Here is a 54,348-nt window from a genome sequence, read left to right on the forward strand (position 1 = left end):
ACGTTGCGGGAGTGGTGCTGGCCGTCCTGCTTGCCCGGCAGGCGCTGAAGATCAGGCCGGAGCGGGGGGAATAGGGCCGCAGATTACAGGTCCTCGGGCTCGCCGGAAGGCGCGGGCGCCGCCCTGCCGGTATCGCCATCCATATCGGGCGTTACCGTGCCTGCCCTGCCGCCCATCCCTGCGGTACGGGAGGTGTCCAGCGTGGTGCCCAGGCTCAGGCCCTGGGGTCCGTTGTGGGCTTCCGCCGGGCCGGGTGAGCCGCTCGTGTCCACGGGAGGGTTGAAGCTCTCCTTGCGGTGATCGGCCATGCCGTATTGTTCGCGGCTGGCGGCCCCCGCGGTTGAGAGGGGGCGTAAGGAGACTTGGTTGTTCGCTTGTCGTGGGGTCCCACTCGTCGTCCCCACCCGCTTTCGGGCGCTTCCTCGGTTCGGGCTGTACCAGCCACTCCAATCTTGAGTCAGGCCCGCGCCTACCAGGAGGGATGCTCAAAAGATGCGGCGTAACGCCTTCCGTTCATCCGTCACCCTGTTCCAGCCCTTCCAGCAGCGCCGACGTATCCACCGCATGCATGACCCGCGCCGAGTCCAGGGCGGTGAGGCCGCCCGCATCTCGCGCGTTCCAGTCGGCTCCATGGGCCAGGAGCAGGCGGGCAATCTCGGTTCGGTTGAACATGGCGGCCATCATCAGGGGTGTGCGTCCGTCGGCTCCGGCTCCTTCCACGGCAGCGCCCCGCGAGAGCAGCAATTCCACCATCGCCGCGTCTCCCCGGAAGGCCGCCGCCTGAAGCGGGCTCTGGCCCTGGTCGTTTCGCAGTTCGGGATCCGCGCCGTGCGTCAGGAGAGCACGCGCCGCTTCCAGATGCCCGTGATAGCTGGCGAGCATCAGCAGGCTGTCGCCCTTCTGATTCAGGAGGTTGGCGGGCAGGCCGCGCGAGAGCAGGTCGGCCAGGCGGGGGGCGTCACCCCCCCGCACAAGGTCGAAGACGGCTTGGATGTATTCCAGCGTTTCGGGATCTGGGGCGGGCTTGGAATCAGGCGGGGTCATGGAGGCAGGGTAGAGGGTGGGGGAAGCGGGCTCAAGGGGCGGTGCGGCCTTTCGGTGGGCCGGGGCGTCCCAGCAGGAACCCCTGCGTACGCTCGCAGCCCAGTTCACGCACCTGCAGGAGTTGGGCGCTGAGGATGCATGTGGGCCCGGCAAGCAGAAACGTGGGGATAAGCGGGGAAGTCCTCGCCGCGCCACAGCGTCGCCACCCACGCGGCGTGCAGCGCCAGCAGGAGGACGGTGAGGGTCAAGGTGACGCGCCCCCAAGGGGGGTTCTCGGGTGCTCTCCGGGGGAGGGGAGGTCATGGTCCTGTGTAAGCGGGGGGCAGTCCCTTCGTTCAAACTGGAGTAGAGGGACCGTAACCAGAAAGGGCAGCCCCCGCCTTTCTGGAGCCGCTCCTTTCTCCCCTCTTATCTTTACTCGCTGAACTCGAACTCCGCGTACTCCTCCACCGGCGGGCACGAGCACACAAAGTTCCTGTCCCCGTACACGTTGTCCACCCGGTTCACCGCAGGCCAATACTTCCACGACTTCTGGGCACGGGTGGGGAAGGCCGCCGTCTCGCGGCTGTAGGCCCGGTTCCACTCGCCTCCCATCAGGTCATCTTGCGTGTGCGGCGCGTGCCGGAGTGGGCTGTCCTCGGCCTTCAGGAGTCCGTCCTGCACCTCCTGAATCTCGCGGCGGATGTGCAGCATGGCGTCGATAAAGCGGTCCAGCTCCTCCTTCGGCTCGCTTTCCGTCGGCTCGATCATCAGGGTGCCGGGCACGGGGAAACTCATGGTGGGGGCGTGGAAGCCGTAGTCCATCAGGCGCTTGGCGATGTCTTCCTCGGTGATGCCGCTGGCCTGCTTCAGGGGGCGAATATCCACGATGCACTCGTGGGCCACGCGGCCATTCCGGCCCGTGTACAGCACTGGGTACGCGCCGCTGAGCTTTGCGGCAATGTAGTTGGCGTTCAGCAGCGCCACCTGGGTGGACTTCTTCAGCCCGGCGGGGCCAAGCAGGCGGATATACAGGTACGAGATGGGCAGAATGCTCGCGCTGCCGTAGGGCGCGGCGCTGACGGCTCCGGTCTGGCTCTGGCCCGTGGGCCGGACCTCATGGTTGGGCAAGAAGGGCGTGAGGTGGGCCTTGACGCCGATCGGCCCCATGCCCGGGCCACCGCCCCCGTGAGGAATGGCGAAGGTCTTGTGCAGGTTGAGGTGCGACACGTCGCTGCCGATCAGCCCCGGCTTGGCGAGGCCCACCATCGCGTTCATGTTCGCGCCGTCGAGGTACACCTGCCCGCCGTGCGCGTGGACGATCTCGCAGACCTCCGTGACGTGTTCCTCATAGACGCCGTGGGTGCTGGGGTAGGTGATCATCAGCGCGCCCAGGTTCGCGGAGTGCTTTTGCGCCTGGGCCTTGAGGTCGTCCAGGTCAATGTTGCCGTTCGCGTCGGTCTTGACCACCACCACCTGCATGCCCAGCATGGCGGCGCTGGCGGGGTTGGTGCCGTGCGCGGAGGCGGGAATCAGGCAGACGGTGCGGTGGCCCTCGCCCCGGGCCTCGTGGTACTTGCGGATGGTCAGCAGGCCCGCGTACTCGCCCTGTGCGCCGCTGTTGGGCTGGAGAGATACGGCGTCGTAGCCGGTGATGTCGGCCAGCCACGCTTCCAGTTCCGCGAGCATCTGCGCGTAGCCTTCCGTCTGATCGGCGGGCGCGAAGGGGTGCAGGCTGCCGAACTCGGGCCACGTCACGGGAATCATCTCGGCGGTGGCATTGAGCTTCATGGTGCAGGAGCCGAGGGGAATCATGCCGTGGACCAGGCTGTAATCCTTGTTCTCCAGCCCCTTGAGGTAGCGCAGCATGGCGTGTTCCGAATGGTGCGTGTTGAAGACGGGGTGAGTGAGGTAGGGGGAGGTGCGCGCCAGATGAGAGGGGATACCTCCGGTGGCATAGCCGTCCAGGGCCAGCACGTCCGCCGCCTGCCCGGTGATGGCCTCAATCACGTCTGCGAGGTCCGTCACTGTAACCGTCTCGTCCAGGCTCACGCCAATCCGGTTGTCCCCATAACGGAAGTTGATGCCCTTTGCCTCGGCGCGGGGGCTGATCTCGCCCACATGGCCCCCGAAGGTAAGGGTGTCGAAAAACGTGCTGTTCGGCGTCAGGCCTGCGTCGATCAGCGCCTTGTGCAGAATGCCCGTCATGCGCTGGACGCGCTCTGCAATCCGCTGTATGCCCTGCGCGCCGTGGTATACGGTATACGCCGCTGCCATATTCGCCAGCAGCGCCTGAGCGGTGCAGATGTTGCTCGTTGCCTTCTCGCGCCGGATATGCTGCTCGCGGGTCTGCATCGCCATCCGCAGGGCCGTTTTGCCGCGCACGTCTTTGCTCACACCGATCACGCGGCCCGGCATGGAGCGCTGATACTCGTTGCGGCAGGCCAGGAAGGCGGCGTGCGGTCCGCCGAAGCCCATCGGCACGCCGAAACGCTGGGCGCTGCCTATCACGATGTCCGCGCCCTGCTCGCCGGGGGGCGTGAGCAGCGCGCAGGCCAGCAGGTCCGTCGCCACGATCAGTGCCCCCTGCGCCGCGTGGATCCGCTCGGCGATGGGGGAGAGGTCGTGCAGGTCGCCGTAGGTACCCGGCGTCTGCACCAGTGCGGCAAAGGTGCCTTCGGGCAGTTCGCCGTTCGCCTGACCCGTCACCACGCTGTAGCCGAAGTACTCTGCGCGGGTCCGCACCACGTCCAAGGTCTGGGGGTGCACATCCTCGGCCACGTAGAAGACGCTGCCCTTACTCTTGACCTGCCGCTTTGCGAGCGTCATCGCCTCGGCGGCAGCGGTGGCCTCGTCCAGCAGCGAGGCGTTGGAGACGGGCATTCCGGTCAGGTCCATCACCATCTGCTGAAAGTTGAGCAGCATTTCCAGGCGGCCCTGCGAGATTTCGGCCTGGTAGGGCGTGTAGGCCGTGTACCAGCCGGGATTTTCCAGCATGTTGCGCAGGATGACGTTCGGCGTGAGGGTGCCGGAATACCCCATACCGATGTACGATCGAAACACCCTGTTCTTCTCGGCAACGGCCTTCAGATCGGCCAGCGCCTGCGCCTCGGTAACGGGGCCACCCACGTTCAGTTGGCCCTCAAAGCGGATGCTCTCGGGCAGGGTGGTGGCGGTCAGTTCGTCCAGGCTGGAGACGCCCAGCGCGCAAAGCATTTCCGCCTGCTCCGCGTCCGAGGGGCCGATGTGGCGGTGGGTGAAGTCGTTGGTGTTGAGGAGGTCTGTGAGGGGGCGCATGGAGTTCTCCTTGAAGAGTCATCAGGAATCAGTCGCCAGTCGCCAGGACAAGCTGGCTGCTGGCGACTGGCAACTGGCGACTTAGCTGTTCGCGGCGCTGTACGCTTCTGCGTCCATCAGATCGCCGCTTTCTTCGGTCACGTCAAGTTTGAAGAGCCAGCCGCCCTCGTAGGGGCCGCTGTTCACGAGTTCGGGGCTGCCCGAGAGGTCCTCGTTCACGGCCACGATGGTGCCACTGGCAGGAGCGTAGATGTCGGAGGCCGTTTTCACGCTCTCCACGACGGCCACCGTCTCGCCCGCCGTGACCACGCGGCCCACCTCGGGCAGTTCGACGTATACCACGTCGCCGAGCTGGTCCTGGGCAAAGTCGGAGATGCCGACGGTGCCGTCAGCGGCGAGCCATTCGTGGGAGGCGGCGTACTTCAGTTCGGAGGGGGTTTGCATGGGGTGATTCTCCTATACGTCGGGGCCGGGCGTGTCATCCCGCAAAGGGCGGCTTAAGCTCTCTTGTAAAAGGGGAGGTCTACCCGCCGCGCCGGATGCGCCTTGCCCCGCACCTCCACCTCGAAGGTGTCGCTGGAAGCCACGTCGGCGTTTACGAGCGCCATGGCGATGGGGTGACCCAGGGTGGGACTGGCGCTGCCGCTGGTCACGTGGCCCACCGGAACACCGTTCAGCAGCACCGAATAGCCCTCACGCACGGGCACACGGTCCAGCGTGAGGCCGACGAGCCTGTGGGGCGGCTCTTTCCGAATATGCTCGCGGCCCACGTGGTCTTTGTCCTTGGCCACCCAGGTGTAGGTGCTGCTCAGGGGGTGCAACTCCTCGGTGAATTCGTGACCATAGAGGGGAAAGCCCGCTTCCAGCCGCAAGGTGTCGCGTGCGCCCAGCCCAGCGGGCGTCAGGCCCACGGCGACGAGCTTGTCCCAGATGGTCTCGGCCTCGCTGGCGTCGGTGAAAACCTCGAAGCCGTCCTCGCCTGTGTAACCCGTGCGTGCCAGCAGCACGCCAAATCCGAACAGCTTGGCGGGGAAGAAGGCGTTCTTCTTCTTCTGGCCCAGGTCCACGTCAATGTGGGGCTGCAGCAGCGTCTCCGCCTGCGGTCCCTGCACGGCGAGCAGGCCCCAGAGGTCCGATTCGTCAGTAAGCTGCACGTCGAAGCCCGCCGTATGCGTCTGAAGGTGCGCCCAGTCCTTGCCGATGTTGCTCGCGTTGACCACCAGCAGGTATTCGGCCTCACCGGCGCGGTACACGTAGATGTCGTCCACCAGGCCGCCCGCGTCGTTCGGCAGCCAGTTGTACTGGGCACGGCCCGGCTTGAGCTTCGAGACGTCGTTGGTGGTCACGCGCTGGAGGAAGGCTTCGGCGTCAGGCCCCTTGACCCGGAACTCGCCCATGTGTGACACGTCGAACAGCCCGGCCTGGGTCCGCACGGCCTGGTGTTCGGCCTTCACGCCCGCGTACTGCACGGGCATGTCCCACCCACCAAACGGCACCATCCGGGCACCGGCCCGCAGGTGTGCGGCATAAAGGGGGGTCCGCTTGAGCGGGGTTTCAGGGGTCTCGGTCACCCCCAAACTGTACCGGAACGGGGGCAAAAGCGTCCGGGCGGTACGGACGCCTGGGGGGGTGAAGTGAGGGAGAAAGAAAGAAAGAACCCCGCTGCCATACGGAGTTTTTGGCAACCATCGCAGCGCTGTCAGAAGCAGTTGAAGACGCTCTGGTATGGGAAGGCCGCGGCAACAGAAGTCGGTCTACGAATTGATGACCCGCCGCGCTTTGCAAGGGCTGCGATGAGGGCTGAGTCCAGAGGCGCCCTGGGAAGCGGCCAAGCAGTTCCTCAACGGGAGCGGGTCGACCCTCAGTAAAAGGTGTCTAAGATAGGCGTTTATGGGCTTGGCCCATCATGGCCATACTGGCGTTTGTATATCCACGGTAGATAATGCGGGTAGGTTTTCGCTCAATGGCAAACGCTGTTTGAATGCCTGGAGCGTTTATGATGTGGACCATACAGGTGATTCCATGAAGGATTGGTGGAGTGCAACTCGAGCATGTCCGGGGAGCGAGAGGGAGAACGCTGCTGGAATGCTCGGTGCACTTAAGGCCTTAACCTCTGAAGGCGTCTTCCGTAGGGCAGCGGAACCTGTTCCGTGACGCCCGCCCACCTTCTCGCCGTTCTTCCCCCACCCGAACTCGCGTCACAAGTGGAAGCGTTCCGGGCACCGCTGGGCCTGCGCGAGAGCCCGCCCCACGTCACGGTCAAGGCGCGGAGTGGTTTGGGGGTGAATCTGGACTGGGTGAAAGCGGCGCGGGCGGTGGTGGACGCCAGCCCCCTCTTTCCCTTGACAGTTGAGGGGGCGCGGACTTTTCGCAGTGGCAGCGCGGTGTATCTGGCGGTCACTTCCCCGGGGCTCGTCGCCCTGCACGTGCGGCTGCTCGAAGCATTGGAACCCGCCCAGCGCTTCGGATACGAGGGGCCGCACATGACGCCTCACCTGACGTTGGCCCTGGGAAGACACAGGGTGGACTTGGAGGGAGTTTTTCAGGCGGCCCGGGAAGCGTTCGCCCACCTGGAGGCGCAGCCTCTTACCTTTACCGTGCGCGAGGTCTGGCGAATGCGGAAGGCGGGACCGGGAGCGCTCTACTTGCCGGAGGAAGCCTGGGAGCTGGCCGGAGGCTGAACGGCCCGCACGCCCGCTTCCGTCACCAGCCAGCCCACCCGCAGGTCGTGGAGCTGGCACGGGAGGGCCTCTACCACCAGCGCCTCCCATACCACGCCCGCTGTGAGGCCGGAGAAGCTGGGGAGCAGGCGGTCATAGAAGCCGCCCCCGTAGCCCAGCCGCACGCCCCAGCGGTCAAAGGCGAGGGCGGGCAGGAGCACAGCGTCCACCGTTTCCAGGGGAACTTGCGGCGCATTGGCGGGAGGCTGGAGCGCTCCGAAGCGGCTGACCTCCGTGGCCGTGTCCCAGGGATGCAGCGTCAGGCGCGGCTCGGGGCGAAAGCGGGCCCGGGTGGTCAGGAGCTCGAACTGGGAGGCGAGGGCGTCCACAACAGGCTCGCCGGGCAGGGCCCGGTAGGCCAGGACGCGCTGCACGTCCCGCTCCTGAAGGAAGGAAATCAGGTGGGCCGTCACGTCCAGCGAGCGGTCAGGCAACTTTGCCCGCCTTTTCCGCGCCCAGGCCCGCCACTCGTCTTTGGGGGAGGCGCGCTGGGGCAGCATGTACTGGACGATACCGTGCCACGGTCCCTGGCATGCTCTGCTGGCTACCATGAGGACGCTGATCGTGGGAGCGACGGGAGGCATTGGGGCGGCGGCGGCGCGGGCATTTGCAGCTCAGAGCGGCCCGTTATGGCTGAGCGCCCGCCACCGTGAACGCCTGGAAACCCTGGCGGCCGAACTGGGGGCCGAGGCCCGCCCCGCCGATCTGGGTTACGAGAGCCATGTCAGCGCGCTGCTGGAGGGCCTTACGGAGCTGGATACCGTGGTCTACGCCGCCGGAGCCGCCCTGCCCAGTCCACTTGCCGAGGCCGATCCTGCCCGGGTCCGTGCGGTGTGGAACGCGAACTATTTCGGGGCGCTGTGGCTGCTCAAGCACGGGCTGGGGCGGCTGGCTCCCGGCGGACGAATGTATCTGCTTGGGGCCCGACCCGAACTGGTTACGGTGCGGGGGTTCTCGCAGTACGCAGCAAGCAAGGCCGCCCTGGCCCGCGCCGCGGAGGTGGCCCGGCTGGAAGCGCGGGGTGTGGGCATCACCCTCGTGCTGCCCCCTGCGGTGGATACGGAGCTCTGGGCGCAGGTGGGCCGGGTGCCGCGCGGTGCCCTCGCGCCCGGGGTGGTGGCCCAGGCCCTGCTCGAAGACCGTTCCGGGCCTGGGCAAACCGAGTTGAGAATTGGGGCTTAACCGATTTCTTTCGGTCCCTTCAACCCGGTCTTGCCCTCACGGCCCTGGAGGACGGCGGCCACGTCGCCGGGGGAGACGCCGACCTCGGCCAGCGCGAAGAGGGTGTGGAAGAAGAGGTCCGCGACTTCGGTGGCGAGTTCGGCGCGGTCTCCGTTCTTGGCCGCCAGCAGCACTTCGCCCGCTTCTTCGCTGATCTTTTTCAGCACCCGGTCCAGGCCCCCGGCGTGGAGGCGCGCCACGTAGCTGTTCTCCGGCAGGGTGGCGAGGCGCCCGGTGATGGTGGCATAGACCCGCTCCAGGGTGCCGTCCAGTCCCGCCGCCTGCCCCTCCCCTTCCAGCAGCGGCGTGTAGAAGCATGAGTATTCCCCGGTATGACAAGCGGGTCCGGTCTGTTCCACCCGGTACAGCACGCTGTCGCCGTCGCAGTCCAGATGCACCGAGACGATGCGCTGGGCGTGTCCGCTCGTCTTGCCCTTGATCCACTGCTCGCCGCGCGAACGGCTGTAGTAGGTGGCTTCCCGCGTCTCCAACGTGCGCTCGATGGCCGCCCGGTCCGCATATGCCTGCATCAGCACGGCGCCGGTGCGGGCGTCTTGCGTCACCACCGGAATCAGGCCGCGTTCGTCGAAATTCAGGTGTTGCAACGTGGTCATGCGTCTTTCCAATCTGGGCGCACGGGCAGCCCCACACCCTTCAGGTACGTCTTGACCTGCGGCACGGTCAGCTCGCCAAAATGAAAGACGCTGGCGGCGAGGGCTGCGTCCGCCGCGCCGTCCGTCAGCACGTCGCGGAAGTCTTCGAGCTTCCCTGCCCCGCCCGAGGCGATCACGGGGAGGTCCACGGCCTGCGCCACCGCGCGCGTCGCCTCCAGATTGAAGCCTGCGCGGGTGCCGTCGGCGTCCATTACGTTGAGGCAGATTTCGCCTGCGCCCAGGCGTTGTCCCCGCTCGGCCCACTCCAGCAGGTCTATCCCTGTGTCCACCCGTCCGCCGCCCACGTGGACGGTCCAGCCTTCACCGCCGGGCCGCCGCTTGGCATCGATGCTCAGCACCACGCACTGCGCGCCGAAGTGGTCCGACGCCTCCCCGATCAGTTCGGGCCGCCGCACCGCGCCGCTGTTGACGCTGATCTTGTCTGCGCCCGCCATCAGCAGTTGGCGGAAATCGGCGACGGCGTTCACACCGCCGCCCACCGTCAGCGGCATCATGACCTGCTCGGCCACGCGGGCGGCCACGTTCAGCATCAGGGAGCGGCCCTCATGGGTGGCGGTGATGTCGTAAAAGACCAGTTCGTCGGCCTGCTGCGCCTCGTAGTTCTGGGCCAGGACCAGGGGGTCGCCAGCGTCGCGGTGGTTCTCGAAGAACCGCACGTTCTTGACCACCCGCCCATTTTGCACGTCCAGGCAGGGAATGATGCGCTTCGTCAACACGTCCCGCAGTCTAGCCCGCGCCCCTTGTGCCGTTGACTGAGTCGGCTAGAAGCGCTCCGCTCTACGTCAAAAGGCTCAGTCTATGTGCTTCCTCACATTGATGAACTTTTCATACTTCGGCGGGTTACCCTGGAGCCAGAGGGGGCAACCATGGCGCATCGCCGCATTCTGCTGGTGGACGACAATCCGAAAGACGTGGAACTGACCCTGACGGCGCTGGAGGACGAGCTTGGCGCGCATGACGTCACGGTGGCCGGCAGCGGGGTCGAGGCGCTGGACCTGTTGCAAAACGCCCCGCTGCTTCCGGATCTGATCTTGCTGGATCTGAACATGCCTCAGATGGACGGTCTGGCCGTGTTGGACGCCATCCGTGCCGAGCAGACCACCCGCGACATTCCGGTGGTCATGCTCACCACGAGCGGCGAGAACCGCGACGTGCGCGAGAGCTACCAGCACGGGGCCAGCGCCTACGTAGTCAAGCCGATGGATTTCGGCCAGTTCCGGGACGCCATCCGCACCATTACCGACTTCTGGACGCAGCTCAACCGCCGCCCTCAGCTGCGCTGACGAGACCGGCCTTGATCGCGCGTTTACCCGCGCACGTTTGCGTTGCAGCGCCGGTTACCCTGACCCCATGCGAGTCTGGATCGGCTGCGGCGGCTATACAAACGAGGAGTGGGCGGCCCCCGGCCTGATCTACGAGGGCGTGAAGAAAGACGCCTACCTCGAAACCTACGCCCGGCATTTCGATGCTGCGGAACTCAACTCGTCCTTCTACGCCATTCCCGGCCTCAAGGCCTTCGAGGGCATGGCCCGCAAGTCTGCCGGACGCACCCGCTTCGCCGTGAAGCTGAACAAGGTGTTCACCCACGAGCGCAACCCCGAGAGCGCGGACTTCGACCGGATGTTGCAAAGCCCTCAGCCGCTGCGCGACGCCGGTTTGAAGGGGCCTTACCTGGCCCAGTTTCCCTACTCCTTTCACCGCACCGCCGACAACCGTAAGTACCTGCTGGGCCTGGCCGAGCGCTTCGCCGGGCACGAACTGGCCGTGGAATTGCGCCACGCTTCCTGGGACAAGCCCGAGGTGCGCGAGGGCATGGGCGAGTACGGCCTGATCTGGGTCAGCCCCGACTATCCGCCGGTGGGCGGCATGCCCGAGCCGCAGGTACACGTGACCACCGATGTGGGCTACCTGCGCCTGCACGGCCGCAACAAGGGCAGCTGGTGGGAAGGCCAGAGCGCCGCCGAACGCCACGACTACCTCTACACCCGCGCCGAGATGGACGAGTGGGCCGAGAAGATCGCGCTGGTGGCGGACGACCTCTCCGAGTTGTACGTCTTTTTCCAGAACACCACGAAGGGCCACGCCCTGAAAAACATTCCCATGCTGCGCGAGGCGCTCAACGCCCGGGGCGTGCCGGTTCAGACGCCGGACCCGGGCGACGACGGGCGGCTGCTCTGAGGGCAGAGCGTGGCCGCTGAACCGGCCTTCGCCCAAGCGGCCGACCTCGCGGCGTTGCGTGAGGCTTACGGCCCGATACTGGAGCGGTTGATATTTTTACCGAACGGCACGGCTCCGGCCTATCCGGCGGACGGACCCTCCGGGCGCTTTTTCCTCAAGGTGTTGCCCCCCACCCTCTACGCGTAAACGGTGCGGCAGAGGCTGGAGGCGAACGTGCCGTTGCTGGGTGTATTGCGGCGCATTGGGGTGCTGCCGAATGTTTTGGAGCCCCACCCTGGCGGGAGAGTCGCTGACCGAAGTGGAAGGCCACACGCTCGCCCACTTCAGGTGGATTGACGGCTGGCAGTCCGGGCACAGGTTGGACGCACGCGCCGCCCGAACTCGCGCCGTTCGCGGGACGCCCGCACGCGGGGACGGCGAAAGTCCGTGGCCGAGGTTCCCCGCCTTCCCGTGCCGCCCGAGGACTTCGCCCTGCCCTGCGGGGAGGGGTTGCGGGCGGACTTGGAGTGGCTCGGTCCGCTCCTGCCCGGTGGCCGCCCCACGCCGCTCGCGCTGTGGGAGCGCCTGCTTGCGCACCATGTCCTGTTCCGGCGGCCACCCGTTGCAGGCGGGCGGCCGCCTGCAACGGGTGGCCCTTCGTCCTGCGCCACACCGGCGCGCACGGGGCAGAGAAGCGAGTTGAGCCCAGACGTGCTGGGGTTCTATTTTTTCCGCCTGGTGCTGGGCGACCTCGCGGTGGACGTGACCATGCTGCTGCGGGGAAACACCCGCCCTGAGGAGGACGAGGCGAATCTGAGGGTGCTGGAGCGTTTTGTGTTGCCCGCCTTGCAAAACGTGGAGGCGGAGTTGCAGACGGTGGGCGCAAGCTTGCGCTAGCCCAGCATCGGCATCTCGCTCAGACCCGCCAGAAATTCGCGCTCGGGGTACTCCTCGCCGTCGAAGCCCCGGTCCCCCTCGGAGGGCCGGACGCTGAGGCTGGCGAAGTCGAACAACTCGCGGTCCAGCAGGTGACTGCCCGTTACGCGGGTGAGTGAGCGCAAGACGTTTTGCAAGCGGCCCGGATGCTCGCGCTCCCAGCCTTCCAACATCTCGCCCACGATCTTGCGCTGCAGGTTTTCCTGACTGCCGCACAGGTTGCAGGGAATGATCGGAAAGCCCTTCGCCGCGGCGTAGCGCTCGATGTCGCGTTCGGCGAGGTAGGCCAAGGGCCGGATAACCACGTTGGTGCCGTCGTCCGACTGAAGCTTGGGCGGCATGGCCTTGAGGCGCGCGCCGAAGAACATGTTCAAGAAGAGCGTTTCCAGAATGTCGTCGCGGTGGTGGCCCAAGGCGATTTTCGTCGCGCCAATCTCGCGGGCGTGGCTGTACAGGATCCCCCGGCGCAGGCGGCTGCACAGCGCGCAGGTGGTTTTGCCCTCTGGCGTCTTTTCCTTGACGATGGAGTAGGTGTCTTCGGTCAGGATCTGGAAGGGCACGCCCAGCGTACTGAGGTATTCCGGCAGCACGTGGGTGGGAAAGCCCGGCTGGCCCTGGTCGAGATTCACCGCCACCACCTCAAATTGAATTGGCGCGCGCTTTTGCAGGTGCAGCAGGATGTCGAGCAGCGTGTAGCTGTCCTTGCCGCCCGACAGGCAGACCATCACCCGGTCCCCCTCCTCGATCATGCGGTAGTCGGTGATGGCCTGGGCCGCGCCCTTGACGAGGGGGGCGAAGAGTTGTTTGGGCAGTTGGGAAGCAGGCAGGTGGGTCATGGGGTCTCGGTTCGCCCGCAGGAAAGCGGGGCAGAGGAACATGGTAGCCCGCCGGCGATGGCCGCGTTCTTCCCGGGCTTTCAATCGGCCGCCCGGACCTGCCGGCCCCGCCTTCACCTTCCCGCTGCAGCCCTGCGCTAGCCTGCCCGCACCACCGTGAAGACCTCTGCCCCTCTCCGCCTTGCCCTGCTGCTGGGGGCCCTGCTCACCCCCGCGCTGGCCCAGACCTCGGAAACGTCCGCTCCGGCCGCGCTGCCCGGGCCGCAGGTCCCCGCGCTGACTGTTCCGACTCCTCCCTTCCCCACGCCGGTCACGGTTCCGGCCCTCCCCGAGGCTCCCGCCTTGCCCCCGCCTCCCGCGCCCATCAGCACCGTGCGCGGGCTGTGGGTAGACGCCTTCGGGCCGGGGCTCAAGACGCGGGCGCAGGTGACGAGGACGGTGGCAGACGCGTCGGAACTCGGGATCAACGCCCTGTTCGTGCAGGCCGTTCGGCGCTCGGACTGCCTGTGCCGCCGCTCCAGCCTGCCTGTGGTCACCGATGCGGACCTGGAAAAGGACTTTGATCCCCTGGCGGAGGTCACCCGGCAGGCGCACGCCCTGGGGATACGCGTGATTGCCTGGGTCAGCGTAACGGGCGCGTCGAACGCCAGCGTGCCCAACAGCAGCCCGGCGCACGTCTCGCGCACGCACGGCCCCACTGCGGGGGCGGCCTCGTGGCTCTCGCGTCAGCGCGACGGAGCGTGGCTGCAGGGCAGTGACGCCTGGCTGGACCCCGCCATTCCCGCCGCCGCCGATCACATGGCGAACGGGGTGATCAGCCTGGTGAAGAACTATCCTGTGGACGGAGTGCAGCTGGACCGCATCCGTTATCCGGACGGCGGAAACTGGGGCTACGATCCCAAGACCGTGGCCCGCTACCGCGCGGAGACGGGCACGCGCGGCACCCCGGCTGCCAGCGATCCGCGATGGCAGAACTGGAAGCGCGAGCAGGTCACAGCCCTGGTGCGGCGGGTGGCGCTGGGGGTCAAGGCAGTGCGGCCCAACATATGGGTGACGGCGGCCACGATCACCTACGGCCCACCGCCCGCGGCCGGGGACATGGACGCCTTTCGCAAGACGCGCACCTACGCCGACGTCCTGCAGGACTGGCCGACGTGGATGCGGGCGGGGCTGCTGGACCTCAACGTCTTGATGAACTACAAGCGCGACGCGGTCGGCGAGCAGGGCGCGTGGCTGGACGGCTGGAACGCCTTTGCGGTCAGCGTGCGTGGGGGGGCCGAGGTCGCGGGCGGCACAGCGCTGTACCTCAATCCACCCGCCGTGAGTGCTGCCCAGGCGCGGCGGACGGTGGCGGCTGGGCTGGGCTGGGTGGGGTACTCGTACCGCACACCCACGCTGGACGTATACGGCACCCGGCAGAGCACGGCGCAGGGACTGGCGGCCATCCGCACCGCCATGACGGCTCCCGGGGGAGCGTTGGCCGAGCCGCTGGCCTGGACGGCCTCACCACCGAATATGCGCGGGCTGAGCGGACGAATTGTAGGCACGGCCAGGCCGGGGGGCCGGAGTGTGGAGGCCCTACGCGGCGGGCAGGTTATAGCGCGGGGCACCACGGACGGCAGCGGCTACTACGGCTTTCTGAACCTGGCCCCCGGTCCCGTCGAAATTCGCGTCGGCGGTCAGCGCTGGGCCGAGCCCGTGCCGGAGGTAGGCGTGGTGCGGTACCCAGACCTGCTCGTGCGTGACGCGCCGTTAGCAAGCGGCACCGCGCGGTGAAGCGCTGGGTGCTGGCCGTGTGCCCGCTCGCCGCCGCTGGCTTCTCTTGCGGGAATCGGGCGGTCCACGCCCGGGACCTCCTTTCAGACTCAGTTCACGGGCCTGCCCCCCTTCGCCTGAGGTGCGCGACTTCTCCGCGGGAACCCTGGAAGACTGGCGGCCGCGGGCATCCCCAATGGCACGGCGAGCGCTGGTTGGACATCCGCCGTCTGGACCTCCTCGCGCCCCCCGTACGGGCGGAGCAAGACCGTTGCCGCGCCCTGGGTTTCGGTGGGGTGGATCCTGGCAACCTGGACGGGTACGGGGTGAACCCGGGCTTTCCCGGGAGGACGCGCTGCGCTACGCCCACTGGCTGACGCGCGGGGCGCATCTGCTCGGCCTGAAGAACGTGCCGGACCTCGTGCCTCAGCTCGAACCGACCTTCGGCTGGGCCGTCGTACTGCGCCGCGCAGGGGTGGTGCTCGGGGCGGCCCTTTGTGCAGCGCGGCAAGTGGAATACACCGACTCGGGCGTCACGCTGGGCCAGGTCTGCCGTGAGGCGCAGGCCAACGGCTTTTTCGCCCTGCTGCGCCGCCGCACGCTGGACGGCCGGAGCTGAACCTGTCCATGATGGCTGCCCGCCCCTTCGCTACACTCGCCCCATGACCTCTCCTGCTCCCGAAGGCATTCCTCCACACGAGTTCCGGCAGACGCTGGGGCGCTTCGCCAGCGGCGTGACGATCATCACGGCCAGCGACGGAGAGACGCGCCGGGGCATGACCGCCAGCGCCTTTGTGTCGGTCAGCCTGACGCCGCCCCTGGTGCTCGTCAGCGTGGACCACCGCGCGCACATGCACGCGCTGCTCGGGCAAGAGGACGTGACCCGCTTCGGCGTGAGCGTCCTCAGCGCGGCGCAGCGCCACCTCAGTGACCATTTCGCCGGTCGGCCCGGCCCGGAAGACGCCGTGTCGTGGTTTGATCACGAGGGCCTGCCCCTGATTGGCGGGAGTGTGGCGCAGCTGGTGTGCCGCAAACGGGAGGTCATTGCCGCCGGGGACCACACCCTGTACCTGGGCCTGGTGGAATACGCCCGCTACACCGACGAGGACCCGCTGCTGTACTTCCGGGGCCAGTACCACGAACTGGGCTAAGGTTTAGGCAGGACGGGGCTCAGGCAAGGTGCTGCCGAGCTGCGCGGCGCGTTCCAGGGCAGCGTAAGCTCCGCCGCGCTCCCGCAGGAGGGTGGGTGGGCCGTCCTCAATCACCCCGCCGCCCCCCAGCACGATGACCCGGTCTGCGCCCCTCGCCAGGCTGAGGCGGTGGGTCACGATCAGGGCCGTTCGCCCGCGCATCAGCCGGTCCAGGGCGGCCACCACCAGGGCCTCGCTCTCGGCGTCCACGGCGCTCGTCGGCTCATCGAGCAGCAGGACGGCGGGGCGGGCGAGGATGGTCCGGGCAATCGCCAGGCGCTGCCGCTGGCCGCCGCTGAGCCGCACGCCGCGCTCGCCCACCACGGTGTTGAGCCCTTCGGGGAGCGTCCGCACGAAGTCGAGGGCCCGGGCCGCTGCGAGCGCCTCCTCCACCTCTGCCAGTGAGGTGTCGGGGCGGGCGTAACGCACGTTTTCCAGCACGGTGTCGTGAAAGAGGAAGGTGTCCTGGGGCATGGTGACCGCGTGTGAGCGCAGGCTGGAAAGTGTTGCGGTCCGGACGTCCAGACCGTCCAGCAGTACGGTCCCCGAGAGCGGATCGTGCTGCCGGGTGACCAGACCCAGCAGGGTGCTCTTGCCCGCCCCCGATTCGCCCAGCACAGCCACGCGCTGCCCGGCGGGAATGGTCAGGGTGAGGCCGCGCAGCACCGGGCGCTCGGGGCTATACCCAAAGGTGACATTCTCGAACCGCACCTCACCGCGCACGGGCTCGGGCAAGGGCCGCGCGTCCCGGGCTTCGGCCACGGCCACCGGCGCGTCCAGCACCTCGAACACCCGCCGCCCGCTGGCCTCGGCACGTTGCAGCAGGTCCCCGATGTTGACCAGGTCGTCGATGGGGCCGTAGAAGTAACGCCCGTAGCCCCGGTACGCCAGCAGGCCGCCCAGGGTGAACTGCCCGGTCGCGACGAGCCACACGCCGCCGCCCAGCATGACGGCATTGCCCAGATTGCCGACGAAGCGGGCCAGGGGAAAGGCGCGGTTGCGCAGCGTCACCGCCCGCACCTGCTCGCGGTAGAGTTCCTGCCCCAGCGCCTCCACCCGTCGCGCCTCTGCGTCCTCCCGCGCAAAGCCCTGCACCACCCGCAGGCCCGTGAGCCGGTCCGTGATGAGTGCGCTGAGGTCCCCCAGCCGGGTGCGGGCCGCGCGGTAGGCGGGACGGACGGTGCGGGCGTAGCGGCGCAGCATCACGGCCACCGCCAGCATGGGCAGCGTGACGAGCACGCCCAACAGCGGCTGCAAGGCGAGAAAGATGCCCACCACGCCGATCAGCCGCAGTGCGTTGGCCATCACGGCGTCCGTCCCACGCACGAGGACGTCTTGCAGGCCGTCCACATCCCCTGTCACGCGGGCAATCAGGTCTCCGGTCCGCTGCGACTCGAAGTAGGCCGCTGATTGGCCCTGAAGCTTGCGGTACAGCGCGACCCGCAGGTCCAGGGTCAGCCGCTGCCCGGCCCGCTCCAGCAGCAGCCCCCGCCACGCCGACAGGAGTTGCTGCGCGGCGAAGACGCCGACCAGAAGGGCCAGTTGCCCGCCGATCCAGGCCCAGTCCCGGCGGGGCAGGCCGTGGTCCACCACGCGGCTCCACACAAGCGGCGGGTACAGTTCGGCGACCACGCTGCCCAACAGCAGCGTCAGGCCCAGGGCCACCGTGCGCCGGTAGGGCGAGAGGAGGCCGTACAGGCGGCGGGTGACGTTCTCGGACGGGAGCATGGGGGCAGGCTAGCGTGCCTTTTGCGGACAGGACGTGGCCAGCAGGGACCGCGCTGACGTACAACAGTGGGCGTGTCCATCTCACCCGCCCTCCTGCTCGACCGTCTGATCGCCCTGGGCTGTTCGCTGGAAGAGTCCGGCCACGCCCTCGCCCTGATCGGACTGGGGTCCGTCGGTTCGGAACTCGGGCGCCTTGACGCCCACTCGGACCTCGATTTTTTCGTGGTGGCTGAGGAAGGCCGCGCGGCCCATTACCTTCGGGACCTCACCTGGCTGGCCCGTCCCGCGGCGCTGGTCTATACCTTCCGTAACACCCCTGACGGGTACAAGGTGCTGTACGTAGACGGCGTATATGCCGAGTTCGCGGTGTTCACGCCCACACAGCTGGCCGGGGTTCCCCTCGTCAATGGGCGGGTGGTCTGGAGCCGCCCGGGGGTATCGACCGACTTCGGGAGAGAGCATGGGGCCCTTCCCACCACAGGCGAACGTCCCTCTCGGGAGCACCGGGTGGGCGAGGCGCTGACGAACCTGCTTGTGGGGTTGAAGCGGTACTGCCGGGGGGAGCGGCTGTCCGCGTTCCGCTTCGTTCAGGGGTACGCGCTGTCGCAGGTCCTGGCCCTGGCGGCAGAGCGGGACGGGCCCTCCGCAGGCGCAGACCTCTTCGACGCCGAGCGCCGGTACGAGGCCCGGCATCCGGCTGTGGCGGCCCACCTGACGGATTTTCTGCCAGGCTACGACGAAACCCCACGGGCGGCTCAGGCGCTGCTGACCTACCTCGAAAAGCATGAAGAGGTGTCACCCGCCCTGGCCCAGGCCATCCGCGCCCTGATGTGACCGCTCAGGCTTGCCCGGGTGGGGCCGCTATCCTGGCACCATGAGCACTCCTGCCCCGAATGAACGCATTCCCATCGTCGTGATCGGCGGCTTTCTGGGCGCGGGCAAGACCACGCTGGTCAACCACCTGCTCCGCTCACTGCCGCACCGCCTCGGCGTGATCGTCAACGAATTCGGGCAGGCGGGGGTGGACGGCGGTCTGATCGAGCGCCTGGGTGACGACGTAACCGAGCTCACCGCTGGGTGCCTGTGCTGCACGGGCCGGGATGACCTGCTGCGTTCGCTGGTGACGATCGCCCTGCGTGAGGAAAAGCCCGACGCCGTGCTGATCGAACTTAGCGGCGTGGCGGACCCCACGCCCGTGCTGACCACACTGCTGGAGCGCTCGGTGCGGGCGGCCTTTCGGGTGACCACCCTGGTGGCGGTGGTGGACGCCCGGCATGTGCTCCAGACGTTGCGGGATCATCCCGAGGCCGCGCGGCAACTCGCCTATGCCAACGTGGTGGTGCTGAACAAGACCGACCTGGCCGATCCCCCACTGCTGGACCACGCGTTTCAAGTGCTGCGGGGCGTCAATCCCCTCGCTCGCATGGTTCCTGTGGAGCGCGGGCAGGTGGACGCGGAGGCCCTGCTCGCCCGGGACGACTTTGATCCACGCGAGCTGAAAAATCCCCCCGCTACCCGGCACACGCCGGGCCTGAAGAGCTTTACCCTGCGCGCGGACCGGCCCCTCGATCCGTACCGCTGGCAACGCTTCATGACGGACCTGATCCTCTCGCGCCCGGCCGAGGTCCTGCGGGTCAAGGGGTTTCTCAGCCTGCACGGCTACCCCCGGCGCGTGCTGTTTCAAGCCGTGCGGGACCTTTTTACTGCCGACGCCTGGGACGAGGCGGACGGGCAGACCGAACTGGTGTTTATCGGACGTGGTCTGGACCGGGCCGAGTACGAGGCCGGCTTTAAAGGTTGCCTGACCCCCGGTCCCGCCGATCTCATGCCCGATTGAGGTCCGTCTCCTCAAGGGCGGGCCACCCACCCAAACGGGAGAAGCGCAAGGATACGACCATAACCTCGCGCCTTGCCCTCCTCGCGCCGATGCTGTTCCTGCCCGCTGCGCTCGCCTGCCCCGTGAAAGCGGGGGGCCATCGTGGGCGGCCTCATCAAGGACAGGGGCGGCGCCCCGCCCATCTGCGGGCCCCTCTACCTGACTCTCAAGCAAAAGCATGTTGAACGCGGCGTGGACCAAGATGTACGGCCTCTCCGAAGGCGCGGCCGGTCAGAAGCAGGTGGCGGGCGTGCTGGCAGCGCTCCAAAAACAGGGCTACCGCAAGGCGCGCGAGAAGAAGACGGGCCACAGTCACGGTGCTCATCGGGATTTCCGGGCCCGTGAAGTACCTCGCGCTCGCGGGACAGTGAGGTCTATCTTCCGGGCGTGACTCCAACCCAAACGGCACTGCATCCCGATCTGAACCTGCCCACCCCCGAGGAGTTGGACCGCCTGGCGCCTGAGGAACTCGCCGCCCGCATGAACCGCCTCTCAGGCACGTTGGGCGAGCGGCTCGGCATCGAGATCCTGACGGCGTCGCGGGAGACTCTGACGGCCCGAATGCCTGTGGAGGGCAACCGCCAGCCCGCCGGACGCCTGCACGGTGGCGCGAGCCTCGCCCTGGCCGAAGAACTCGCCAGCATTGGCACCTGGCTGAACCTGGATGTGCGCCGGCAGGTGGGCGTCGGCGTGGACGTGAGCGGCACCCACGTCCGGGGCGTGGCGGAAGGCTTCGTTACCGCCGAGGCCACCCTCGCCTACCGGGGCCGCACCGTGATGGTCTGGACCGTGGAAATGCGCGACGGGCGGGGCCGAACGACGACGCTGGCGCGGTGTACCTGCAATGTGGTGACGCACGTGGAGGGATGAGGGGGTCACCCGGTGTTCTGTGCTTTTGACCCTCAGTCTCCCACCCCCCCAAACCCCGCCAGCGCTCCCGGCTCCAGCTGCCAGTCGTCTCCCACCTTCTGCGCTCGCCCCGCCTGCACCATACGGTTGAGTTCGGCCTCCACGCGTTGGCCCACCCGGCGCAGGGGCATCTCGGCCGCCCCCTCGACGCCGCGCCAGGTCAGGAAGGCGCGGTGAAAGTCGGGGAGATGGTCCAGGCCAGTGCGGGTCTCAAGTTCTCGCCAACTCTGCGTGGAGGTCATGCCTTCCGTTCTACCTCCGGGGCACAGCCACGTACAATGGCGGGCATGACGCCTGCGCCCCCCCCAGATCTGCCCCCGGACCTTGCGCGGCAACTGGACGCCCTGGGCGGGCAACTCGTGTGGCGCGTGGGCAAGGACGAGGCCAGCGAAGACGTGGTGGTGCGCCTGGGCTACGCCTCAGCCACCCCCCGCTTCGCGCACCTGCCCCGGCTGCGCAGCGTGGGTGACGCCGAGCTTCAGGCTGCGCTCACCGAGGACCGCATCGTAATCGAGTGGGTGGACTGAGGCTGTGCTGATCGAGGCCCGGCAGGCGTTCACCCTCACCCATCCCGGCGGGCAGGCGGCGGCGCTGAGGTTCGTGCAGGATGCGGGCCGCTCGCTGTCGCGGGTGCGGTTTTTGCGAAAGTTGCAGGGCAGTGCTGAGGGTGTGACCGGCGAATTGATCGTGCCCGTGCCCGTGCTGGGCGAGGTGGACCTGCCCTTTTCCAGCCGGCTGACCGCTACGCCCGAAGGAGCCACGCTGACCCCTCAGCCCATCGAGGGTGAGCGCGCGTGGGTGGAAGTGGCCGGACGGGCGGAGGTGGACGGCGCGGGAGCCGTGGCCTTTACCTTCCACTTCCGCGCCCACCTTGGTACCCCACAGGCCGAGGGCTGGGGCGGCGCGGCCTTCGAAAAAATGGTGCGCGCAGCCGCTGGCCGAACACTCGAGCGGGTGGCGGCGGAGCTGCCGGTGGGGATCGGGGCGGCGATGGGTGCAGAGGGCTGAGGTGTCTTGCGCATTGCGCGCGTCAGGAACTCACTTTGATGGTGGGGCGCGCTGTGCGGGGGAGTGGCCTGCGGGCATACCGCGTTCGTCGCAGGGAACAGCGCTTTTTCGGTGTGCAGCCGGCCCCGGAAGCGTCAGGCTTTGATGTGAAGGTCAGCGGTGCTGGCCCTCAAGAGGTGGAGAGACAGATTGCGGACGCCCTGGCCTTGCTGGAAACGCCGGAGCAGGCGTTGTCTCTTTCGGCCTCCTACCGCGGGGTTAAGGAGGCCATTCTGGAATTGACAGGCGGGCATGAAACCGTCTGGATTCAGGGAGACCGGACAGCCTTCACGTCTGAGAACCATTTTTCCCCGAGCTCTCCCGCTATGGAACTGTTTGGGCCTGGCTGTGGGGTTTACGTCCCGTGATGACCGCAAAGTCATACGGATTCCGATTAATTTGTTATGCAAGGCCACCAATGGAAGAAGGTGAGAGAACGGATTCTCTCCCTCTGCTGTTCCAACCGACGACACTGCTCCGCAAGCAACACGGTCAGGTCTTCCAGGGTTTCGAAGTGACGATTCTTCAAGGGAGCATCGGTGAGGGACCAAAGGCGTTCGGCGGGTTGCAACTCTGGGGAGTAGGGCGGCAAGAAGACGAGCTCGATGCCCGGTGGGCACTTTAACTGCGGGGTGGCATGCCACCCCGCACCATCCAAGACCAAGATGATCTCCCGGGTCTTTCCAGCCTGTGTGTCGAGGGCAAAGCGATCGAGCACAGCCTGGAAGGCCGCCGTATTGACCGTCGGCAACAACCAGTACTGGCTCTCTCCCGTCTGAGGACAGACGAACGCACTGACATAGAGCCATTCATACCGGTGTTGGACACGCACGGTCGGTGCTTTGCCTCGCTCGGACCATTGTTTGCCGACGAGGGGTTTCAATCCCACACGGTGTTCATCCATGCACCAGACTTCTACCGCTCGTCCAGTTGCTTCAGTACGCGCCGTAGCTGCTTGGACCACGGCTGGGAGGATTTTTTTTGGAACGCTTCCTGAGTGACCTGGTTGGCCTCGACATGTCGAGGCCGAGGGACCTGGAGGCTATATCCCACCGCATCCAAAAACGCATAACAGCGGCTCAGATGCACGTCCTTCTCCAATTCCTGCTTTACCCAGGACTGCACTCGTGCACCATTCCAGACACCGCCGCTGGCGGTGTCTGCACGAATCGTCCGCGCCAGGAGGAGCACTTCGGCGTCGCTGAGCAGGGTCGGTGCACCACTGTTCTGGTGTCGCTGATCTTTGAGCCCCGCCAGACCATGTTGGTGGTACGCGTCGATGATTTTGTCTGCACCTTGATACGAGTAGCCCGTGAGCTTCAGGGCTTCAGCAGCGCTTTTCCCTTCTGCCAGGAACGCGAGGAGGTGACTGCGTCGTCGTTCCACCGCGCAGCTACTCCGGCCGTAGATGCCCCAGAAGTCTTCGGCCGTGTGTTGGAAAGTAACCGTTCTGATCTCATTATTATAACTGATTATTCGGAATCCGTATCAGCTCCTTAAGCTTGATCCGCCTTTCGTCCTTTCCCCGTCCCCGCCCCTTGCGTTAGGCTGGCTCCTGGCCGTGCCCTCCAGCGTGAGGACACGGGCCGCGTGCGTGGACCGCAGCGACATCCCTCTCCAGGTGGTTCTGTGAGACGCCCCCCGCGCGTACAGGAGCAAAAATGCGGAAGTTCTACACGTCGGAGTCGGTATCGGAAGGCCACCCGGACAAGCTGGCGGATTTCATCTCGGATTCGATCCTGGACGAGTTTCTGCGCCAGGAGCCCACGAGCCGCGTGGCCGTAGAAACGCTCGTGACCACCGGCATGGCCGTGGTGGCGGGGGAGGTTCGCGCGCACCGGGCACACGTGGACGTGCAGCGTGTGGTGCGCGAGGCCGTGCAAAAAGTGGGCTACGTGCGCGCCAACTACGGCTTTGACGCCGAATACAGCGCGGTGCTCGTCGCCATTCACGGCCAGTCGCCTGAGATCGCGGAGGGCGTGGACCACTCCGAGGAATGGCGCGCGATGACCGCTGAGGACCGGGGCCGCCCCGAGAACAAATACTCGGAAGTCGGCGCGGGCGACCAGGGCCTGATGTTCGGCTACGCCACGGACGAGACGCCCGAACTGATGCCCCTCCCCGTTAGCCTCGCCCACGGCCTGACCCGCCGCCTGGCCGAACTCCGCAAGAGCGGCACGCTGCCCTACCTGCGTCCCGATGCCAAGGCCCAGGTCACCGTCGTGCGCGACGGCGAGCCGCACGACGCCCGCGAAACCTTCGTGGACACCGTTGTCATCAGCACACAGCACAGCGACGACGTGACCCAGGAGCAGATCCGCGAGGACATGATCGAGCACGTGGTGCGCGCCGTCATTCCCGCGGAGTACCTCACGCCCGAGACCAAATACTTCATCAACCCCAGTGGCCGCTTCGTGATCGGTGGGCCGCACGGCGACACGGGCCTGACGGGCCGCAAGATTATCGTGGACACCTACGGCGGAGCCGTGCCGCACGGCGGGGGCGCATTTTCCGGCAAGGACCCCACGAAGGTGGACCGCTCCGCCGCCTACTACGCCCGCTACATTGCCAAGAATGTCGTGGCGGCGGGGCTCGCCCGGCGAGCGCTGGTGGAAGTGGCCTACGCGATTGGCCGCGCGCATCCCGTCAGCCTTCGGGTGGATACCTACGGCACGGGCACCGTGAGCGACGCGGTGCTGGCCGAACTCGTCCACGGGTACTTTGATGCCCGGCCACAGGCGATCATTGCCCAGCTGGACCTGCTGCGTCCCATCTACGCACAGACTGCCGCCTACGGTCATTTCGGCCGCCCCGAGTTCCCCTGGGAGCAGACCGACAAGGCGGGCGCGCTGCGGCAGGCGGCAGAAGGCCTGAAGCAAAACGCCTGACGTTGAGCGGGTGAGGAGGCCGGGGCATGGGCGCCCCGGCCTTTTTCGACTGATGGTGGGTCTGGAAATGCTGGAGCGTCAATGTTCTGGATCCTGGCCGCGTGAGCGAACGTCACGCTGATACCGAGGGGAAGGGTGCGGGAACACCACTGATACGGAGTGAAGATGCGTTCCGAATATGAGAGCTGCCGCCTTGGTTCCGCACCATAAAGACTTGAAGTTGCGCATCGCCAAGCCAAGCGGCCTATTGAACGCTCACGCCGGCAGATCGTCTGGCCCAAAAGCAAAGGAAAGTCAGTTCTAGAGACCATTGACGCAACCGGATTTTCGCGTACGACGATCAGTACGTTGATTGCCGCCTACAATGCCGACGGCGAACAGGCGCTTCTGGATAAGCGTCAGTTGAACAAGTTTGATTCTGCTCTCAATCCAGCCCAGCAAGAGGCGCTATTTCAGGCTCTCCAGAGGCCACCCTCCTAAAGGCCTGACAAATTTTATGAATGTAAGCGGAAAACGAGTGTCCAGCCGACTTCAAGCGTGATTAGGGGGGGTGGCTGAGGATGTGTTTGGCCCCCAAGGGTCCAGGATCGGGGCCGCCTTGAAGGGCCTGGCCCTTCAAGGCGGCCTGACCTCGGCTCAGGACGTACTGCACGGCCCGTAAACCGATCTTGAGATCACTCAATCCACGTTGCCAGTGGGATCAAGGACACGTCGAGGCCCATTCTCCACCGCCTGAAGTCCTTTAGGGACCGAAAGAAGCGTCGCGACAGAGATGACCAGGATCAACCGCTCCAGGCTCGGCGCATCTCGGCGCTTGGACGCTTCCAGACCGAACAGCCCACTTGGCATATGCCGCTTCCAGCCACCTGGGGGCACGGCACCGAGAGGACCGGTCCAGAGCCACGGGAGCGGCGGCGCTATTTCCTATGACGGTCACCCTGTTTTCAGAGGGGAGGCGCGGCCTGAACCCCTCATGACAGCAGGAGGACCGCCAGCATAAATGCGCGCATCCCTCCACGTAAGGGCAGCACATGGGGCACCCTCCCCAAAAGGAAGCGGGAAGCTACCTGCCCTGCTCCACTTCCCGCTCTGCGTACACCTCCGCGAACTTGCGCCGCAGGGCCGAGGCCGAGGCGCGCGGCACCATCTCCGACACGTCGCCGCCGTAGCTGGCGATCTCTTTGACCATCGTGGAACTCACGAAGCTCCAGCGCGTCGCGGCCATGATAAACACGGTCTCCACCTCGCCGATCTGGCGGTTGAGGTGCGCGATCTGGAGTTCGTACTCGTAGTCGGACACGGCGCGCAGGCCACGGATAATAATGCCCTTTTGCTGCTGGCGCATGTAGTCCACCAGCAGGCCGCCAAAACTGTCCACGCTGACGTTGGAAAAGTGCGCTGTGGCCTCCTGCAGCACCGCCACCCGCTCCTCCAGCGTGAAGAGGTGACGGCCCGTCTTGCGGGCGTTGTGCATCACCGTCAGCGTCACGTGGTCGAAGATGCGCGATGCCCGCGTCAGCACGTCCATATGGCCGCTGGTGATGGGATCAAAGGAGCCGGGAAAGACGGCGTTCATGCGCTCCCGATCTTATCCCGCCAATACAGGGTCAGGGTGTTGCTGCCATGCACCCGCTCCTCGCGCTCCCAGCCGGGCGCATCGGGCAGGTGCAGGCGGTCCGGATGCTGACAGACCAGCAGTCCGCCGGGCGTCAGGGCGTTGGCGGCCAGCAGCCTGGCGGTAAGGCCAGGAATGTCCTGCTCGTAGGGCGGATCGCTGAAGACGACATCGAACTGCCCCAGGCGCGGCAGCAGTCCGAGCGCGTCGCCCTTGAGGATGCGCGCGGGCAGGCTCAGGGCCCGGGCGTTTTCCTCCAGCAGCCGCGCGGCCTGGGCATTCTTCTCGGTGATCGTCACCGCGTAACCCCGGCTGGCGGCCTCCAGTCCCACCGCACCGCTGCCGCCGTGCAGGTCCAGAAAGCTGCCCGATGGCGCGCGCGAGGCGAGCAGGTCAAAGAGGCTCTTGCGAATGCGCGCGCCGCTGGGCCGGGCGCTGGCAGGAACCTTCAGGCTGCGGCCCTTGGCGCTGCCCCCCAGGATACGAATGCTCACGGAACGCAGGGTAACGCAGGGCGGGGAAGGAACGGAAAAACGCCCTGCACCCGGAAGGGCACAGAGCGGTCCCGCTCGAGAAGGGAAGTTACTGCCCCACGCCACCCATGTTCGCGTTCAGCTTGACTGCCGTGCAGGCCACGCCCCCGTCGGCCGGGGTGCCGGCCGCGTCGCTGGCGGTGTGGATGTTGTAGTAGGCCGCCTGCATCGTGTCGTCACGAGGCGTGCTGGCGGTGATGCTCAGCATGCCGCTGGCGTCGGTCATTCCCACCATCTTGGTGCTCATGATGGGCGCGCCGGCGCTGGAGCAGGGATCCGTACTGGCCCGGCCCATCACGTGGTAATGGGCCACGTAGTACTGGTTGGGCTTCAGGCCCATCACCTTGGTCTCGGTCATCACCATGGTGCTGGAATCGGTGGCTTTCACCGTACCCATCGGCATCAGGTCGCCGGCAGCGGGCTGTTTGCCCAGCATGTAAGGGCTGCCAGGCAGCATCACGGCGCAGGAGGCGAGGGCCAGGGGCAGGGCAGAGAGCAGCAGCTTATTCACGGGGAAACCTCCATAGAAAGAGAAGGGGTGAGTGAATCTGGAACGACCTCAAGTGTGATCTCGCTTTCACAGGATGGAGTGTCTGTCTCCCCTCAATCTGAGCTGTTGTTAAAGGAGACGGGGGAACGGCTTTCCTGCACTAGACTCGGTTCAGGTTCTCCGCTGCGTTTCCTGTCTTGGAGGTTCCATGTCTCAAGCTGTCTCCCCGCCGATTTCTCCCAAACTGCAAGCCCTCTTTGACGCGCAGCGGGCGTGGCGCTGGCGGGCAGCACAGACCGACGCTGAAGCGAGGCGTACCATTTTGCGCCATCTGCGCGAGGGACTGCGGCGCCACCGGACCGCCCTCGCTGACGCCCTTGCCCGGGATCTGGGCAAGAGCCGTGCCGAGGCCGAAATCACCGAACTCCACCCCGTGATGGAGGAGATCGGCCACACGCTGCGCCACCTTCCGCGCTGGATGGCTCCCCGGCCCGTCTCCACGCCCGCTGCCCTGCTGGGCACCCGCAGCGAGGTGCAGTCCCAGGCGCGCGGCGTGACCCTGATTCTGGGGCCGTGGAACTACCCGGTAAACCTCACGCTGATGCCGCTCGTCGCCAGCCTGGCGGCTGGGAACACCGTGATTCTGAAGCCCAGTGAGAAGGCCCCCGCCACCGCAGAGGCGCTGCGCCGGTTGCTGGAGGAGGTCTTCGAGCCGCACCTCGTTGCGGTGGTCCTGGGTGATGCCGGCGTGGCGGAAGGGCTGACCCGGATGCCCTTCGATCACATCTTCTTCACGGGCAGCGGTCCGGTGGGACGGCGGGTGCTGGCGGCCGCCGCCGAAAACCTGACGGGCGTGACGTTGGAACTGGGCGGCAAGAGCCCGGCCCTCGTTCACGCCAGCGCCGATCTGGACCTCACTGCGCAGCGCCTGGGCTGGGGTAAGTTTTTGAACGCGGGGCAGACCTGCGTGGCCCCGGATTACGCGCTCGTGCCTGAGGCCCTGCGCGACACCTTCGTGGAGCGTCTGCGGGGCCTCATTGCCTACCGCTTCGGAGAGGGTGAACACCTGCGTGCGGGACCGGACTACGGGCGGATGGTGGATGCCCGCAGCGTCGAGCGTCTGGAACGCCTGACGCGGGAGAGTGTAGCGGCGGGCGCGCGGGTGGCCCTGGGCGGCGAGTTCGACGCTTCGGCCCGCTTCGTCTCGCCCACGCTCGTCACGGGCGTGACGCCCGAAATGCCCCTGATGGCGGAAGAACTCTTCGGCCCGGTGCTGCCCGTGTTGACCTACCGCACCTTTGACGAGGCCCTGGCCCTGATCCGCCGCCTGGACCCGCCGCTCGCGCTGTACACCTTCGCCGAGGATCCGGCGGCGGTGGCCCGCGTGCAGAACGAAACCACCAGCGGCGGCCTGATTGTCAACGGCACGATCATCCACCTCAGCAATCCCAACCTGCCGTTCGGCGGCGTGGGCGCGAGCGGGATGGGCCGCTACCACGGCGAGTACGGCTTCCGCACCTTCAGCCACGAGCGGGCGGTGATGGTGGAGGGCAGGAACAGCGCCATTCGCTTCATGTACCCGCCTTACGGCCGTCCGGTGCCCCGCTTTCTGGCCTGGGCGCTGCGGCACATGGAGCGCTAGGTGCTTCCCCTCGCTGGCGCGGTCACGGCGGGCGGAGCGTCACGCCGTTTCGGCAGCGACAAGGCGGGGGCCGTGCTGGAAGGCCGTCCCCTCCTTCAGCATGTGACCGCGAGCCTGTCTGGGTGTCTGCTGCGCCTGCTGATCGCGCCGCCCGAGCGTTACGCCCTACCTGGCTGGCAGAACGTCCCTGACACCCGCCCCGGCGAAGGACCGCTGGCTGCCCTCGAAGCCGCCCTGCTCGCTGCCCGTGCGCAAATGGGCGAGGGCTGGGTGGCGTTTGCAGGGGTGGACATGCCGCGCCTGACGCCCGCGTACTGGGAACTGCTGGCAGAAGTGAAGACGCTGGAGGTGCTGGCCGTCCGGGCCCTGGACGCAGCCTGGGAGCCTCAACCGCTCGCCGCCCTGTACCACACGGCGCTGCTGGAGCGGGTCACTGGACTGCTGGATGGGGGAGAGCGCCGAATGCGGGAAGCTGCCCTGCCGGAACAAACGGCCCTCGTACCCTTCGTAGAGGTGCAGCGGGTGAGCCCCTCGGCACTGCACAACGTGAATACGCCTGCCGATTTACTGGTCCTGGCCAAGCCAGGGCAATAAAAAAGCCGCCTCTCTGGGCGGTGATGTCCAAAAGAATAGCGTGGAATGCACGGGAAGTCAAGTTATGCAGCTTGAAAGCCGGACAAAAGTCTGCATATTCAGGGGATGAGGGTGTCAGCGCCGGTGGAAGTGGCTGGACTCGATGCTTTTGTCCAGCCGTATCGGAGTCTGTTTGGTGATCGACGGCTCTTTGCGGGGTTCTGCGGCGCGGTCGCTGGGATCCTGGCGAGTGGATCAACACGGGTACGGCAGATGGCCCGGGTCACACCCAGTATGGGGGTGACGCCCCACGCTGAGCGCCGGTTGCGACGGTTGATTCATCACCAGAATCAGCGGACCGAGCTGAATGCAGAGACGTTGACCGAGCGGCTCCAGACCCAGGGAGCAGAGCGTGTCGCAGGTGAGGCGGAAGTGGTGGTGGTTCTCGATGGCTCAGACCTCCGCAAGCCCCACAGCCAGAAACTGGAACATCTGGATGTGGTGCGGGATCTGAAGGGCAACCTCGTTCCTGGATACCACACCCTCAACGCCATAGGGGCGTCAAAGCCTGCTGTATCACCGCACGTACAGCACGCGGAGTCCTGGTTTTTTGAGTGAGAACGCGGTCGTGCTCGAAGCGTTGAGGCAGATCACGCGGTCACTGCGCGAAGTGGGTGTGGTGCGCATTATCTTTGTCCTGGACCGAGGCTTCGATGACCTGAAGGTAATGAAGCGACGGAGGCGGCTCAAGGTCGATTTCGTCATTCGTGCACAGCATGTTGAGCGGCGCGTTCGTCTGCAGCCCACGGGGGAAAACCGTGCGCTGCAAGCTGCGTTGCAGCTTGCTCCCGTATCACACACCTTCGCGATGTCCCGCCCCGTCCTGCGGGAGGGGAAGCCCAGCTGGCGGCCAACCCCAGCGGAGATCCGGGCGCAGGAGGTCTGGGTGGACGAGGGCAAACTCCACGTGCACGCGCTCCATCTGCACTTCCCCACACGGCCCAAAGGCGAACAACAGGGCTGGACCCTGCCCACGAGCTTGCCCGTCTCGCCCGGCGTTCACGCCGGGCAGGTCGTACGACGCTATCTGAGGCGCTGGAGCAGCGAAGACGTCTTTTCCTGGACCAAAACCGCTCTGGGATGGGAACAGGTTCGTGTCCTGCAGTTCGAAGCGCTGCACACCCTGGTCGCCATGGCCTGGCTCGCCGCTGCCTTTGTCTTCACCCTCGGCGAGACGGTAGACACACCGGAAGTGAAGTTGCTCGCTCATCTCGGTGGTTCTGTCCCCCATAAGAATCGGCCCCCGGGCAAGAAGACCATCTTGCTGGGACGACAGCGCTTGTGCGCTGCGTACCTCACCCGGCACACCACCCGCCAATCGATGCAACATCCATCCGAAAAAACCGTCATAGAAAGGCTTCTCGGCCCCCAATGAATTTTGTCCGCCTTTCAAATGCATTCAGGTCATGCACGCCCCTACCCGTACCGCGCCTTGTGCTCCTTTTTCAGCCGCGCGTACTCGGGGTTGGCCTCGGCCTCGTCCCACTTCGCCTTGAAGATACGCGCTGACTCGGCCTTCACCGGGTCCTCAGGGCTGCGGGGCAGTTCGGCTCGTCCGTGGGCGCCGCTCTGGCCCTTCTTGTTCCCGGGCACGGGTCCGGCGTACTTCTTGCCGCCCTTGTGGTTGGCGTAGCGGCGTGAGCGGGTAAAGCCCATCTGCAAGAACTTGCGGGCCATGTCCGCTCCCACGAAGTCTCCAACCTTCAGATAGTCCAGAAACATCGCGTAGATCTTCTCGCTGCTCGCGCGCGCCGCGTCGGGCGTGGCGAAGCGCCAGTGGGGCAAAATCTCGGCCTTATACGGCTGCACCAGCAGCACGCCCTGTTCCCCCACACCCACCCGGTACAGCTCGGGATGGGCGCGCAGGCTCAGGGCGCGGTAGTCGAGGGAATAGTCGAACTTGGGCATGGCGCGTGGAGCGGAGCGCGAAGGACAGAGCGCAGGGCGCTGTTTTGGCCCTTTGCGCTCTGCCCTTCGCCCTTAGCGCCGGTCCCCCTCCATCCGGTCGTCGTCGAGCATGGCCTGGAGCATCCAGCGGATCTTGTCGATGATGGCTGCGTAGCCGTTGTACAGGTCTGCCGTGGCCGGATCATTGGCCTCGTCCACTGTCTGCGAGTCGTCGCGGTAGCCCTTGCCGATGCGGGTCAGGTCCGTCACCAGATCGGCCACCTGGGTACGGGCGTCGCGCACGGTTTCTGTGGGCACGCGGATGATGCTGAAGCGCTCCAGGTCGCTCGGCGCGGCGATGGGGCTGCCGCCCAGGGCGACGAGGCGCTCTGCCTGCTCGTCGATGGCTGGGAAGATTTCCTCGATAAATTCGTCGTAGGCGAGGTGTAGATCGCGGAAGAAGCGGCCCCGGATGTCCCAGTGGTACTTCTTAAACTTGAGGTACAGGCTGATGGTGGTGGCGAGGTTGCGCTGCAGCGTCTCGCTTACGGTGGCGAACTCGTCTTCGGAGAGGTAGCCGTGGTCCACCAGGCGGTTGTTCACGGTATGCAGGTGCGCGGCGTCGGCCTTGGCCTCGCCTCCGGGCTGCACGCCGGGCGCGCCCGTTTCGGGGACAGTGTTCTGGCTGTCCTCCTGCTGGGTGGCCCCGTCCTGCAGATTCAGGCCTTCTTGCTCCTCGCTGCCGGGGGTGTCGCTGGCGACGGCCTGGGCCACCGTCACGGCGGCGTCCTGTCCGGCCTCGTCACCGGCGGGCAGGGCCGACGCCTTCTTGCTGCGGCCTGGCGTGGCCTTGCTCTTGGGGGCAGCGCTCTTCGCGCCTGCGCTCTTGGGGGCGGCCTTGCTCTTGCTGGTCATGTCCACACGCTACCTTCCGGTCTCCGGGCGGCCCTATAGCGGGTTTCTTCACGCTCGCCGGGTTCGCCCGTGACTGCCGCGTGGTGGTGCCTCCCGGGCCGGGGCCGTCTGTGCAGGGCCGCCCCCACAGAAGCGCCAGAGAGGAGGATGGAGAGAGGGGGCAACATGGACGCGACGACACTTCAAACCAACTGGGCGGGCAACCTCACGTACCGGGCCTCGGCGTGGCGCCGCCCCGGCAGCGTGGCGGAGGTGCAGGATCTCGTGGCCTGTTCGGAGCGCATCGGGGTTATTGGCACGCGCCACTCGTTCAACGGCCTGGCCGACACGGGCGGCGTGATGCTCTCGCTGGAGCGGCTGGGGGGCATGGTCCTGGACGGGCAGGCGGGCACAGTCACGGTGGAGGCGGGAGTACGTTATGGGGAACTGGGTGAGTTTCTGCACCGGCAGGGCCACGCGCTGCACAATCTGGCCTCCCTGCCGCACATCTCGGTGGTGGGGGCGTGTATGACGGCCACCCACGGCTCAGGAGACCGGCTGCCCTGCCTCGCGGCAGCGGTGACGGCGCTGGACCTCGTGACCGCGGGCGGGGAACTCCTCACGCTCTCCCGGGAAGAGCACGGCGAAGCCTTTGCCGGCATGGTGGTGTCGCTGGGCGCTCTGGGCGTCGTGACCCGCATGACCCTGGCCCTGGAAGAGACCTACCACGTGCGGCAGGAGGTGTACGAGCACCTGCCATTTCCCACCGCCGAGGTCCACCTGGCGGCCCTATTCGCAGCTGCCGAGAGCGTAAGCCTGTTCACCGACTGGCAGGAGCCCCGCTTTCATCAGGTCTGGCTCAAGCGCCGGGTGGCGGCCGGGAGCACGGCGCCGTTGCCCACCACCCACTTTGGGGCCACCGCCGCTCTGGCGGATTGCCACCCATTGCCAGGATTGCCCGCTGCGCACTGCACGCCGCAGCAGGGGGTGCCCGGACCCTGGCACGAGCGCCTGCCGCATTTCCGTCTGGACCACACCCCCAGTCAGGGCGAGGAATTGCAGAGCGAGTACTTCGTGCCCCGCGCCCAAGCGGCGGCGGCCCTGCGCGCCGTTCTGGCCCTGGGAAACCAGTTCGCGTCCCTGCTGCTGGTCTCGGAGGTCCGGACCGTCGCCGCCGATGATCTGTGGCTGAGTCCGGCCTACCGCCGGGACAGCCTCGCCCTGCACTTCACCTGGCGGCGCGACGAGCGGGCGGTGCGGGCGGTGCTGCCCGCACTGGAAGAAGCGCTGGCCCCCTTCGGCGCCCGGCCCCACTGGGGCAAGGTGTTTACCCTGTCCCCCGCCCACCTCACAGCCCTGTATGAGCGGCTGCCCGACTTCCGGCAGCTGCTCGAACGCCACGATCCTGGCGGCAAGTTCCGCAATCCCTTTTTGAACCGGTACATCTTTGGGGAAGCGGGCGTGGGCCCAGTCTGATTCCGGGGAAGACTACACCTGCGCCGTGAAGCGCAGTTCGTTGTCCCGCACCCTCAGCACGGCGCGGCCCGTTTCGAGCAGTTCGGTGAGGTGCGCGCTCACCACCGCGCGGTTGAGGACCACCGCACCCGCGTTTGCCATCTCCACGCCCAGCCTCCGGCACACCCGGGCGAGCAGCACGTCCACCGTGGCCTCGCCTGCCTCCAGCCCTTCAAGCACGGCCCGGGTGGTGCGTTCATACGCTGCGAGGTTGGCGGCCACCAGGCCGGGCAGGTCTTCCGTCGACTCGCCGTGGCCGGGCAGCGTGAGGCGCACGCCTCCGAGTTCGCCCAGCCGCGTGGCCGAAGCTTTCTGGGCTGCCGAGTCTGCGCAGAAGGTGAGGGGGTGCTTGGCGAGCGCTTCCGGGCCGAAGAGGGCGTCGGCGGCATACAGCACGTCCCCGAAGCGGACGGCCACCATCTGGGCGGCGTGGCCGGGCACATCCAGCAGCTCCACCGCCACGCCGCCCAGGGTCAGGCGGCCCACATCGGGCAGGGGCTGCGCCGGACTGGCCGGGGCCAGCAGAAACTTGTTTTGCAGCTCGCGTGGGGGCCGGGCGCCGAACAGCGACAGGGGTTCGAGGATGGGGTGGTGGATGATCGCGGCTTCCAGCGGCGGTGCAAAGACTGCCAGCCCCGGGCAGCGGGCCAGCAGAAAGGCGTTCCCCCCGTGGTGGTCTGCGTGGCTGTGCGTGTTGAGGACGGCGCTGGGCGTCAACCCCGCTGCCTCCAGCGCCCGCAGCAGTTTGCGCGCGTGCGACTCGTCCAGACCCGTGTCCACCACCAGCGCGCCGCCCACACCGTTTTCGGCGACCACACTGTTGACGGCTCCGGGCAGGACGTGGATTCCGGGGGCCAGCGGCTGGAGAAGGGGAGCGGGCATGGCCCCAGCGTAATGGAGGGGCGGGGGACCGTCAGGCGTCAGCCCCTGTCTAAGCGCCGCCCCCTTTCGGCCCACCGTTCACATCCATACACTGGGCCCCATGTCCGGCACAGGCCCCACGAGTCCCTTTATGCGCTGGTTTCTGGAAACCGATCAGCCCGAGCGCGAGGGCTTTTACGAAGAAGACAGGGCCGCGCAGGCCCAGCACCACACCCATCCGTGGTGGAAGGTCATGTGCCTGACGGGCGTGGACTACTTTTCCAGCTTGGGCTACGCACCGGGGTTGTCCTTCCTGTATGCCGGAACGCTGGCCCCACTCGCCACGCTGGTGCTGGTGCTCGTGACGCTGTTGGGAGCGCTGCCCATGTACCGCCGGGTGGCATTTGAAAGCCCTCACGGCGACGGCTCGCTGAGCATGCTCGAACGCCTGCTGAGCTACTGGCCCAGCAAACTGCTTGTGCTGGCGCTGCTGGGCTTTGTCGCCACGGGCTTTATCATCACCATCACGCTGTCGGCCGCCGACGCGGGGGCCCACCTGCTGGAAAACCCGCTGCTCAAGTCGGCGCTCGAGGGCAAGCAGGTCATCGTCACGCTGGGGCTCATCGCGCTGCTGGGGGCGGTGTTCCTCAAGGGTTTCAAGGAGGCCATCGGCATTGCCGTGGCGCTGGTGGTGCTGTATATCGGTCTGAACTTCGTGGTGCTGGGGCGAGGCTTGCTGGAGGTGTTCACGCACCCCACTGTCATCGGTGACTGGTGGACCGGGCTGCGCCAGAGCTACGCCTCGCCCATCGCCCTGATTGGAGGCGCGCTGCTGGTGTTTCACCGCCTCGCGCTGGGCATGAGCGGCTTCGAGACGGGCGTTGTGGTCATGCCCCTCGTGAAGGGCGAGGCCGGCGACACCCCCGAGCGTCCCATCGGGCGGATCAACAACGCCCGCAAGCTGCTCACCACGGCGGCCCTGCTGATGAGCACGCTGCTGCTGGGTTCGGCCACGGTCTGTACCCTGCTGATTCCGCACTCGGCCTTCTGGCCGGACATTTCGGTGACGCGCGCGGTCAACACCTCGGACCTGACGGCGGGCCGGGCCGTGGTGAACGTGCCGCTCGACAATCCCCACTCGCCCCGCGAGCTGTACGCCCTGCATCTTCCCGCCATTCCACGCCTTGACGGTCCGCGTAAGCTGAGCGTTCAGGCGCAGACCAAGAGGGACGTGGTGCCCCTGACCGTCACCGTTACGCCCGCCGCCGGGGGCGGCACCGAAACCGTGGTTGTCGAGAAGCCCAAGGGTGAGGCGAGTGGCCGCGCGCTGGCGTACCTGGCGCACCGGCAGTTCGGGGATGGTTTCGGCACCCTGTATGACCTGTCCACCGTGATGATCCTGTGGTTCGCGGGCGCCTCGGCGATGGCGGGGCTGCTGAATATCGTGCCGCGCTACCTCCCGCGCTACGGCATGGCCCCCGACTGGGCGCGCTCCACGCGGCCCCTCGTCGTCATCTTTATTGGGATGTGCTTTCTGGTCACGGTGCTGTTTCGCGCGGACGTGGACGCCCAGGCTGGGGCCTACGCGACGGGCGTGCTCGCCCTGATGACCTCGGCGGCTGTGGCCGTGTTTCTCAACGAGTTGCGCCGGGGGCACCGGGGGACCGCCGCCGCCTTCGGCATCATCAGCCTGATCTTCATCTACACCATCACGCGCACGCTGCTGGGCCAGCCCGAGGGCCTCTATATCGCCCTGATGTTCATCGCTGCCATTCTGGTGGTCAGCGTGATCTCACGCGTCAGCCGCAGCACCGAACTGCGCGTGGCGCAGGTTACCCTCGACGCCGAGGGGGACCGCTTGTTGCGGGAAACGGCGGCGCGGGGCCTGCCCGTGCGCTTTATCGCCAACCGCCTGAATGCCGGTGACCTCACCGAGTACCAGCTCAAGGAACTGGAGGTACGGCTCGACACCCACCTCCCGCCCGGTGAGACGGCCCTCTTCCTGGAAGTGGAGGTCAACGACGCGAGCAACTTCAGTTCCACCGTACCCATCAAGGGCGTGCAGGTGGGGCGCCACGCCATCCTGCGCGCCGAGGGCAGCAGCGTGCCCAACACCATCGCCGCCGTCCTGCTGCACATCCGTGACCTGACTGGCGTGCCGCCCCACGTGTATTTCGAGTGGAGCGAGAAGGGCCCGGCGGTCAACGCCCTGCGCTTCTTGCTCGCGGGTGAGGGCGACGTGCCCCCGCTTACCCACGAGGTCCTGCGCGTGGCCGAGCGCGACGAGGCGCGGCGGCCCGTGGTGCATGTGGGTGGGTGAACGTAGAAATCAGGACGGAGACGGGGGCTGCGGCCCCCCGTTTCGCTTTCTGGGACGCGTGGGCCGGGGAGAGGCGTACACTCGCCCGCGTGACCCCTTCCGCCGCCCCCGTCCCCTTTCGCTCCTCGGCGGCCCAGACCGGGCTGATCGCGGTGACGTACCTGATGTGGGGCGGTTTTTTCCTGGTGGTGCCCCTCGTCACCGTGCATTTTGTGGACGAACTGGGCTGGGCGGCGGCCAGCGTGGGGCTGGTGCTGGGGCTGCGGCAATTGACCCAGCAGGGGCTGACCGTGTTTGGCGGCGCGTGGGCGGACCGCATAGGGCCCAAACCACTCATCCTGGCCGGGTGCCTGATTCGCACGCTGGGCTTCGCCTGGATGGGCTTTGCGGACGCCTTGCCCGTGCTGCTCGCGGCGTCCCTGCTGGCGGGCATCGGTGGCGGCCTGTTCGACGCGCCCAAGAGTGCTGCCATCACCGCGGTGACCCGGCCTGAACACCGCGCCCGGATGTTTAGCCTGGTCAGCATCTCGGGCAACCTGGGCATGGTGACGGGCCCCCTGATCGGCGCGTGGCTGATCCACCTCGGCTTCCGGACGGCCGCGGTGTCGGCGGGGAGCGTGTATCTGCTGGCCTTCGCGCTGCTGGCCGTCACCCTGCCCCACCTGCGCCCCGCTGCCGAGCGAGGAAGCGGCTTCGCGGGGCTGAGGGCAGCGGCGCTGGATCACCGTTTCCGCCGCTTTACCCTCGTGCTGGTGGGCTATTTCCTGCTCAGCACGCAGATTAACGTGGCCGTGACGCTCAAGGCGGTGGCGCTGGCCGGACCGGGGGCGACGGGACCGCTGTACGGCCTCTCGGCGGGGCTAGCGGTGGTCTTGCAGTACCCCCTGCTGCGATTGGTAGAGCGGCGGTGGCGGACGCGCACGGCCCTCGTCGCCGCCGTCCTCGCGGTGGGCCTCAGCCTGGGCCTGATGGGCTTTGCCGCCACCTTCCCGCAACTGCTGGCCTGCGTGGCCCTCTACAGCCTGGGCACCATGCTCGTGTACCCAACGCAGCAGGCCCTGACTGCGCGCCTGGCTCCAGCGGGCATGACGGGCAGTTACTTCGGCTTCTCGGCCATCAGCCTGGGGCTCGGCGGCGCGGTGGGCAACCTGGTGGGGGGACTGCTGACCGATGCGGGCAAACGCGCCGGGCTGCCCCTGCTCCCCTGGCTGACGCTGATGTTGGTGGGTATTGTCACGGCGCTGGGCCTGCGCTGGGCACTCCGGGGAGTACCGACGCAGGCCCAGCTGGAGGGGGAGGAGGGCCTGTAGCCGCTGGCCCCCTCGCCCCTCTGTTTCCCTTAGTGATTCATCGGCACCGCTCCGTCCGGCATCATCATGGCCTGCGCCTGGGCGAGGTGCTCCTGAATGGGGCCCACCTGCTCGTTGGCAAAGGCCACCACCGCCGCGTCCTTCCCGCCCAACTGCTCGTTTTGCAGCAGGCTGAGGGTGAACTGGTGGGCCACCACCTGCTCTTGCAGGTACGCCTTCTCGAAGGCCGCGCCGTCCATCATCGCCAGGGTGTTGACCTTGAGCATCAGTTCGGGCGGCAGCACCTTGGGCAGAGGCACGCCGCGCGCGGCCGCCAACGTGCTCACCATGGCCTGCGCCTTCTGGTGATCGTCGATCAGGTGCTGGGCATAGGCTTTCAGGGCGGGCGTGGTGGCCTTGCTCAGCGCCACCTGCGAGGACTGGATCTCGAACAGGTTGCTGCCCGTGATGGCCTGCAGAAACAGACCGTCGGTGGTGCCCGCGTTCGGGGCCATCATGGACGGTGCGCAGGAGGCGAGGAGCAGCGGGGCGATCAGCAGCACAGGATTTCTACGCATGGGAAGCCTCCAGGGCACAGTGGGGACGCGCGGGTAAAGGCCTGAAACCTCAAACGCTCAGCGGTCAGTTTGAGTGGGGGGTCAAGTCCGCCTGTGCCGTTCCCCTCAAGTGGCAATCAGGCTCTCCTCACTCCAGGAGGAGGGAAGGTAAAGGCAGGCTTACGCAGCGCGCAGGCAGGTGGGCGGCCCCCTACACTCGCCCCATGCTCTGGGTGAACGCGGTCATGCTCTTGCCCGTGGCACTGTTGCTGGGCTGGGTGCCAGTGCTGGGGCCCCTCCTGCTGGGCTTTTTGTCCGGGCGGGCGGAGCGGGGCCTACGCTCGGTCCTCACGCTGCTGCCCGCCCTGGCCCTGCAAACCCTGGGCCTGCTGGGTGTGCGGTGGCTGGAGAACGCTGTGGAGTCGCGCGGCCTGGAGGGCGGCTTGTGGACGGTCCTCGCCTGGCTCGGCAGCCCGGTCAGCGTGGCGCTGGGCCGTCCGCTGGGCAACATGATGGGCGACAGCAACGTGGCAGGCTTTTTGCTGCTGTTCACGCTGCCTGCGCTGGTGGGTCTGGTGCTGGGTGGGGTGACGGGGAGACGGCGGCGAGGGCTATGAGGGGAAGCGGTCGGGGGGGCAGCTGTCAGCCCATTCCCGCATCATGGCCCAGCCAACGGCGCCGCTGAACTCATCCTCTCCTGGCAGTTCGTTGCGGGCGAACCACGCCGTTCCCGGAATTTCACCGGGCGGGAGGGTTGGTGTTCCCGTCACGCCCCGGGCGCGGTACAGCACCGAGATGTTGTCGATCACGTCGCCGTTCAGACGGGTGAAGCGGCACTCGGCCCCGGCGTACATCCGCAGGGGTTCGAGGTGTGCCGCACTCAGCCCTGTTGCCCCGCGCAGTTCACGCTGGGCGCAGTCCGTCAGGCTCTCGCCGGGCGCCAGCCCACCCCCGGGCAGGGTCCACCGTCCAGTGCTGCCGTGTTGCAGGAGCAGCAGGTGGCCTTCTCCATCCGCCACGATCACGTTCGCCCCTGGCGCGAAGAGGGGCCGCGTCCCCACGACCTCCCGCAGCCGCCGCATGTGATCTGCGGCGGGGGGAGGGGCTGGAAAGGGATTCAGGGGCAGTGGGGGCAACCCTGCCCGCACGCGCAGGACGTTCAGACCCGCCCGGTTGATGTTGCTCGGTAAGGGCGGCAGTTTGTCCAGCGCGAACCACGCCAGTTCCAGCGTCTCGCCGCTGTCGTCTGGGGCAGCGTCGTTGAGGGCCTCGGCAGGCAGGGTACCGTGGGCGCGCATCCCCACCAGGTAAATCTCGTCGCCGTTGGGGTAGCGGTGGTAGAACTCCGGGCCGCTGACCAGGCCCTCCTCCAGGGACAACAAGGTGAGGTTGGAGCAAGCCAGTCCGGATTCCTCGTACAGCTCCCGGTGGGCGGCGGTCAGAAAGTCTTCGCCGGGTTCCAGCCCGCCGCCGAGAATGCCCCACAGGCCGTCGTCGCCTCGGCGCTGGAGCAGTACGCGGCCGTGGTCATCCTGCACCAGCACGCTAACGCCGACGGACAACAGGGGCGCGGTGCCCCACACGGCGCGAAGTTCGGACAGGTAGGACATGCCCGCCACGCTACCCCCTCGCGCCGCGTAGCGTAAGGAGCATGACCGGCCCCCATGACGACCTGACCCCCGACGACTGGAGCTTCGAGACGGCCGCCGTGCAGACGGGCATCCCGCGCGGCCTGGGCGAGACGGTGGGCATGCCCATCCATCAGGCGGCGGCGTTTCAGTTTGCCACCCTGGAAGAAGCGCAGAGCGAGTTTCAACTCAATGGCGGCTTCAGTTACGCCCGCATTCAGAACCCCACGGTCCGGGCGCTGGAAGAGCGGCTCACGGCCCTCGAAGGCGGCGCGGCCACCGTCGCCCTCGCCACGGGGCAGGCGGCCACCTTCACGGCCATTCTGTCGGTGTGCCGCGCGGGAGACCATGTGGTGTCTACCTCCAGCCTCTTTGGCGGTACGGCGGGGCTGCTGAACAACATCCTGCCCCTGATGGGCATCTCGGCCACCCTGACGGAGAACACCCCGGAAGCCATTGAGGCGGCCATGCAGCCCAATACCCGCCTCGTCTGGGCCGAGACCATCGGTAACCCCGCAGGCGACGTGCCCGATATCGCCAGGCTGGCCGAGATTGCCCACCAGCACGGGGCGCTGCTGGGCATCGACAACACCTGGGGCGGCGTGGGTTACCTGTGCCGCCCGCTGGAGCACGGGGCCGACATCGTGACGCACTCGCTCACCAAGTGGGCGGGCGGACACGGCGCTGTGCTGGGCGGCAGCGTGACCGTGGGCACCCAGCACGACCTGATGCGCAATCCCATCTACACCGACGGTGGCGAGAACAGCATCCTGATGCTGCGCGGCGATCAGGCCCTCGCGTGGCGGCAGCGCTGGTTCGGGGCGCACCAACTGGGGATGACCCTCAGTCCCCACAGCGCCTTCCTGATCGCCCAGGGCCTGGAAACCCTCGCCCTGCGCCTGACGCGTGAGTCCGAGACGGCCCTCGCGTTGGCACAGTGGCTGGAGGCACATCCTCAAGTGGGCCGCGTCTCGTACCCCGGCCTCCCCGGCAGCCCACACCACACCCTGGCCCAGAAATACCTGCGTGGCGGCTTCGGCGCGGTCCTGACCTTTGAGGTGCCGGACCCTGCCGCATTCCTGCCGCGCCTGCAGGTGATCCGCATCGCTCCAAACCTGGGCGACACCCGCACCCTCGTGGTCCACCCCTGGACCACCACCCACGGCCGCCTTCCCGAAGCGTCCCGGCGCGCGGCGGGCGTCTCCGCCCAGACCATCCGCATGAGTGTGGGCGTGGAGCGTCTGGAGGACCTGCGGCGCGATCTGGCGTGGGCGCTGGGCGGCTAAAGGCCAAAAGCTAAAGGCTCCCCCCGGCGCGTCCTGCCCGTTCCATCCGGTCTACTGCCGCTCAGGAGGACACCGCATGCGAACCAAAGAGGACATCATCCGCAACTGGCTGCCCCGCTACACCGGCACCGAGCTGGGGGAGTTCGGGCAGTACATCCTGCTCACCAACTTCGGGAACTACCTGGAGATGTTCGCGGACCTAACGGGGGGCACCATCCGGGGCCAGGGCAAGGCGATGCCCACGGTGACCGCCGAGAACATCACCATGATCAACTTCACGATGGGCAGCGCCAACGCGGCCACGATCATGGACCTGTTGGGCGCGGTGGCTCCGCACGCAGCGCTCTTTCTGGGCAAGTGCGGGGGCCTCAAGCGCCGCAACAAGTTGGGCGACTTTATCCTGCCCATTGCAGCGATCCGGGGCGAGGGTACGTCCACCGACTACTTTCCGCCTGAGGTGCCCGCGCTGCCCGCCTTCACCCTCCAGCAGGCGGTCTCCGCCATGATCCGCGAGCGCGGCCTGGACTACTGGACCGGTACGGTGTACACCACCAACCGCCGTGTCTGGGAACACGATGACGCCTTCAAGGACTACCTGCGCCGCATCCGCTGCATGGCCATCGACATGGAAACCGCCACCCTCTTTACCGTCGGTTTTGCCAACCACATCCCTACGGGGGCGCTCCTGCTGGTGTCTGACCAGCCCATGATCCCTGACGGTGTAAAGACCTCTGAAAGTGACCGCCTCGTCACCTCTCGCTTCGTGCAGACCCATGTGGAACTCGGGATTGAGGCCTTGCGCGAAATCCGTGACCACGGCACGAGCGTGAGGCACCTGAGATTCGGAAGCTGAGCCGTGTCTACAGACGGCGGAAAACGCAGGGTTTCAACCTGAGGTGGATAGCCCTGGGAACGTCCTGGGGCGGGGGCTGGCCCTTCAGGCGTCAACGTGGCGGTCGTCAACGCAAGCGCTGCCTGAGAAGCACGGCGGATTTCCCTCTTGGTCGCTTACAGAATCGCCCGACGCTCCAGCACGTACTGCCGGTAAAACTCCTCGTCCGACTTCGTGAGGTACAGGATGCCCTCGATCAATCCGAGGATGCCCAGCGCGCTGCTGCACAGGATGGCGAGGGGAATGGTCACGAACAGGCCCAGACCGAGGGTGATCAGGCCCACGAAGAACGCCAGCATCCAGCCGCCCACCTGCGCGCCCAGCACGATGGCGCCCGGCGTGTTCAGTCCCAGGTAGAATTTGTGGACGCCCAGCGCTCCGAACACGATGGCGAGCAGTCCCGCGGTGAGTTTTTTCTGCGCGATGTCGCCCGGCAGCCCCGTGTAGGGATCAGGCTGGACGGCGTAAGTGGTGGGCCACTGCGGCTGGGCGGCTTGGGTGTTCGCCGCGCCGCTGTGGCCCCCGCCCATGGGAGCCCAGGGATCATAGGGCGCTTGAGGCTCGGGGGCAGGTCGCGGCTGTGGAGTCTCCGGCAGGCGCAGGTCCTGTACCGCTGCGGCGGGCGGCTGTAGCGGAGTGATGCGCGGGTGCGCGGCGGTGTTCTCAGCGGGCTGGTCTTCGCTGGGGTGGGTCATGGGTGTACGCCTCCTGCCCCCATTACGTCATGGGAGGGGGAGGCGGGGCGTCGCCAAAAAGGTTTAGGCGTGGGCGAGAACCCGTGGGGAAGGTGTGCCGCAGGACCTATCCACTCCGTGTACCCCACGCCCAGGTGGTGCGCCACGCCAATGGCTCCCTGAATTGCCGCGTTGAACGCTTCCAGTTCCTTGGAGGGCGCCCACAACTCCTGATGTCTGCCCTGCGCGCCCACCACTTGAACCGCGTACTGTCAGCTCACCCCGAAGTCGGTGCCAAATTCCCCAGGCGGGCCCCATTGCGCCGCGCGCTCCAGTCCCGCGCGATTTTCTCGGCGTACTGAGAGCAGTTGTCTGAAGGGAGCCGTGAGGGGAAGGGCACCCCTCACGGCTCCCCATACTCCCAATGCGCATTCAAGTTCGCTCGCTGGGCGTCGGTCACAGAGAAGTCCGCACTTTGACACATGCTCTAAAGTCTCAGCACTGGCGGGAAGATGGGCGGATTCGCCAGGTGAGGCGGAAAGGCGTGGAAGCCCGAAGCGGCGATCAGCGCCAGCTCGCGCCGCCCACGGGCCGCCACAGCGTGACGCAGGGTAGGGTGCGCTCGGCATTGTCGGGGAAGAGGGTCTGGAGCCGGGCGTCGCCGCGTATCCTCAAATTTCTTTCATCGAAATATCTTGCTGCAAGAGCCGCTCAAGTAAAGGCGTGTAAATATTGCTCCCTCTCAACGCTTTGCTCCAGCGCGTAGGAAGAGCATCTCTACCAAACCGGAGGCCAGCAATGCCTCCTGCGATGCAAGCCGTCGTGTCCTGTCCCAGCGAGACAGCGGATTTCACCACTGCTTCAAAGCTGCCGTTCTCGCATGCCCAGTGTGCCGAGAAGAGCGAATCAACCACATAGCCACTTCCCCGACATTGGTGCTTGCCATGGGGGCGGATCAAAAATTCAAACTCGTCGCGTTCGTCCGTTGTTCGGTCATCCATGGCCCGTATGGTTTCTACGGCGTGGTCAAAAGGTTGCTCAGTATCCTCCAAAACCCCCCTCGCCCAGAGGCAGTAGAGCGCGCAGCAGAGTTGCGCGCGGAGATGGGCGTGTGTGACCACCGACTGTGCCCGCGCGTCCCGAATCAGCTCTGCGTCGGTTCCTGTGTGCCAGCGGGCAAGTGGCAGCGCCCGCAGAAGCGAGCCATTCCCATTTGATTTCTCGTCTCCGCCTCCCGCTTCTGGCGGGGCGACACCCCGCTTCAGCCTGTGAATGGCGGTGGCCGTCTGAACGCCAACGTCAAACACCTCGGCAACGGCCATAAAGCCGTCTTCGTACCGCTGCGTCAGCCCACGGGCAAAGTGTTGCGCATCGAAACGCCCACACGCCAGCAGGGAATGCGGGAGAACGGGGGGGCCTGCGCACCATCGTCTGACCAAGTTCCTGGTGGCACGCCCGCGCGTGGCCGCTGAAATCCTGCAGGCGGCTCGAATTCAATCTGGGGAAAGGGGGTAATGGCACAGGGGCCGTGAAATTCATAGGGAACGCCCAGTGCATCGCCGATCAAGAGGCCAATGAGACCGCCCGAAATCCGTTCCGAGCGACCCGGTGGTGCCGAGTTCACGCCCGTCCCCGGATCTCCTCCAGCGTGTCGCGCACCAGCAGCTCGCCGTCGCGGTACACCGTCCGCATCAGCGAGCCGGGGAAGTCGGTGTCGAAGGTCTTGTACGCCTTCGTCACCATGCGCCCGCCCTCCTGCACGAGGTCCAGCACGCCGTCCTTGCTGCGCTTGCCGGGGTCCGTTACGGGGTCTTTGTAGATGCCCCGGTACTCACCGTCCACTAGGCCCGCGCTCGCCTTGTACGCGAAGCGCTGCGTATCGCGGTCCACCTTCTGCAGCAGCGCGCCGCCCATGCCAAAGGCCACGTTTTCCGCTGAGAAGCCGTCCACCTTCAGGTTGTCCAGAATCTGCCGGATGGTTCCCTCGTCGATACCGTCGCCCTGGATAACGCGCACATGCCGAAGCACCTTGTACCCCTTGCTGTTGGTGGTCGTGCCGAATTTGGCCGCCAGCGCGTTTACCGTCAGGCGGACCATCGCGGGGGGATCACCCGAGTCGGGGCGCACCACCAGCGTCGCGCCGCTTTCCTCGATGAGGGGCCGCAGCGTTTCGCCCCAGTGGACGTTGATGGCGTGCTTGAGGTCGTAGCTGTCGCTCACCACCGCGTAGATGCCGCCTGCCTTGCCAAAGGTGTTCACCATATTGCGGTAGGCGTCCACCTCATGCTCCTTGCCCCAACTCGTGACCGTGCTGTGTTCAGCGGCGGGAATGGAGAATCCGGCGATGTCGGCCGCGTAGTGGTTGCGGCCCACGCGCAGGGCTTCCAGCGTGTCGGTGCCCTGAAAGTTGACGAGGTGGCTCAAACCACCCAGCCCCGCGCTCTCGCGGCTGCTGACCCCACGTGAGCCGAAGTCATGCAGTTTGAAGGGCAGTTCCTCGGCGGCGCGGTCACCCGTTTCCTCCAGCGCCCGGCGGAGGATTTCGCGTAACTGGTAACTCTGGGTGCAGACCGTCGTGGGGTACCACACCCGCATCAGCATCGTCTCGAACCAGCCCACCAGCCAGGGCAGTTCCGGGTCCGTGTTCGTCACGCTCATCAGTACGTTGTGGATGGGCACCAGCGTTCCCTCGGGCACAGCGCGGATTTCCAGGGGCAGGCGCCCCCCGTGGTGCGCCACCACCCGCATCCAGCCCTCGTAGGGGAAGGGCTCGCCGTGCGCCTCGATCAGGGCCCGGGCCTCCTCCACGTTTTCACGCGTCACCCGGCGCGTCAGGTAGCGGTCCAGAATGTACTGGAGCCCGAAAAAGCGGGTGGCCGGGTAGCGCCCTCCGCGCGATTCCAGGTAGCTAAACAGCCGGGTGGTGCCCGCTGGATATTGCAGGAAGTGGCTGCTCTTGTACGAATCGGTGTCGAGGATGAGGTTCTGGTCGTCGAGGTGCGTCATGGTAGGCCTCCTGCCAACGGGGAAGGAACTGCCCGTTAATGTCTCATTTTTGCTCTTCTCTATTATGAGAAGAGTGAGGGATAAAGCGAAGGGTGTTGTCCTCGTCGGAGTAACGAGCTTGGGGTCTGTACGGCCCTACGCTCCTGTTATGCCTTCCCTGATTTCTGGACTGGACCACGTGCAGATCGAGGCTCCCGCTGGCTGTGAGCAACAGGCCAGCGCCTTTTTCGGTGACTTTCTGGGTATGCCCGAACTGCTCAAACCGGAAGGCTTGCGGACTCGGGGCGGCGTCTGGTTCGGACTGCCCGATGGGCGGCAGCTTCACATTGGCGTGGCGCCGGACTTCGTTCCGCGCGAGAAGGGTCATCCGGCGCTGCGCTGCGCAGACCTCGCGGCGTTTCAGGCGCATTGCGACGCCCACGCGGTCGCCTACCGGACGGATGCGGAGGCCGGAGTGCCCCGCGTGTTCCTGAAAGACCCCTTCGGCAACCGTCTGGAAGTGGTGGAGGGTGCCCATCCCAGTCAGCCGCTGGGATGAAAGGCGTGCAAGGGCTCTGGGCTGACGGTTGGCGCGGGGCGGCCCCCCTACAATGCACCCGATGACCGACGCCCTTTCTTCTTCTCCTTCCGTGCGCGGCGAGGTAGACCGCGACACGCTGGTGCAGTGGCTGAACACGTACCTGAACATCCGCGCCTACCCGGACCCCAGCCTCAACGGCCTTCAGATCGCGGGCACGCCCCTTGTCCGGCGGGTGGCGGCGAGCGTGGACACCAGCCTGAAAACGTTGCAAGACGCTGCGGACAGCGGCGCAGACCTGCTCCTTACGCATCACGGCCTGTTCTGGGGCAAGCCCCTGCCCGTGACCGGCCCGCACGGGCAACGGATTCGCACGGCGCTGATGGCGGATCTCAACCTGTACGCCGCGCATATCCCGCTGGACGCACACCCCGAGGTGGGCAACAACGCGATGATCGCCCGTGCGCTCAGCCTCCAGAACACCCAGCCCTTTGGGGACTGGCAGGGCCACAAGATCGGGCTGGCGGGCGAGTTGCCCTTCCCCCTGTCCCTGCAAGACTTTGCGGACCGGGTGCAGAAGTTGACGGGCGAAATCTGTCTGGTCCACGGGGGCGGGCAGCCCAATGTTCACCGCCTGGGCATCGTGAGCGGCAGCGGCGCGGAGGCGATTGCCGAGGCCGCTGAGGCTGGCCTGGATACCCTGCTGACGGGCGAGCCCGAACACAAGCACTTCCACGATGCCTTTGAGTACGGGGTGAATGTGGTGTACGCCGGGCACTACGAGACGGAAGTATTCGGGGTACGTGCCCTCGCCGCGCGGCTGGAAGACGAGTTTGGCCTGCCCTGGCAATTTCTGCACCACCCCACCGGTCTATGAGCGGCGCCGCGACGCCGCCCCTCTTCATCTCCTTCGAGGGTCCCGAGGGTGCGGGCAAGAGCACGCAGATGGCCCGGTTGGCGGCCCGATTGACCCAGGCTGGCATCGGCCACATCACCACGCGTGAACCGGGAGGCACGCCCCTGGGGATGCGGGTACGCGAAGTGGTCCTTGATCCCAGCCTGAGTATCAACCCGCTCCCGGAATTTCTGCTGTACTCGGCCAGCCGCGCCCAGCTCGTGCGCGACGTGATCCGGCCCTCGCTGGACCGGGGCGAGGTGGTGCTGTGCGACCGCTACGCCGACTCCAGCCTGGCGTACCAGGGCTTCGGACGTGGGCTGGACAGCGACCTGCTGGTGGACCTGACCCGCGAGGTGACGGGCGGCCTCACGCCGGACCTCACCGTGCTGCTGGACCTCGACCCGGCGCTGGGGCTGGCGCGCGCCGCCTCACGCGGGCAGCCGGACCGGCTGGAGCGCGCGGACCTCGCCTTTCACGTGCGGGTACGCGCGGGCTTCCGGGCGCTCGTCACGCGGGACCCAGCCCGCTTTCTGGTGCTGAACGCCACCCGCGACGCCGAGGCCTTGGCCGAGGAAGTCTGGCAGGTGGTGCAGGAGCGCCTGGCGGGGGAGGCTGGTTAACCTCTTCTCCTGACGCTGCGCCCCTCTGCTCCTTCCCAGGAGGTCTAATGGTCCCGTGACAGACCTCCAGCTCCATGTCCTCCTCTCGCTGACCGCCGCCGATGCCCTGGGGGCGGCCACCGAGTTCCAGACGTCTGAAACCGTTCGCGCCCGCCACGGCGATACTTTCCCCGACTACCAGTCGGGGAGCGTGTTCGGCTTTGCTCCCGGCGAGGCCACCGACGACAGCCAGATGACGGCAGCCACCCTGCTGGGTTACGCCAACGGCGGCGGATTGGAGGACGTGCGGGCTGCCCTGACCGAGTGGCTGAACGCGGGTCCGCCCGATGTGGGCAGCCTGACCCGCTCGGCCCTGAGCTATGGCACCCCTGAGGGTGGCGTACGCGCCTGGGCCGCGAGTGGCTTTCAGAGCGCGGGCAACGGTGGCCTGATGCGCGTGGCGGCGGTCTGGCTCGCTGGCTTCCGGGGAGAGGCCCTGACCCGCGAGTCGGCGCTCGTCACAACCCTGACCCACGCCGATCCGCGCTGCGTCTACGCTTCCCTCTTTTTTACGGCCTTTGTGGACGCGTTGCGGGAGGGCGCGGCCTACCGCGCGGCGGCAGAGGCGGCCCTGCGCGTTATGGACGGCCATGACGCCCGGCGAACCCTGCTGGACGCCGAACTTCTGGGGCTCGGGACCCGGGCGGCCCACGACGCTTTTCAGGCCGGAGAGCGTGCCGCCCGTGCGGCAGTGCGGGCCCGGGTACGCGCTGGGCTGGACGGCCACCTCACCTCCCAGAGCGGCTACGTACTGGATACGCTGGAGGCGGCCATTGCCCACGCCCGCGCCGACTCCTGGCAGGAATGCGTGGAGCCTGCCGTCCTGCTGGGCGACGACAGCGACACGGTCGCGTGCGTGGTGGGGGCCATCGTGGGCGCCCGGGGATTGGCAGTTCCGCCCCATCTCCTGCCCCCGCTGCGCCTCGGGCACACCTGGCCCGGGTGGGAGCGCGCGTGGTCCTGCGCCGAACACTTTCCCTCCCTGCTGGAAGCGGCGCGTGACGGCCGCTGAGTTTTTGCGCCTCGTGCGGCTCAACACAGTCAATGCCGCCATCCTGGAGCGTCTGCCCGCGCTGGGCGTCTCCCAGGCCCACTTGGTGGCGGGTGCACTCTTCGGTACGGTCTGGAACACCCAGAGCGGACAGCCGCCCGGTGCGAACATCCGCGACTACGACCTGTTTTACTGGGACCCCGACACGAGCTATGGGGCCGAGGACGCCGTGATTCGCCGGGCCGCTGCCCTGTTCGCCGATCTGGACGTCACCCTAGAGGTCCGCAACCAGGCCCGCGTCCACCTCTGGTTTCCGGAGCGCTACGGCCTGACCCGCCCGCCACTGGGCAGTGTTCGCGAGGGCATCGATCAGTTTCTCGTCGAATGTACCTGCGTGGGTATCGGTGCGGCGGGGGAGGTCTACGCTCCCTTTGGCCTGATGGACCTCGCCGCCGGGAGGCTCAAGCCCAACGCCAACAACCACACCCCCAGCCTCTACGCCGCCAAGGCCGCCAGCTACCGGGAGCGCTGGCCCTGGCTGCGCGACGAGGGCAGAGGGTGATGTGGTACGCGGCGATCACGGGCACGGTGCGCAGCGCCTCAAGCAGTGACAGGGCCAGGTTCTCTGTTCCTGTGGGCCAGGGCCCCTTCCCGGCGGCACGCCTGGGTGGCGAACACCACACCCAGGCTGATGAACAGGAGCATGGAGATCGGGAGGGCCCCGCCCAACCCACGAGAAGGCCTGCTTCCCAGGTGGCTGTCTCCGCGCCTGCGGCTGGGCAGCAGGCTGAAGCCCAGAAGAACCTCGCTCCTACCGCTGCCGCCTGATGCTTTTGCACCCGGAACGCCAGCTCACCAAGTTTCACGTCCAGGAGGACGCAAGTAAAGAGCAGGCGGACAAGGACCGTGGACCCCCGAACGAGGACATTTTAGAAAATCCAGGTGATGAGGACTGGTACGGTTTCCGGATCATCCGTTCCATCTCCTCCGCTCCGGTCATTCCGCGCCTCTCCGTCACCGCTTTTCCCGCTCGCTCCGCTCGGGTTGGCCGGTAATTTTGCAACTGATTGACCGGAGTCTTTACGAAGCCGCAGAGCTTCGTCTCCATGCTTCTCCCTTCCCAAAGGCGGAGGGACGCTCTTGTTGCAAATCCGCCAATTCCAGCGGACCTGCCCGGGTGGCTCGTTCCGCAGTCAAGCAACGGGGTACCAGGAAGGCGCAGCGGCAGAAACGCAGCGCAAAAGGAAGATCCCCGGTGGTCTTCCGCGTCAGTAGCCCAGAGGGAGAGTGGGCCAGTCTCCATGCCGGGAGACCAGGGCCTGACCGAGGAGGAAAGAAGCGGCGTGGGCCTCTTCCGCACCGGTTCAGGCCTGCCGGACCTGCCCGGCTGCCGCCGCAATCTTGCCCGCCGTCCACAGGACTTCCCGCACATGCTCCAGCAGCAGTTCGCCCGCCCGCCGCCCGTCGAGGCGCAGGGTAAGCTGATCGGGGGTCAGGGCGCGGGCCGCCTCTACTTCCCACTCGGAAAGTCGGGTCAGGCCCGCGTCGCCCGGTGGGCGTGTGGTGCCCGTCACCTGTGCGATCCCGGTCCATAGCGCCCGCTTGCTGCCGGTCAGGCCCGCGAGCAGGCCCGCGACTCGGGGTGGGGGTGGGCCGTCGATCAGGGCCAGCGCGGCGCGTACGCTGTAGTGCGGTCCGTGCTGCGCGTCGGCCAGCAAGCGGGCGAGGTCGCCCGGAGAGCGGTCCACCGTGCTCACGGGACCAGCAGCGAGAAGGTCTCGCCCTCACGGCTCAGCCGGCCCGCATCCAGCATGCGGCGGGTCACGGCACTGGCCTGCTCGCCGCTGAGAGGTGAGGCGGCCTCCAGGTCGCCCAGCGTAAAGTGCCCGCCCTTGCGGTAGGCCAGGCGCAGCACCATGCGTTCCTGTACGTCTGCCTGTTCAGGGCGTTCAGCGCGCGAGCCGAAGAGTTGCCACACCAGCAGGGCAATCCCCGCCCCGATCAGGAGGGCCACCGGCAGCATCCGGGCCGCAAAGTCGGGCGCAGCCACCTGCCCAGCCAGGGCGGCGAGGTGTTGCCGCGCGGCCTGCACCTGCCCTGCGTCCGCGCCGCTGCCGGCCAGCCGCCGCACCTGCGCGTGTTCGCGGAGGTAGGCCATGACGCCCCCCGTGTCGCCCCGCACGTAAAAGGCGCTGTAGGCGATCAGCGTGGCGCTCAGGCCAGCGATCAGGGTAACGGCGAGACGCGGCACGTTCATGTGGCACATGCTACCCGGACGCGCCCGGCTTGCCTGCGTGCGCGCTCACGCTGCGGCCTGTTAGCCTCGGCCCATGACCCTCTTCAGGCTGGACGGCAAACGTGCCCTCGTGACGGGCGGCAGCAAGGGCATTGGGTTTGCGGCGGCACGGGCGCTCACCGAACTCGGCGCGCAAGTCACGCTCGCCGCGCGGAGCGAGGAGGCGCTGCGGACAGCGGCCCATGAGCTGGGGGCCAGCTGGGTCGTCGCGGACGTGGGCACCCAGGCGGGCGTCGCGGCGGCGGTGGCGGCGGCGGAACAGGTGGACATCCTGGTCAGCAACGCGGGGGGCCCACCCCCCAGTCTGCCGAGCGCAGTGACCGAGGAAGCGTGGCAGCGGGGCTTTGACGTGACCTTTTTGTCCACCGTTCGCCTCGCGGCGGCCGTCCTGCCGGGGATGCGTGAGCGGGGCTGGGGCCGCATCATCGCCGTGACCAGCCTGACGGTGGGACGGCCCGCACCAAACCTCCCCGTCAGCAACGCCCTGCGCGCGGCCGTAACCAACCACCTCAAGACGCTGGCGCTGGAAGTGGCCGGGGTCGGCGTGACCTGCAACACCGTCGCGCCGGGGTACACCGCCACAGAGCGGCTGCAGGCCCTGCACGCCGACCCCGCCGAGGCCGAGCGCTTGCAGGCGCGCATTCCCGCCCGCCGCTTTGGAACGCCGCTGGAGGTGGGGGCGGCCGTCGCCTTTCTCGCCACCGCCGAAGCGGGCTACGTCACCGGGCAGGAGATTCTGGTGGACGGCGGCTGGAGCATCTGAAGCTGGAGCGTCGGTACAAAAAGGGAAGGCCCCCACACCGAAAAAGCGTGGGGGCCGGAAGGAGTTGTGGAGCGCCGCTTACTTGATCGCCAGGATGGCGCTGTAGTCGCTCGTGGCGGTGCCGTTGCTGCTCAGGCCATTGGGGAAGAAGCCGCCCTTGGCGGCCGCCCCCGTGGTGTCCAGGAAGACGATATTGGCGACCTGACGGGGCGTGCGGCTGAAGGCGATGCCGTTTGCGTCGGTGGGAACGATATTGGCGTCGCGGACCAGCACGCCAGGGTTGGCCGGGTTGGCCGTCAGCGCCTGGTCGCGGTCATCAGCGCCGTCAACCGCGTCACGCAGGTTGCTGATCGCCTGCACGATCTGCTCCACCGTCAGGCCAGCAGCGGCCTGCTGGGTGCGGCGCTGGTAGAGCTGGGTACGGATCGACCCGGCGTGGTAGGCCTCCACCGCCAGGATGCCCGCCGCGTTTTCCAGGTTGCCGCCGGCGCTGTCGTCCACCAGGAAGCGGGCCGCGCCCTTGTAGGCCGTGACGCCCACATCCTCGAAGATAAACGCGCCGTGCAGGAAGAACAGCTCGCCGGCGTAGGGGTTGAACCCTTTGATCTTGCCCTCAGAAGCGAGGTCCCCGGCGGCGGCGAACGAGCCGCTCAGGTCAAGCTGGGGCTGGGGCACGGCGGCGTTCCCCAGCACCTGGCGAATGACGCGCACGTGGGCGAGTTCGTCGGTGGCGATCTCGTTGGCCATGGCCAGCATGTCGCCGGTCAGGCCGGGCACCACGCCGGAGTAGCCCTGGGGCAGCGTGATCTTGGTGGAGTCGCCGCCCACCCCGTTCAGCTCGGCCAGGCGGCCCACGGCAGCCAGGTAGAAGGCCGCTTCCAGGTACTCCAGGTTCAGCGCGAAGTTGAAGATCACCGCGTCGAGGTTGGGCTTGTTCGGGGTGGTCGCCATGACGCTCGTGCAGCCCGAGAGGACCGCGCCCGCGCCCATCATGCCGGCCATGCCCAGGAACTTGCGCCGCGTGCTCGTGCCCTGCGTATCGTTGCTCATCTGTGTCTCCTCCAGAAGTGAAATAGGGATGGGGCGAAAACGAAAACCGACGTATCGAGAGGCACAACCTGCGCTTGGGATCACCGCCAGGAGGGGTGGTCCGGAGCATCTTGTTCCTTCAATCAGCCCTTATGCGGCTCCCCCGAAATTGGATTGCGCCGGGTCACACGCATGAAGAACAGATGAAGCGCTGAGGTGAATCCACAGCAAGCTCCGTGGTTCGGCGACAGCTAAAGGAAAGGTGAGGACACCCGCTTCATCCAAACGCCGCTCTGCTGCATAGAGCTGGATGAGGGCGGCGCTGAGGGTGAGGTTCTGCCCAGGTTCTTGACAAGAAGGACACAGTTTCTTGCCACGTGGCCTGTAGGCTGAAGGCCGTTGCCGTTTCCCGTCTCCATCCGCCCATTTCCCCTCGCCCCTCCCTTTCCCTGACCCCGGAGGTCACCCATGCCATTCGGACCCCTTGAACTGCTGCTGCTCGTCGTGATCATCGCCCTTGTGTTTGGAGCCCGCAAACTGCCGGAACTCGGCAAGGGGGTGGGTCAAGGCATCCGCGAATTCAAGCGTGAGGTCAAGGAACCGAGCGTGCCGACCATCACCGACGTGCCCTCGCGTCCCCTCGACCCGGTGACCGGACAGCCTGTGGCCGACCGCGACCACCGCGCCTGAGGACGTGGGGGTATGACTTCTCCCCACCACGAACTTCGCAGCGCGCCCCTGCTCGACCACCTCGAAGAGTTGCGCAGGCGCATCATCATCAGCGTGATCTTCCTGGCCCTGGGGATGGCCGCTGCCTTTCAGTACCGCCTGCAACTGATTGAGCTGATCAAGGTGCCGCTACACGCCTCCGAGCAGTACCAGCTCGGGCACGTCAAGCTGGTGGCGGTCAACCTCACCGACCAGTTCCTGCTCAGCATCAACCTGTCGTTCTGGGTGGGCCTCGCGCTGGCGCTGCCGTTCATCCTGTGGCAGGTCTGGGCCTTCGTCTCGCCCGGCCTCTACAGCCACGAGCGCAAGTGGGGCTTGCCCTTTATCGTCGGAGCAGGGGTGTCGTTTCTGTCCGGGGCGCTGTTCGGGTACAAGCTGGTGCTGCCCGCGATGGTCAAATTTCTGCTGGACTTTCTGGGCGGCACCGTCACGCAGATGCAGAGCCTGAGCAGCTACATCGGCACCATCACCACCTTTCTGGTCTCGT

Annotated in this window: 64 protein-coding genes (2 of these 64 running past the window's edge); 35 read left to right on the plus strand and 29 right to left on the minus strand. The window is 66.9% G+C overall.

The window, feature by feature from the left end; all coding sequences use genetic code 11:
- Positions 1–74: the 3' portion of a hypothetical protein gene (locus B9A95_RS15650; protein ID WP_084048160.1), read on the plus strand. 355 nt of this gene lie to the left of the window's left edge; only the last 74 of its 429 coding nucleotides appear in the window; the start codon falls outside the window, past its left edge; its stop codon occupies positions 72–74.
- A gap of 9 nt (positions 75–83) precedes the next feature.
- On the opposite strand, the gene B9A95_RS15655 is transcribed toward B9A95_RS15650, so the two are convergent.
- The 6 genes from B9A95_RS15655 to gcvT form a co-directional block, all read right to left on the minus strand.
- Positions 84–308, minus strand: coding sequence for a hypothetical protein (locus B9A95_RS15655; protein WP_084048161.1), 225 nt, complete (start codon positions 306–308; stop codon positions 84–86).
- A gap of 205 nt (positions 309–513) precedes the next feature.
- A complete protein-coding gene (locus tag B9A95_RS15660; RefSeq protein WP_084048162.1) occupies positions 514–1,044 on the minus strand; it encodes an ankyrin repeat domain-containing protein in 531 nt (176 codons plus the stop codon).
- Between the two features lie 104 nt (positions 1,045–1,148).
- Entirely contained in the window at positions 1,149–1,292 is a 144-nt protein-coding gene (locus tag B9A95_RS33815; RefSeq protein WP_170928669.1) for a hypothetical protein, read from the minus strand.
- A gap of 166 nt (positions 1,293–1,458) precedes the next feature.
- A complete protein-coding gene (gene gcvP / locus B9A95_RS15665) occupies positions 1,459–4,320 on the minus strand; it encodes an aminomethyl-transferring glycine dehydrogenase (RefSeq protein ID WP_084048163.1) in 2,862 nt (953 codons plus the stop codon).
- 81 nt (positions 4,321–4,401) lie between these two features.
- Positions 4,402–4,764 carry a glycine cleavage system protein GcvH gene (gene gcvH, locus B9A95_RS15670; RefSeq protein ID WP_084048164.1) on the minus strand — a complete coding sequence of 121 codons (363 nt, stop codon included), beginning with the start codon at positions 4,762–4,764 and terminating at the stop codon, positions 4,402–4,404.
- A gap of 53 nt (positions 4,765–4,817) precedes the next feature.
- On the minus strand, positions 4,818–5,891 hold the full coding sequence (gene gcvT, locus B9A95_RS15675; RefSeq protein WP_084048165.1) for a glycine cleavage system aminomethyltransferase GcvT: 1,074 nt from the start codon (positions 5,889–5,891) through the stop codon (positions 4,818–4,820).
- A 579-nt stretch (positions 5,892–6,470) separates the two neighbouring features.
- Here gcvT and B9A95_RS15680 point away from each other — a divergent pair.
- Complete coding sequence (locus B9A95_RS15680) at positions 6,471–7,001, plus strand: 2'-5' RNA ligase family protein (protein WP_084048166.1); 531 nt, start codon at positions 6,471–6,473, stop codon at positions 6,999–7,001.
- On the opposite strand, the gene B9A95_RS15685 is transcribed toward B9A95_RS15680, so the two are convergent.
- Complete coding sequence (locus B9A95_RS15685; protein WP_084048167.1) at positions 6,962–7,540, minus strand: 5-formyltetrahydrofolate cyclo-ligase; 579 nt, start codon at positions 7,538–7,540, stop codon at positions 6,962–6,964. The genes B9A95_RS15680 and B9A95_RS15685 overlap by 40 nt on opposite strands.
- Positions 7,541–7,589: 49 nt before the next feature.
- On the opposite strand from B9A95_RS15685, the gene B9A95_RS15690 reads away from it, so the two are divergent.
- Positions 7,590–8,222, plus strand: a complete 633-nt coding sequence (locus B9A95_RS15690; protein WP_084048168.1) for an SDR family NAD(P)-dependent oxidoreductase — start codon at positions 7,590–7,592, stop codon at positions 8,220–8,222.
- On the opposite strand, the gene hisIE is transcribed toward B9A95_RS15690, so the two are convergent.
- Positions 8,219–8,875 carry a bifunctional phosphoribosyl-AMP cyclohydrolase/phosphoribosyl-ATP diphosphatase HisIE gene (gene hisIE / locus B9A95_RS15695; RefSeq protein WP_084048169.1) on the minus strand — a complete coding sequence of 219 codons (657 nt, stop codon included), beginning with the start codon at positions 8,873–8,875 and terminating at the stop codon, positions 8,219–8,221. The two genes, B9A95_RS15690 and hisIE, sit on opposite strands and share 4 nt — an antisense overlap.
- Complete coding sequence (gene hisF / locus B9A95_RS15700; RefSeq protein ID WP_084048170.1) at positions 8,872–9,651, minus strand: imidazole glycerol phosphate synthase subunit HisF; 780 nt, start codon at positions 9,649–9,651, stop codon at positions 8,872–8,874. Before hisF ends, hisIE begins: the two co-directional genes overlap by 4 nt.
- 150 nt (positions 9,652–9,801) lie before the next feature.
- Between hisF and B9A95_RS15705 the strand changes: the two genes are divergently transcribed.
- The 4 genes from B9A95_RS15705 to B9A95_RS15715 all read left to right on the plus strand — a co-directional run bounded on the left by B9A95_RS15705 (position 9,802) and on the right by B9A95_RS15715 (position 11,989).
- A complete protein-coding gene (locus B9A95_RS15705; RefSeq protein ID WP_084048171.1) occupies positions 9,802–10,218 on the plus strand; it encodes a response regulator in 417 nt (138 codons plus the stop codon).
- A gap of 67 nt (positions 10,219–10,285) precedes the next feature.
- The gene (locus B9A95_RS15710; protein ID WP_084048172.1) at positions 10,286–11,113 is read left to right on the plus strand and encodes a DUF72 domain-containing protein; all 828 of its coding nucleotides are present in this window, start codon (positions 10,286–10,288) and stop codon (positions 11,111–11,113) included.
- Between the two features lie 9 nt (positions 11,114–11,122).
- Positions 11,123–11,299 (plus strand): hypothetical protein, encoded by a 177-nt coding sequence (locus tag B9A95_RS33820; RefSeq protein ID WP_170928670.1) that lies wholly within the window; start codon positions 11,123–11,125, stop codon positions 11,297–11,299.
- A gap of 240 nt (positions 11,300–11,539) precedes the next feature.
- Positions 11,540–11,989, plus strand: coding sequence for a hypothetical protein (locus B9A95_RS15715; protein ID WP_084048173.1), 450 nt, complete (start codon positions 11,540–11,542; stop codon positions 11,987–11,989).
- On the opposite strand, the gene ttcA is transcribed toward B9A95_RS15715, so the two are convergent.
- Positions 11,986–12,864 (minus strand): tRNA 2-thiocytidine(32) synthetase TtcA, encoded by an 879-nt coding sequence (ttcA, locus tag B9A95_RS15720; RefSeq protein ID WP_084050762.1) that lies wholly within the window; start codon positions 12,862–12,864, stop codon positions 11,986–11,988. The two genes, B9A95_RS15715 and ttcA, sit on opposite strands and share 4 nt — an antisense overlap.
- 156 nt (positions 12,865–13,020) lie before the next feature.
- Between ttcA and B9A95_RS15725 the strand changes: the two genes are divergently transcribed.
- Genes B9A95_RS15725 through B9A95_RS15740 form a run of 4 tightly spaced genes read left to right on the plus strand, consistent with a single transcriptional unit; the run spans position 13,021 to position 15,770 of the window.
- Positions 13,021–14,640 (plus strand): family 10 glycosylhydrolase, encoded by a 1,620-nt coding sequence (locus tag B9A95_RS15725; protein ID WP_245808328.1) that lies wholly within the window; start codon positions 13,021–13,023, stop codon positions 14,638–14,640.
- 17 nt (positions 14,641–14,657) lie between these two features.
- Positions 14,658–14,996 (plus strand): endo alpha-1,4 polygalactosaminidase, encoded by a 339-nt coding sequence (locus B9A95_RS37180; protein ID WP_425429975.1) that lies wholly within the window; start codon positions 14,658–14,660, stop codon positions 14,994–14,996.
- The gene (locus B9A95_RS35495) at positions 14,891–15,238 is read left to right on the plus strand and encodes an endo alpha-1,4 polygalactosaminidase (RefSeq protein ID WP_245808329.1); all 348 of its coding nucleotides are present in this window, start codon (positions 14,891–14,893) and stop codon (positions 15,236–15,238) included. The genes B9A95_RS37180 and B9A95_RS35495 overlap by 106 nt, the downstream gene beginning before the upstream one ends.
- 43 nt (positions 15,239–15,281) lie before the next feature.
- Complete coding sequence (locus B9A95_RS15740) at positions 15,282–15,770, plus strand: flavin reductase family protein (protein ID WP_084048176.1); 489 nt, start codon at positions 15,282–15,284, stop codon at positions 15,768–15,770.
- A 3-nt stretch (positions 15,771–15,773) separates the two neighbouring features.
- Here B9A95_RS15740 and B9A95_RS15745 read toward each other — a convergent pair whose 3' ends face one another.
- The gene (locus B9A95_RS15745) at positions 15,774–17,537 is read right to left on the minus strand and encodes an ABC transporter ATP-binding protein (RefSeq protein ID WP_084048177.1); all 1,764 of its coding nucleotides are present in this window, start codon (positions 17,535–17,537) and stop codon (positions 15,774–15,776) included.
- 72 nt (positions 17,538–17,609) lie between these two features.
- Here B9A95_RS15745 and B9A95_RS15750 point away from each other — a divergent pair, with 72 nt between their 5' ends.
- The 3 genes from B9A95_RS15750 (at position 17,610) to B9A95_RS15765 (ending at position 20,283) form a co-directional block, all read left to right on the plus strand.
- The gene (locus B9A95_RS15750) at positions 17,610–18,371 is read left to right on the plus strand and encodes a hypothetical protein (protein WP_245808330.1); all 762 of its coding nucleotides are present in this window, start codon (positions 17,610–17,612) and stop codon (positions 18,369–18,371) included.
- A gap of 40 nt (positions 18,372–18,411) precedes the next feature.
- Positions 18,412–19,374: a CobW family GTP-binding protein gene (locus B9A95_RS15755; protein ID WP_084048178.1), complete on the plus strand. Its 963-nt coding sequence runs from the start codon at positions 18,412–18,414 to the stop codon at positions 19,372–19,374.
- A gap of 426 nt (positions 19,375–19,800) precedes the next feature.
- Entirely contained in the window at positions 19,801–20,283 is a 483-nt protein-coding gene (locus tag B9A95_RS15765) for a PaaI family thioesterase (protein WP_245808331.1), read from the plus strand.
- Positions 20,284–20,315: 32 nt separating this feature from the next.
- Here the strand turns inward: B9A95_RS15765 and B9A95_RS15770 are convergent, their stop codons facing one another.
- A complete protein-coding gene (locus B9A95_RS15770) occupies positions 20,316–20,564 on the minus strand; it encodes a hypothetical protein (RefSeq protein ID WP_084048180.1) in 249 nt (82 codons plus the stop codon).
- 45 nt (positions 20,565–20,609) lie between these two features.
- On the opposite strand from B9A95_RS15770, the gene B9A95_RS15775 reads away from it, so the two are divergent.
- Positions 20,610–20,849 carry a DUF3248 domain-containing protein gene (locus tag B9A95_RS15775; RefSeq protein WP_084048181.1) on the plus strand — a complete coding sequence of 80 codons (240 nt, stop codon included), beginning with the start codon at positions 20,610–20,612 and terminating at the stop codon, positions 20,847–20,849.
- Between the two features lie 4 nt (positions 20,850–20,853).
- Positions 20,854–21,330 (plus strand): DUF3809 domain-containing protein, encoded by a 477-nt coding sequence (locus B9A95_RS15780; protein ID WP_084048182.1) that lies wholly within the window; start codon positions 20,854–20,856, stop codon positions 21,328–21,330.
- Between the two features lie 433 nt (positions 21,331–21,763).
- On the opposite strand, the gene B9A95_RS15790 is transcribed toward B9A95_RS15780, so the two are convergent.
- The gene (locus B9A95_RS15790; protein WP_084046066.1) at positions 21,764–22,273 is read right to left on the minus strand and encodes an IS630 family transposase; all 510 of its coding nucleotides are present in this window, start codon (positions 22,271–22,273) and stop codon (positions 21,764–21,766) included.
- An 11-nt stretch (positions 22,274–22,284) separates the two neighbouring features.
- Positions 22,285–22,755, minus strand: coding sequence for a winged helix-turn-helix domain-containing protein (locus tag B9A95_RS15795; RefSeq protein ID WP_084048184.1), 471 nt, complete (start codon positions 22,753–22,755; stop codon positions 22,285–22,287).
- A gap of 275 nt (positions 22,756–23,030) precedes the next feature.
- Between B9A95_RS15795 and metK the strand changes: the two genes are divergently transcribed.
- Positions 23,031–24,257 (plus strand): methionine adenosyltransferase, encoded by a 1,227-nt coding sequence (gene metK, locus B9A95_RS15800; RefSeq protein ID WP_084048185.1) that lies wholly within the window; start codon positions 23,031–23,033, stop codon positions 24,255–24,257.
- Between the two features lie 1,063 nt (positions 24,258–25,320).
- Here the strand turns inward: metK and coaD are convergent.
- The 3 genes from coaD to B9A95_RS15820 all read right to left on the minus strand — a co-directional run bounded on the left by coaD (position 25,321) and on the right by B9A95_RS15820 (position 26,916).
- Positions 25,321–25,833, minus strand: coding sequence for a pantetheine-phosphate adenylyltransferase (gene coaD / locus B9A95_RS15810; RefSeq protein ID WP_084048186.1), 513 nt, complete (start codon positions 25,831–25,833; stop codon positions 25,321–25,323).
- Positions 25,830–26,366, minus strand: a complete 537-nt coding sequence (locus B9A95_RS15815; protein WP_084048187.1) for an RsmD family RNA methyltransferase — start codon at positions 26,364–26,366, stop codon at positions 25,830–25,832. The genes coaD and B9A95_RS15815 overlap by 4 nt, the downstream gene beginning before the upstream one ends.
- Before the next feature lie 88 nt (positions 26,367–26,454).
- Positions 26,455–26,916, minus strand: coding sequence for a superoxide dismutase (locus B9A95_RS15820; RefSeq protein WP_084048188.1), 462 nt, complete (start codon positions 26,914–26,916; stop codon positions 26,455–26,457).
- 187 nt (positions 26,917–27,103) lie between these two features.
- On the opposite strand from B9A95_RS15820, the gene B9A95_RS15825 reads away from it, so the two are divergent.
- The 4 genes from B9A95_RS15825 to B9A95_RS15840 all read left to right on the plus strand — a co-directional run bounded on the left by B9A95_RS15825 (position 27,104) and on the right by B9A95_RS15840 (position 30,545).
- Positions 27,104–28,537, plus strand: a complete 1,434-nt coding sequence (locus tag B9A95_RS15825; protein WP_084048189.1) for an aldehyde dehydrogenase family protein — start codon at positions 27,104–27,106, stop codon at positions 28,535–28,537.
- Complete coding sequence (locus B9A95_RS15830; protein WP_084048190.1) at positions 28,538–29,131, plus strand: molybdenum cofactor guanylyltransferase; 594 nt, start codon at positions 28,538–28,540, stop codon at positions 29,129–29,131. It abuts the gene before it with no gap.
- Between the two features lie 105 nt (positions 29,132–29,236).
- Positions 29,237–29,728 (plus strand): hypothetical protein, encoded by a 492-nt coding sequence (locus B9A95_RS15835; RefSeq protein ID WP_139806361.1) that lies wholly within the window; start codon positions 29,237–29,239, stop codon positions 29,726–29,728.
- Positions 29,721–30,545, plus strand: a complete 825-nt coding sequence (locus B9A95_RS15840; RefSeq protein WP_084048192.1) for a transposase — start codon at positions 29,721–29,723, stop codon at positions 30,543–30,545. The genes B9A95_RS15835 and B9A95_RS15840 overlap by 8 nt, the downstream gene beginning before the upstream one ends.
- 41 nt (positions 30,546–30,586) lie before the next feature.
- Here B9A95_RS15840 and B9A95_RS15845 read toward each other — a convergent pair whose 3' ends face one another.
- Together B9A95_RS15845 and B9A95_RS15850 are read right to left on the minus strand one after the other, a co-directional pair.
- Entirely contained in the window at positions 30,587–31,078 is a 492-nt protein-coding gene (locus B9A95_RS15845) for a DUF4385 domain-containing protein (RefSeq protein ID WP_084048193.1), read from the minus strand.
- A gap of 72 nt (positions 31,079–31,150) precedes the next feature.
- Entirely contained in the window at positions 31,151–31,774 is a 624-nt protein-coding gene (locus tag B9A95_RS15850; protein WP_170928795.1) for a Dps family protein, read from the minus strand.
- A 363-nt stretch (positions 31,775–32,137) separates the two neighbouring features.
- On the opposite strand from B9A95_RS15850, the gene B9A95_RS15855 reads away from it, so the two are divergent.
- On the plus strand, positions 32,138–33,427 hold the full coding sequence (locus tag B9A95_RS15855; protein WP_084048194.1) for a D-arabinono-1,4-lactone oxidase: 1,290 nt from the start codon (positions 32,138–32,140) through the stop codon (positions 33,425–33,427).
- Positions 33,428–33,439: 12 nt separating this feature from the next.
- Here the strand turns inward: B9A95_RS15855 and B9A95_RS15860 are convergent, their stop codons facing one another.
- Positions 33,440–34,348: an MBL fold metallo-hydrolase gene (locus B9A95_RS15860; RefSeq protein ID WP_084048195.1), complete on the minus strand. Its 909-nt coding sequence runs from the start codon at positions 34,346–34,348 to the stop codon at positions 33,440–33,442.
- 100 nt (positions 34,349–34,448) lie between these two features.
- On the opposite strand from B9A95_RS15860, the gene B9A95_RS15865 reads away from it, so the two are divergent.
- The gene (locus B9A95_RS15865; RefSeq protein WP_084048196.1) at positions 34,449–36,647 is read left to right on the plus strand and encodes an APC family permease; all 2,199 of its coding nucleotides are present in this window, start codon (positions 34,449–34,451) and stop codon (positions 36,645–36,647) included.
- A gap of 89 nt (positions 36,648–36,736) precedes the next feature.
- Positions 36,737–37,957, plus strand: a complete 1,221-nt coding sequence (locus tag B9A95_RS15870; protein ID WP_342744591.1) for an MFS transporter — start codon at positions 36,737–36,739, stop codon at positions 37,955–37,957.
- 29 nt (positions 37,958–37,986) lie between these two features.
- Here the strand turns inward: B9A95_RS15870 and B9A95_RS15875 are convergent, their stop codons facing one another.
- On the minus strand, positions 37,987–38,514 hold the full coding sequence (locus B9A95_RS15875; protein ID WP_084048197.1) for a DUF4142 domain-containing protein: 528 nt from the start codon (positions 38,512–38,514) through the stop codon (positions 37,987–37,989).
- Between the two features lie 203 nt (positions 38,515–38,717).
- Here B9A95_RS15875 and B9A95_RS15880 point away from each other — a divergent pair, with 203 nt between their 5' ends.
- Complete coding sequence (locus B9A95_RS15880) at positions 38,718–39,110, plus strand: hypothetical protein (protein WP_084048198.1); 393 nt, start codon at positions 38,718–38,720, stop codon at positions 39,108–39,110.
- Here B9A95_RS15880 and B9A95_RS15885 read toward each other — a convergent pair.
- Positions 39,105–40,103, minus strand: a complete 999-nt coding sequence (locus tag B9A95_RS15885) for an NUDIX domain-containing protein (RefSeq protein WP_084048199.1) — start codon at positions 40,101–40,103, stop codon at positions 39,105–39,107. The genes B9A95_RS15880 and B9A95_RS15885 overlap by 6 nt on opposite strands.
- A 41-nt stretch (positions 40,104–40,144) precedes the next feature.
- Between B9A95_RS15885 and B9A95_RS15890 the strand changes: the two genes are divergently transcribed.
- Entirely contained in the window at positions 40,145–41,407 is a 1,263-nt protein-coding gene (locus B9A95_RS15890; RefSeq protein WP_084048200.1) for an O-acetylhomoserine aminocarboxypropyltransferase/cysteine synthase family protein, read from the plus strand.
- 76 nt (positions 41,408–41,483) lie between these two features.
- Positions 41,484–42,260 carry an AMP nucleosidase gene (locus B9A95_RS15895; protein WP_084048201.1) on the plus strand — a complete coding sequence of 259 codons (777 nt, stop codon included), beginning with the start codon at positions 41,484–41,486 and terminating at the stop codon, positions 42,258–42,260.
- 155 nt (positions 42,261–42,415) lie between these two features.
- Here B9A95_RS15895 and B9A95_RS15900 read toward each other — a convergent pair whose 3' ends face one another.
- From B9A95_RS15900 to B9A95_RS15910, 4 genes are all read right to left on the minus strand, one after another.
- Positions 42,416–42,994, minus strand: coding sequence for a TM2 domain-containing protein (locus B9A95_RS15900; protein ID WP_139806825.1), 579 nt, complete (start codon positions 42,992–42,994; stop codon positions 42,416–42,418).
- Between the two features lie 650 nt (positions 42,995–43,644).
- Entirely contained in the window at positions 43,645–44,412 is a 768-nt protein-coding gene (locus B9A95_RS15905; protein ID WP_212648334.1) for an ADP-ribosylglycohydrolase family protein, read from the minus strand.
- Positions 44,319–44,597 (minus strand): ADP-ribosylglycohydrolase family protein, encoded by a 279-nt coding sequence (locus B9A95_RS37190; protein WP_212648335.1) that lies wholly within the window; start codon positions 44,595–44,597, stop codon positions 44,319–44,321. Before B9A95_RS37190 ends, B9A95_RS15905 begins: the two co-directional genes overlap by 94 nt.
- A complete protein-coding gene (locus tag B9A95_RS15910; protein WP_084048202.1) occupies positions 44,594–45,979 on the minus strand; it encodes a nicotinate phosphoribosyltransferase in 1,386 nt (461 codons plus the stop codon). Before B9A95_RS15910 ends, B9A95_RS37190 begins: the two co-directional genes overlap by 4 nt.
- A 148-nt stretch (positions 45,980–46,127) precedes the next feature.
- Between B9A95_RS15910 and B9A95_RS15915 the strand changes: the two genes are divergently transcribed.
- The 5 genes from B9A95_RS15915 to B9A95_RS15935 all read left to right on the plus strand — a co-directional run bounded on the left by B9A95_RS15915 (position 46,128) and on the right by B9A95_RS15935 (position 49,606).
- Positions 46,128–46,517, plus strand: a complete 390-nt coding sequence (locus B9A95_RS15915; RefSeq protein ID WP_084048203.1) for a VOC family protein — start codon at positions 46,128–46,130, stop codon at positions 46,515–46,517.
- Positions 46,518–46,578: 61 nt separating this feature from the next.
- The gene (locus tag B9A95_RS15920) at positions 46,579–47,373 is read left to right on the plus strand and encodes a Nif3-like dinuclear metal center hexameric protein (RefSeq protein WP_084048204.1); all 795 of its coding nucleotides are present in this window, start codon (positions 46,579–46,581) and stop codon (positions 47,371–47,373) included.
- The gene (tmk, locus tag B9A95_RS15925; RefSeq protein ID WP_084048205.1) at positions 47,370–48,014 is read left to right on the plus strand and encodes a dTMP kinase; all 645 of its coding nucleotides are present in this window, start codon (positions 47,370–47,372) and stop codon (positions 48,012–48,014) included. Before B9A95_RS15920 ends, tmk begins: the two co-directional genes overlap by 4 nt.
- 55 nt (positions 48,015–48,069) lie before the next feature.
- Positions 48,070–49,065, plus strand: a complete 996-nt coding sequence (locus tag B9A95_RS15930; RefSeq protein ID WP_084048206.1) for an ADP-ribosylglycohydrolase family protein — start codon at positions 48,070–48,072, stop codon at positions 49,063–49,065.
- Positions 49,052–49,606 (plus strand): nucleotidyltransferase family protein, encoded by a 555-nt coding sequence (locus B9A95_RS15935; RefSeq protein WP_084048207.1) that lies wholly within the window; start codon positions 49,052–49,054, stop codon positions 49,604–49,606. The genes B9A95_RS15930 and B9A95_RS15935 overlap by 14 nt, the downstream gene beginning before the upstream one ends.
- 802 nt (positions 49,607–50,408) lie before the next feature.
- On the opposite strand, the gene B9A95_RS15950 is transcribed toward B9A95_RS15935, so the two are convergent.
- A complete protein-coding gene (locus tag B9A95_RS15950) occupies positions 50,409–50,801 on the minus strand; it encodes a hypothetical protein (protein ID WP_084048210.1) in 393 nt (130 codons plus the stop codon).
- A complete protein-coding gene (locus B9A95_RS15955) occupies positions 50,798–51,301 on the minus strand; it encodes a hypothetical protein (protein ID WP_084048211.1) in 504 nt (167 codons plus the stop codon). The genes B9A95_RS15950 and B9A95_RS15955 overlap by 4 nt, the downstream gene beginning before the upstream one ends.
- Positions 51,302–51,374: 73 nt before the next feature.
- Here B9A95_RS15955 and B9A95_RS15960 point away from each other — a divergent pair, with 73 nt between their 5' ends.
- Positions 51,375–52,103 carry an SDR family oxidoreductase gene (locus B9A95_RS15960; RefSeq protein WP_084048212.1) on the plus strand — a complete coding sequence of 243 codons (729 nt, stop codon included), beginning with the start codon at positions 51,375–51,377 and terminating at the stop codon, positions 52,101–52,103.
- 78 nt (positions 52,104–52,181) lie between these two features.
- Here the strand turns inward: B9A95_RS15960 and B9A95_RS15965 are convergent, their stop codons facing one another.
- Positions 52,182–53,153 carry a ferritin-like domain-containing protein gene (locus tag B9A95_RS15965; protein ID WP_084048213.1) on the minus strand — a complete coding sequence of 324 codons (972 nt, stop codon included), beginning with the start codon at positions 53,151–53,153 and terminating at the stop codon, positions 52,182–52,184.
- A 447-nt stretch (positions 53,154–53,600) separates the two neighbouring features.
- Between B9A95_RS15965 and B9A95_RS15970 the strand changes: the two genes are divergently transcribed.
- Together B9A95_RS15970 and tatC are read left to right on the plus strand one after the other, a co-directional pair.
- A complete protein-coding gene (locus tag B9A95_RS15970) occupies positions 53,601–53,822 on the plus strand; it encodes a twin-arginine translocase TatA/TatE family subunit (RefSeq protein ID WP_084048214.1) in 222 nt (73 codons plus the stop codon).
- Positions 53,823–53,834: 12 nt separating this feature from the next.
- Positions 53,835–54,348: the 5' portion of a twin-arginine translocase subunit TatC gene (gene tatC / locus B9A95_RS15975; protein WP_084048215.1), read on the plus strand. The gene runs 260 nt beyond the window's last position; only the first 514 of its 774 coding nucleotides appear in the window; it begins with the start codon at positions 53,835–53,837; the stop codon falls past the right edge of the window.

Source organism: Deinococcus hopiensis KR-140 (genome assembly GCF_900176165.1).
Taxonomy (GTDB): Bacteria; Deinococcota; Deinococci; order Deinococcales; family Deinococcaceae; genus Deinococcus; species Deinococcus hopiensis.

Coding starts and splice junctions, on each gene's coding strand:
- B9A95_RS15655 (WP_084048161.1), bottom strand. CDS start 308: ATGGCCGATCACCGCAAGGAGAGCTTCAACCCTCCCGTGGACACGAGC.
- B9A95_RS15660 (WP_084048162.1), bottom strand. CDS start 1,044: ATGACCCCGCCTGATTCCAAGCCCGCCCCAGATCCCGAAACGCTGGAA.
- gcvP (WP_084048163.1), bottom strand. CDS start 4,320: ATGCGCCCCCTCACAGACCTCCTCAACACCAACGACTTCACCCACCGC.
- gcvH (WP_084048164.1), bottom strand. CDS start 4,764: ATGCAAACCCCCTCCGAACTGAAGTACGCCGCCTCCCACGAATGGCTC.
- B9A95_RS15685 (WP_084048167.1), bottom strand. CDS start 7,540: ATGCTGCCCCAGCGCGCCTCCCCCAAAGACGAGTGGCGGGCCTGGGCG.
- B9A95_RS15690 (WP_084048168.1), top strand. CDS start 7,590: ATGAGGACGCTGATCGTGGGAGCGACGGGAGGCATTGGGGCGGCGGCG.
- hisIE (WP_084048169.1), bottom strand. CDS start 8,875: ATGACCACGTTGCAACACCTGAATTTCGACGAACGCGGCCTGATTCCG.
- B9A95_RS15705 (WP_084048171.1), top strand. CDS start 9,802: ATGGCGCATCGCCGCATTCTGCTGGTGGACGACAATCCGAAAGACGTG.
- B9A95_RS15710 (WP_084048172.1), top strand. CDS start 10,286: ATGCGAGTCTGGATCGGCTGCGGCGGCTATACAAACGAGGAGTGGGCG.
- ttcA (WP_084050762.1), bottom strand. CDS start 12,864: ATGACCCACCTGCCTGCTTCCCAACTGCCCAAACAACTCTTCGCCCCC.
- B9A95_RS15740 (WP_084048176.1), top strand. CDS start 15,282: ATGACCTCTCCTGCTCCCGAAGGCATTCCTCCACACGAGTTCCGGCAG.
- B9A95_RS15745 (WP_084048177.1), bottom strand. CDS start 17,537: ATGCTCCCGTCCGAGAACGTCACCCGCCGCCTGTACGGCCTCCTCTCG.
- B9A95_RS15755 (WP_084048178.1), top strand. CDS start 18,412: ATGAGCACTCCTGCCCCGAATGAACGCATTCCCATCGTCGTGATCGGC.
- B9A95_RS15770 (WP_084048180.1), bottom strand. CDS start 20,564: ATGACCTCCACGCAGAGTTGGCGAGAACTTGAGACCCGCACTGGCCTG.
- B9A95_RS15775 (WP_084048181.1), top strand. CDS start 20,610: ATGACGCCTGCGCCCCCCCCAGATCTGCCCCCGGACCTTGCGCGGCAA.
- B9A95_RS15790 (WP_084046066.1), bottom strand. CDS start 22,273: ATGGATGAACACCGTGTGGGATTGAAACCCCTCGTCGGCAAACAATGG.
- metK (WP_084048185.1), top strand. CDS start 23,031: ATGCGGAAGTTCTACACGTCGGAGTCGGTATCGGAAGGCCACCCGGAC.
- coaD (WP_084048186.1), bottom strand. CDS start 25,833: ATGAACGCCGTCTTTCCCGGCTCCTTTGATCCCATCACCAGCGGCCAT.
- B9A95_RS15825 (WP_084048189.1), top strand. CDS start 27,104: ATGTCTCAAGCTGTCTCCCCGCCGATTTCTCCCAAACTGCAAGCCCTC.
- B9A95_RS15835 (WP_139806361.1), top strand. CDS start 29,237: ATGAGGGTGTCAGCGCCGGTGGAAGTGGCTGGACTCGATGCTTTTGTC.
- B9A95_RS15845 (WP_084048193.1), bottom strand. CDS start 31,078: ATGCCCAAGTTCGACTATTCCCTCGACTACCGCGCCCTGAGCCTGCGC.
- B9A95_RS15855 (WP_084048194.1), top strand. CDS start 32,138: ATGGACGCGACGACACTTCAAACCAACTGGGCGGGCAACCTCACGTAC.
- B9A95_RS15860 (WP_084048195.1), bottom strand. CDS start 34,348: ATGCCCGCTCCCCTTCTCCAGCCGCTGGCCCCCGGAATCCACGTCCTG.
- B9A95_RS15865 (WP_084048196.1), top strand. CDS start 34,449: ATGTCCGGCACAGGCCCCACGAGTCCCTTTATGCGCTGGTTTCTGGAA.
- B9A95_RS15875 (WP_084048197.1), bottom strand. CDS start 38,514: ATGCGTAGAAATCCTGTGCTGCTGATCGCCCCGCTGCTCCTCGCCTCC.
- B9A95_RS15880 (WP_084048198.1), top strand. CDS start 38,718: ATGCTCTGGGTGAACGCGGTCATGCTCTTGCCCGTGGCACTGTTGCTG.
- B9A95_RS15885 (WP_084048199.1), bottom strand. CDS start 40,103: ATGTCCTACCTGTCCGAACTTCGCGCCGTGTGGGGCACCGCGCCCCTG.
- B9A95_RS15890 (WP_084048200.1), top strand. CDS start 40,145: ATGACCGGCCCCCATGACGACCTGACCCCCGACGACTGGAGCTTCGAG.
- B9A95_RS15895 (WP_084048201.1), top strand. CDS start 41,484: ATGCGAACCAAAGAGGACATCATCCGCAACTGGCTGCCCCGCTACACC.
- B9A95_RS15900 (WP_139806825.1), bottom strand. CDS start 42,994: ATGACCCACCCCAGCGAAGACCAGCCCGCTGAGAACACCGCCGCGCAC.
- B9A95_RS15910 (WP_084048202.1), bottom strand. CDS start 45,979: ATGACGCACCTCGACGACCAGAACCTCATCCTCGACACCGATTCGTAC.
- B9A95_RS15915 (WP_084048203.1), top strand. CDS start 46,128: ATGCCTTCCCTGATTTCTGGACTGGACCACGTGCAGATCGAGGCTCCC.
- B9A95_RS15920 (WP_084048204.1), top strand. CDS start 46,579: ATGACCGACGCCCTTTCTTCTTCTCCTTCCGTGCGCGGCGAGGTAGAC.
- tmk (WP_084048205.1), top strand. CDS start 47,370: ATGAGCGGCGCCGCGACGCCGCCCCTCTTCATCTCCTTCGAGGGTCCC.
- B9A95_RS15955 (WP_084048211.1), bottom strand. CDS start 51,301: ATGAACGTGCCGCGTCTCGCCGTTACCCTGATCGCTGGCCTGAGCGCC.
- B9A95_RS15960 (WP_084048212.1), top strand. CDS start 51,375: ATGACCCTCTTCAGGCTGGACGGCAAACGTGCCCTCGTGACGGGCGGC.
- B9A95_RS15965 (WP_084048213.1), bottom strand. CDS start 53,153: ATGAGCAACGATACGCAGGGCACGAGCACGCGGCGCAAGTTCCTGGGC.
- B9A95_RS15970 (WP_084048214.1), top strand. CDS start 53,601: ATGCCATTCGGACCCCTTGAACTGCTGCTGCTCGTCGTGATCATCGCC.